This is a genomic window from Halorubrum alkaliphilum, from assembly GCF_017873815.1.
GTDB classification, from domain to species: domain Archaea; phylum Halobacteriota; class Halobacteria; order Halobacteriales; family Haloferacaceae; genus Halorubrum; species Halorubrum alkaliphilum.
This window is the reverse complement of record NZ_JAGGKQ010000024.1, coordinates 1-43,634: the sequence shown is the minus strand read 5'-3', so window position 1 is coordinate 43,634 and position 43,634 is coordinate 1. Positions and strand designations below refer to the sequence as shown.

Genomic DNA, 43,634 nt, shown 5'->3' with positions numbered 1-43,634 from the left:
ATTCTTCGAGAGGCTGAGGACGCCGCCGAAAAGCAGCCAGAAGGTGAACCGATCTACCAGGCTCTCAGACAGGTATACGTCGCTCTCCAGGCTCGGCTGGAGAGCGACCCAAGTCCTCGTGAGAGAGCAGAGCTCCAGCGTGTGGCGCGGAGAGAGCTTGAATCGCTGATTGACCGGTCAGTACCCGACGGACCAGTGGCAACACTGCTGGGGAAGATCGAAGGAGGTCTCGACCACTGGCTCACCTTCGTCGGTGAGCCAGCGGTCTCTCCGACAAACAATGCCGCAGAGAACGCACTTCGTGAGCCAGTGGTTCTCCGGAAAATCATCGGAACGCTCCGTAATGACCGTGGAATGTTCGTTCACGAGACGGTCTTGTCCCTGCTGGCGACGTGGCGCCAGCAGGGACGCAATCCATACGAAGAACTTCGTCGAGTCGTCAGCAATAATGAGGTTATCTCACGGGCTCACGCTGTGCCGGCTGTCGAGACCTCGGGGTAAACACGTACGAAATTAATAATCTGGACACGTACGAACCGTGTTGTGAAGCGTGACCGAGTCAACCGACGGGGAGCGCTCACCGTGTTGGGGGCGCTGTCTATATGTGGCTGTCTCGAAACGATACGAGGAGGGACCATGTCAGACGGACCCGACGGCGACTGGACAGTTGTCGTCGAAGAGCAGTGGGATCGGTTCGATCCGGATCGGTGGGGTGTCGGCTTTATTGATCGAGATGATTGGATCCCCGACGACGATGCAACCGTTAGCCCCGACCACGTATTCGTGGAAAATGATCACTGTGTTTTAGAGATTGAATCCGAGGGTACTGGCCCGTCCGGTTGCTATCAAGGAGTAATAAATTCAAGCGTCGGTGACGAATCCCATCATCCCGCCGTTGGGATCCCGGTTGATCCGTCTCCCGGCCAGTACGTCGAAGCTCGGCTCAAGCTCCCGGGTCGAACGGGAGTGTTACCTGCCTTCTGGATGCACCCCGCAAACATGAATTGGCCACCTGAAATCGATATCGTCGAACTGTTTCAACGTGGAGATGACTCCGAAACGGAACGGCAGTCGCTGAACGTGAATGTTCACTGGAGTACCTCGGGAGAGCCGGATGACAGAGAGACACACGAAGATGCACCATCAGCGGTTGATGTCGGGGTAGATCTGACCGAGAGTTTCAATCGGTATGGTTGTGCGTGGTTCGAAGATCGGGTTGAGTGGTATTTCAACGGAGAGAGAGTCGCAACGCGCTCGTCACCACCAGCGATGATCGATTCACTCACAGCACCCACGGCTCGGCCATTTGGGCTCGTATTCTCGAATCATGTTAACCGAATCGGACGGGCAGACCTCACTCACGCATGGACGGAACGGCTCGTTATTGATTGGGTCAAGGTGTCTACACTACGTTTCTGAAGACGAGTCGCTGTTCTCCGCAGTTTCCGTCTCCATTTCGGTTCTCCGATTCTGTCCCGTCTGCGCCGCCGCCGGTATTACTTGTGCAGCATCCTCGTCTTTGACTTTTGTTGGAGTAACCTTCCGTGTTACACGAAAATTGGTAGTCGGTGAAACAATAGCCCAAAAAGCACCGGCAGCATGGATAACCGCTACGAGTGGGATCGTAACTAACAGAAGTAGTAAGACTCGAAGCCGCTCTCCAGAGTACCAGTAGCCGAGGATCGCCCAGCCGAATAGTCCGATGAGCTGGAACTGAAACAGTAGCAAATATAATTCTGGAGAAAACACCACGGAAAACGGTGTTACTACCGGAATCAGCAGTAGCGGGGAGAGAAATACGAGTCCCCACGCCGCGTTCCGAAGCAGCGACAGTATCTGGTATCGATATGGAAGCAGGTGTGAGTCGTTCGCCGCGCCGGAAATCCATCGCCGCCGCTGATGAATCATTTCACGGACGGACGGTGGCGCTTGATTCATCGCCCGTACACGGAGAAACGCCAAATCTCGTGACGAATCCTCGAACGCTCGCCAAATGAAATTCGTATCCTCTGTAACTGAGTTCACATTCCACGTCACCTGATCCTCGACGGTCTTCCTGATCGCAAAACCACCTCCCCACGCATACATCGGGTAGCGGAACCTAGGGAATGTCGCCTGTTCGTACTGGAATCCCATCCGGAAAATCTCTGCCAGATAGGCAAGCCACGAGTCACTCCGAATCGGATGTTCAGATAACTGAATCAGATCTGCGTCGGGGAGACCTTCAAAATCCTCAAGCAACGTGTCCTCATCAAGATACAGCACGTACTCCGCTTCACACGGGATCTGTTGGCGTGCCCATTCAATGGCGCGGCCCTTCCGAGTAGCTTCGCAAACAAAATCGTCTGGAACAGCATGAACTGTTGCCCGCTGTATATTGATGTCTCGCTCAGCGATGACGCGAACTGCCGATAAGTTATCAGGGAGTACATCAACCGTGGCTTGGACAACGGATTCAGCGTCAATAGTCATAATACGGACTTCGACATCTTCTGGTCCGTATTCGAGCGGGCCACAGGATGCTCGACCTACCACCAGCATTTCGAATAGCCAATACACTGTCGCAATAAAGAAAATCAGCAAAATCGTCCATACAATAACTGAATAACCGAAATCCACCGTCAGCCAAAGGAGAATATTATTCACATAATCCGTACGATCACAGATCAAATAAATACATCGTTGAGATATTACGACGGTCCCGGACTGCTTAATTTGTCAGCAATTAGTATGCTATGATTCGGGCGTGATTATAACAGATGATAGACACACCGCGCAAGCCTACAGGTGCCGGGAAATCAACTGTGATACCTCTATTGCTACCGCGATCAGACATGCAAGCACAGCGAGAACTGCCCAAAGACCACCATCACCCTGTACAATCCTCACTAGCATGCTTCCTCCCGCGATGGCCATGGCTATGGTAACCAAAATAATTCCTTTATTTGACTCACCTGAACTCCCCATATGTCCGTGTCATATCAACTGTTTAAAACTCTTGTTCAGTAAGCAGGCATATTCTATCGGCTGATTCAGGATTCATTTGAGGAAAATAATGCAGTTCTCATGCTGACTACAACCTCTGTATCTCGCAAGGCGTTACTAACAGAAGTGAGAGGGGTGTAGGCCAGCTTTGGTCTATGTATCTCCTGTACTGAGCGTTCCGTGAGTTCCCTGTATGGATCTCACCCCGTCAAAATGGATTTTTCCTGAGGGTTTGAACAGAGCCAATTCATCAGGATGTGGGATCAGTCGTGATCAAATCGGACAACTCAAAGAGGGACACGTCATCGCGGGTCGCAGCGGTGTGTTCGAGATCGGTAGTGTATCCGGAGCGGCTGAACAGGACATACATCGTCTCTCCGTCTGCGGGTTCCTTTGACCACTGGACCTCCGATGCTGTGCGTTCGAGATCAGCGAGAACGCCTTCGCTGACGGGGTGAGAAGTGAACTTACACTCCCCGGCAACGAGTCCCGCATCTGTGAGGCCGAGGACATCCAACTCGTGTTCTTTGAACCACCACTGTCCGACATCACGGAGCGGGCGGTCTACGAGCTCCGGGAGCGTACGTTGGCAAAGGCGTTCGAATAACGGGCTCACGTAATCCGCGATGTCAGGGGCGACGAGTTCATCATACGCATCGTCGCCAAGCACGTGAAGCTGGTCTTGGTTGCCGTAGACGAATCGGAACCAGAACCGGAATAGCGGTGCCGCAATGCGGTATCGACCGCGTTTCGACGATGTCGGTGATTCAGTGACTGGGATGTGCCGCTCGACGAGGCGGAGTCGGCGCAGTTTCTGCAGGTACGTGCTCAGTGATCCTGAATCGACGCCGGCCATTCCCGCGATCTCGTTCGGGGTGCGGCGACCGTGAGCAAGTGCGCGGAGGATACTGAAGTACGTGTTCGGCTGTCGGAGTTCGGTGCGGAGTAAGAACTCAGGTTCGGAGTACAGGAGCCCGCGCTCCGACAGGATCGTTTGCTGTACGTTCGTTCCGAGCGACTGGTCCGGGTCGATGGTTTGGAGGTAGTACGGCGTGCCACCGTAGATCGACCACGCAGTGATGGCGGTTTCGGGGGTGTACGCCGGGAAGAACTCGCGTGCGTTGGCAACGGAGAGCGGTGCGAGGTCAATCGTTGCTGTTCGGCGACCGTACAGCGGTGCGCTACCGGAGAGTACCTTGTCTTCCATGACGCTGATCGACGAGCCGACGAGAATGAGCGTCATCCCCGTTTCCTGTAACGCCGTGTCCCAGACGCGTTGGATCCGGGATGGCAGCGAGTTATCCTCGTCGATGAGGAACGGGAACTCATCAATGACCACAACGGCATCCTCCTCGCCCAGTGCTTCGAGGAGTACTTCCCAGTCCCGACGCACGTTCCGCAGCGACGGAAACTGTGTAGTGGCAGTATCAATAAACTGTTCGAGCTGGTTCGGTGCCGTTGATTCGACTGCCTGGTAGTATACGGTGTCGTCACGATCAGCGATGGACTGACGGACCAGCTCGCTTTTGCCGAGGCGACGGCGTCCGTAAATGACGACGAAGTCTGCCGTCTCAGACTCGTAACAGTCCGTGAGCTGACCGAGTTCCGCACCCCGATCAACGAAGTGCCCCATACGTGCGACACCATTCCCATGTAAATAGAATTTTGGATTTCAGAAATCATGAGTTCCAAATCTATGATTTCTTTTCTAGACGATTCTGCTGTGAGACCTGACATCCTCCCCGCGCTGAGGGGCGAGGCTTTCTCTTCGATTCTCCGTAAATTGATTATGAGTATGTCTGTGCCGCGCTACGCTCAACAAAACCGTGCCGCCAACTATAACATGCTAGCTGCTCTCGATTGATTTGGATTTAGCCTATTCCATTCGGCGTAGACTAAATTCAGTCGAATGTTCTTGGTCGGTCCCTTGGTCGGGGACCTTCCATTTGAGATTGATTTTAATATCTGATTATCAAGTGAAAACTACTACGTTAAAATATATGCTTAGTGGCTCTGTTGAAATCCTATTCTTCAGATAGGTTCTCACCTGAAACAGCCGGTCACTGAAGAGTGCGTGTTGAGCGGAGCGAATCGGTGTGGCGGTCTCAACCACGTATTTCAAGTTAGTGTATAGTCAATCTGTGGTATGGGAATCGTCCGGGACTCCGAACACAGTGACGGTGCGCCGACAATCGAGGAGACGGGAATCCGTGTCAAAGATATCGCCTCGGCGTACGAACACAGCGGCTACGACCCCGACGAGATTACACAACTGTATCCTGATCTCAGTCTCAGTGATGTCCATCGGGCGCTCGCGTACTACTACGATCATATCGACGACTTCCGATCGGCGTCGTCTGAACCGGCATCCGTATGACACGGCCGCTATATTGTGACGAGAGTATATGGCTTCCTGTTGCTGACGGACTCAGCAGACGCGGGTGGACAGTTCACACTGCTCGAAATGAAGGCACCCTTGGTGATTCAGACCGCGAGCAGCTGAGATACGCGGTCGCAAACGACTGGCTTCTCCTGACGTTCGACGATGATTTCCTCTCACTCGCTGAAGGTCAAGAACTCGAACATCGAGGGCTGATCTACGTACAGCAGGCGGGACGGCAAATCGGCGATGTCGTGAAAGTCGTTGATGAGCACCTACAGAACCGATCCGAAGACGATCAGTCGATTCAGTACTTGTGATCTGTCAGCCCAAACTGTTCCATAGACCCTCTGTATTGACCGCTCAGAGTGATCGGTCGATATTGTGACTGAGACAGGCGATGGTGAGTTCACGGAACTGCTTCCACCAGCGTCTCGATCGGACGAACGTACCGTACTTCCGCTTGAGCGTTGAGTTACCCGTCGCTGATTGACTCCGTTGCCCGTAGAGATCTGTGTCCAAGCGCACATTCCATGCCCGGTGGAGTGGCGTGAACCCACGATGCTTAATCAATGGCCGAACCTCATGTTGTCGGGCAAGTCGCCTGGTTTTCTGGTCGTCGTAGCCCTTGTCACCGAGCAGAATCTCAATATCACCGGGATTGCGCTTGATCAACGATGGAGCGATCTGGCTATCGTGTTTTCGTGTCGTCGTCACGTGTAAATCAAGGATTGCGTTCACCTTCACATCGACCAGTAACGTCACCTTCAGCTGCTGAATCGTGAGTTCAGCGCGTTTCGTGTAGTGTTTCGAAGCGTGACTGCGGTCAAACCCTGATGCATCAACTCCAATAACGCCGCTCGTCGGAAGTAGCGTCGTTGAGAGAGTCAATATAACACGCTACACAGCCATATCAAGCCGGTTGAACGCCTTACAGAGCGTTGAAGGCGCAGGAAGTTCGGATAAGCCAAGGGTTCGACGGATGCGTGGCATCTCGATCAGTTCGTCAAGCAGACCACGATCGGTCATGTTCTTCCGCACTTTGAGACAGATCAGAACAGCGTGCTGAGGGAGTGTATAGCAGTGTTTAGAGAATTTCGAGGAGTATCGAGAAACCGCTCGGCGTGCCAGATGAATCGCCTTCTCAGTAAACCGGAGAATCTGCGACTTCGGGAGGGCCTTCATCTCGTGGAATTACAGGACGAACATGTAACTCTCTGAAGATTTCAACAGAGCCACTGGTATGTAATCTCAACCTCAACTCCATTCGATGACACCCGTTTTTAACTGGTGCTCATCTCCTTTGGCGTGTCTGAGCCGCTTTCTCTTGGTTGGGACACTCAACGGGTTGCTACCGCTGGCGAACGCTGTTCTTCTTGGCTACAAGCCGATCCCGGAGCAAACAGGAGCCGGCCATGCCCGCGATCAAGGAACTCGTATCAGCCAGTATCCGATAGCGAGCCTCATTCGCCATCGCTGCCCGTCAGGAATTCAGACGTGTCTCGTTCCATAGCCGACTCGAACGACTCTTTCTCTTCTTCCGTCCTATCGAGTTTCTCGCCGAGAAGGACACGGGCCACGTCCTCACCGATCTCACCACGACTGTATCGTTCGTACACGGTAATCTTGCCTTGTTCATCTAATGACTGTCGGAGCATTTCGACCAAGCCGACGCGGGCGAGTTCGCTCACGTTGACGCCACCGATGTGTATCTCATCGAGGAGTTCCGCGGCCTCTTTTTCGGCTCCGGCACGGAACTGAATCGTCTTGTCATAGCTTGATCCGCCCATACATTGACGTTCGACATGGAGAGGCGTATATGTTATGACGCGTACTTACTTGTCATTACAAGTGGCCAAGAACGTAGCACTACCAGACAGGTCACCCTCTCTCAAGGGGTGCGATATGAGTTAGGGCCCGTGTAGAACCAGTATGATCTACTGAAGTGAGCGAAAGCTAGTGAACTCGTCAGCATGCTTCCAGTAGGAGTTCGAACTGGTAGTCAGTAAGGACATCTTCGTGAGTATGTCGGATCGTGAGTGCTTGCCGATGCCGGTCAGCCCATTCAGTTCCGGGTTGCTTGTAATGAGACACTCGTAGTGGTTCTCATGCTGGGAGACCGACACGCAGTATTTACGACTGCGAGCCTGACTGGTGGTAGATGCGGTGGGATCTACGACCCGCGCTTCGGCGACTCTTTAGGCTGGTGACTCCAATGACGCTCACACAAACACAGATACGCGAGTACGATCGTCGTGCGATGGATAGTGCGGAGACTGCCACGGCGACGTTCGGGATCGGTTGTTTCTGGGGGCCTGATGCCCAGTTCGGTGCGATGGACGGCGTTGTTCGCACTCGTGTCGGGTACGCCGGCGGGACAAAACTCGATCCGACGTATCACGCGTTAGGCGACCACACGGAAGTGGTTCAAGTCGATTTCGACCCTGACACGATACCGTATCGAGCCCTCTTGGAGCGGGTGTTCAACTCTCATAACCCACAGCACCAGACGAGAAAGACACAGTATCAGAATATTGTGCTCGCTGCGTCGGAGGATCAACGAGCAGTCCTTGATGAGCTTCTCACGACACGGGGACTCACTGCCGATGGGATCGGGACACGTATCGAACAGCTCTCACGCTTCTACCCCGCTGAAGACTATCACCAGAAGTACAAGCTCCGGTCCGTCTCCTCGTTCATGGACACGTTTGAGGCGGCCGGATACGACGACGACGAGTTACGGGAATCGCCGATCGCTGCAAAGCTGAACGGGTACGCCGCCGGGCATGATGTTGGTATTGCTGAGGAGCTCCCGGTACCTGATCGGGGGACAGTATAGACTTCACGAATTGGGTGATGACGGACAGTATCGCCGATGAGGCCGGTTAAACAGAGGCTGCAGCTCTCTGATGGCGACGGGTTCGAGTTTGTTACTTTCTGGGGACTTCAACAGAGCCTCAGCAATACTTTACGAAAGACCAGCTCACGGCGATCCTTTATTGCTACCCGAGGGCTAGTTTAGATCAGAATCCATGGCACGGAATGACGCACGCACGAAAACGACGGAGGTTCATGCGCATGAATTAGATGGCGAAATGATTGTCGGGAGCTCTGATGGTGATTTACCGCTCGAAGGTTACGATGCCGTGCGTGAAGCCGCTGATGAACTTGAGGAGTATGACGACGAGGAACTCATTGCGACTGTCACGCACACGAGCACCGACGTGATTTCGGTGACCCTGGAAGAAGATTAGGAGTCAGTGCGTTCACTGTATGCGGTTAGTGTCTGATCCGTTGTGCCGGTGAGGTAGTCTCGAATCTCTCCCTCTCGCCACCCGATCGGTGCCAGGACGCTTTCGACAGCTCGTATAGCGGCGTTGGCGTACCAGTCAGTGTCGTATCGGGTGATGTCCTCGTACGATAGCCGTACTCGTTCGGTACCGTGTGCGTTGTTGTTGACGACGACGTACTGGATGGTCTGTCCGGGTGACAGCCCGGTCCCGTTCAGTGTGGCTCGCTTGAGTGCGGCAACGGTAAGCGTTTCGTGCGTGTAATCGGCGATGTGTTTTGACACGCGATTGTCGATGACGAGTCGCTCTGGATCAACATCGTCGTTGCGTAATGACGTGAGTGTACGGCGTAACACGTCACACACCGCTTCTGGTGATCGTGTTTTATCGAACACGCGAAGGGCTTCCGCCTGTACGTCTTCAACCCATGTGGGCGTTGAGCGTTGACGACCTTCGATCCCGCGGGTTTTGATCGCATCACCGAGCGTGGCCTCCGACACGGGTAACGCCTCATCACGTCGCTTTCCAAAATACCGTGTGAGTGCGCCAGACTCGCTGTTACGCATCGGGCAGAACGTAACCCAGTCGAACGCGCATTCGTATTCAAGTTCGATACCCGTGTCGGTGCTGATCTCGGCGGCGACCGTTTCGAGATTGCGTTGTTCACGATCCTTGGTTGGTGTCACCCAGATCGAGTCGACGATGCCGTGGACGACTCGCCACCCGGCGTCTTCGAGTGCGGTTTTCGCATCGAGGAGAATGTCGCGGGCGAACGCGTTGATCGCTTCATGGCACTCGATCCGACCGAACTTCGCGTTTGAGAAGCCTTGGTACCCGAAGCAGGAGACGAGGATCCATTTGATCGCTGACGACGCTGAGTCGAGTCGGTCGCGTTCGACGTCGTCGGTCGTTTCCTCGATCTGGTCTTTGATGCGGCTGCGCGCGTCGATGAGCGGGCCGAGCACCGTCGGGAGGTACCCGTCGGCCTCACAGATCGAGTATCCGAGACCGGGGACGTCGTTAGTGTCGCAGCACCCGCAACAAACGGTTTCCGGGGAAATATTTCGGGTTCGAATGATGTTCGGGTACAGCGACGCGAAGTCCAGTTCGTGGACGTTCTCGTGAACGCCGACTGCGGGGGCGAACGTGGTGCCGCCGCGGTCGGCGGCGTCCAGCGTGGCTGCGGGTTTGAAGAGTTCCGGTCGCCAGGCTTGCCACGGGACGAGGACGTCACGGTCGCGGGCGGCACGGATCTGCATGGCGGTGAGCACGCGCCCGATCGACGCCCAGCTGAGTTCTTCGAGCGGGAGTCCGGCACGGTTCACGAGATCGAGGCAGCCGGGCAGCCCGGCTTCGTGGTAGAAGAACGTGTTCGACTCGTCGATCACGACGCGGCCGGGGATCGTGTACCGGGCCGGGGAGTGCCCGACTTGCCCGTAACTCGTGTACGTGGATTCCCCGGCGAGTTTCGTGTACCCGGGGGCGCGGCCGAGTTCAAAGTTCGGTACGTCGTGCGTGTCGGCGGCGTCGAACAGGACCGGGACGAGCTTCGCCGTGGACACGACGATGACGTCAGGGTCGCGTTCGCGGACGGCTCGGTCAACGGCGGTGACGGTGGCTTCGGGTGTGGGCCCGGCGGCGTCACCGTCGATCGTGAGGTGTGACAGGGCGTCGGGTCCTGCTTTGTGCGGTGGGATCGAGAGCGTGAGTGTACGGAGTGACCGGACGGACCGGTCTGGGCTCGCCGGTGTGGTGGTTTCGAGGCAGTACCGGAACTGCGGCGTCAGATCAACGTTGTAACACGTGTACTCGGCCGGGCCGTTGAACTGCTGGACGCGCTGTGCGATGCGTCGCACGGCGTCTACGCTGGCCGCGTCGATCCGGAGAAGCGGCCGCGGAGCCGTTCGAAACGTCTGCCGGTGGGCTTCACACTGTATGTCGACAACTGCGTCTTGCCCGGTGAGGAACGCTTGAAGATCGGTGAGCGACTCCGACAGTCCGTCACGGTCCGGTGGTGTTGGGGTCGGGCCGCCGCGCCGCCCGTACAAGTCACGGACTGCGTCACCGACGAACAGCGTCGGCGTGTACTCGCTGTGGACCGTGCGGGTGACGCCGTCGTCGGTGAGTGCCCAGTGAACGACGTCACCAGAGGAGTGGAAGTCAACGGTCAGCACAATCGGGACTGGTGGGGTTTTCGAGTTCGGTGATGTGGGCTTCGAGTTCGTCGATCCGGCGTTCCTGCTCGATGGCGATACTCACGAGCAGAGGTGCGAACCGGTCGTCGTGATTCAACATCCCGGCCGCGTCGGCGTGGGTGCGGGCGTAGACGAACAGCTGGTCGAATCGCGGTTGATCGCGGCGGCGCAGCGTCCGGCGGTACGGCCCCCAGCGGTCCTCGATCGCGCGCAGCGTGTCGCGGTATGTCGGGGTGGTTCGCCCCATCAGACACTCCCCGACGTCGCCTCTTCACCTACGACCGACGCGTCGTGCATCCGTGCTCGATGGGTGAGTACTTCCTGCCAGTACGCGAGCGTCGTCTGCACCCACCCGTCGCTAAGGTGATACACGAGCGTCTCGACGTCGCCGGCCGCGTCGGTGAATCGCGGCCCGAACTGCGTGTCCTCCCACTGGAGATGTGTCTGCGCTGCATTCACGAGCGGTCGCGTGAACTCGTCGGCACGCGATCGTGTCACGACGACCGGGACGTCATGAACACGCGCAACGCGTGCGAGCGCGGCGATCGCTCGGACCAACAGATCCTGCGCGTGGGTCGCCGGTACGTCGGTGTCTCGATACAGCCGGTCGATCCCGGTCGCAACCACGACGCTCGGGGTCGTGACGCGGTCTCCGGTGAGCCGGTCAAGCAGCGACGTTTGTTGATACGCGGTGAACCCGCGAGCGACGTGTACCCGGTGAAGGTACCGCTTGTCGGGGGCGAGTTCACGAAGCCGTGTGGTCTGTGCCGTGCCGGCCGCGTCAACCCAGTACGCGTCGCCGTCCCCGGCGAACACGCGGTCAAGCAGTAACGACTGGACTGGGGTTACGCCGAGATCCGAACCCACGTCCACGAGCGTGAGTCCGGTATCCAGTTCCGGTAACTCCACGGGTGATTGTCGTTGAGATGTGTTCATACTCGTTACCTGCCGCGTGATATTCAAAGGGGTGAGCCATACACGCGGAGTGGAACTGGAAGTGGAACAGTGACAGCCAGAACAACTCGTTCGCCGAATCCCCTGACGCCTGACCCGCACCCATAGACCCACAGAACCACACAACGCTACCACCACACGACTCCCAATGACTGAGACACTCGCCGACGAGTACCCGGAAGCTGCCCCGTACATTCAGAAAGCCGTTGACGAACACGGCGAAGACTGGGTGTTAGAGAACTACTACGAGCAACGCTATCCGCTCGGACAGGTGATGGCAATGCCGGAAAAAGAGGACCTCCCGCTCTACGATGCGGACGAACACGATACGATGACGGAAGCGGAACGAGTGGAGATGTATCAAGCGCGGGGCGCGTACCGGGAGACCCTCCGTACCGGATCGAAACCCGACGAGTGACGACCACCCTACCCTTTTCTCGGACGTCATCGTTGTGTTGCGTATGAATCCGGATCGTGTCCGTGGAGTCATGCTCGGGTTGGCGTGTGGGGACGCGCTTGGCCGGCCAGTCGAATTTCAGTCCGAGTCCGATATCCAGCGTGAACACGGGGAGCTCAACGAGATGATCGGGCACGGGACGTGGAATCAGCCCGCCGGGACGATCACGGACGACACCGAGCAGGCGCTGTGTATCGCACGAAGTCTCGCCGAGCAACAAGAGTTCGATCCGGCGGACATTGCCGAGCGGTTCGTTGCGTGGTACGATAGTGGCCCGTTCGACATAGGGGGGATGACGAGGCGGTCGCTCAGCCGCCTCCAACGCGGCGATTCGTGGGACGAGGCAGGCCAGCAGGTCTGGGAGAGCAGTCCTGAAGGCCAGAACGCAGGGAATGGGAGTGTAATGCGGTGTCCACCGCTCGCCATCCCGTACACGACGGACTGGGACCGACTCACCGAAGTGAGTCGGCAGTCTTCCCAGATCACGCACGCTGACCCGCGGTGTACCGAGGGCTGCGCGATTCTGAACCTCACGATAGCTGGCCTACTCGAAGACGCGGCCACGCCGTTACAGGATGCCCTCGACTACGTCAGTTCAGATGCTCCTGAGGAGTTCGTGACGGCGCTCGAACCACTCGCTCGTGGCGACTCACCCGGCACGCTGGAAATGTCAGGGTACGTCGTCCATTCGCTGCAGACGGCACTCCACGATGGCCTCGTCGCGGACAGTGCTGAGGAAGCGATCGTGACGGCGGTCAATCGCGGCGGAGATACCGATACGATTGGAGCGATTGCTGGCGCAGTCGCCGGTGCGCGGTTCGGAGCGTCACAGCTTCCGGACCGGTGGGTGTCCGCTGTCAGGGAAGCTGAGGAAATCGAGGAGTTGACAGACCGGCTCGTTGTGGGGATGTAGCTCTCTCTAGTTGGGGGAGTGGATTGATCAGGAAACACAGACGCATGTTCTAACCTAGTCGATAGTAAGGATTACACTGGGATAGCATCAACGTCTGGGTGAATGGCTGATTCGTTCTGGTATCCGTCAGTGAAGGATGTTCTCGCCATTCACGACGACATCGTCTCGGAGTATTCTGACACGCCGTCTGGCGTGCAGAACCGTGGTGATATCGAGTTCGTCCTGAATTACATCGAAGACGGTAGTTTTGGAGCCGCTCCGGAGACGATTCACGAGAAAGCATTTCATCTTCTTCGACTCCTCGTAGCAAATCATCCGTTCGTCGACGCGAACAAGCGTACAGCTCTCAACACGACGACCGTATTTTATTTTCTCAACGGATACCGGTTCGCGTACGACGACGAAATACGGTCGCTTCTCAAGCAGTTCGGCACCGACGAAACGTCAGTTGACGATACGGAGACTATCGAATATCTTCGTACTCACACCGAAGTCATCGACCTCGAAGGAGAGATCGAAGCGTGGCGCGAGGATCTTATCCAGTACGGCGTCGACGAACTGACCGGTGGCTCGTCGGATCCGAACGATTAACAGCGCTCAGAACGAGAACGTACATATGGCAACTGAGGAGGGTACAGAGTCTCGACCTCCGCTTGACGAAGTGATGGAAGATATCCGAGGCGAGCTTGTCCGGCGGGTTGCGGCAGCTGATAGGGATGCGAATCGGGAGATCTACGACGCGCTTGAGAACGAGTAACGCGTCTAGATTTCAGCGGTAGGGTTCTGTGGTGACTGTTGTATCGAGATGAGCAGAAGTGGATCTGGACTCGATTTAGATTCTGTGTGTGCTGAGCGGTCCACGCGACAATGTTGAGTGAATGAACTCTCATTGACATCCTCCTCCGCGTAAACGCGGAGGAATCCTGAGCGTTGGAGATTTCAGGTTTGCAGTTCCATCGAACCTCGGGCACGGTGAGAATCCGTGTGAGGTTCGCGGACTGTGGCAGGTGGGACTGCTGGGAGTGCCAAGCCCCCGGTACTCCTATCCTCCGTCGTGTTCGGACTCCCGGAGTTGTTTTTGCCTCGGGGAGTCCGGCAGATCTCAACGGATTCGGAGTTACTTCCGTGGTGCGTACAGCAGTCAACTCCACTCGTACTCTGTGAGAGGACGGCGGTCATCAACTGGTTCCGATTACTGCTTGGTTGTTGGGGCGGACAGGCCGCCATCGTCGGACTGGCGGGAATCGCTCTGTTTCCAACCGATTCCTGCCTCTATGTAGCGTTGCCTGTCAGTTCAAAGTGAGGATTACGAAATCTCGGACTGGCTATCGCAGCGTAGACTGATTCTCTGTTGTCATATTCATCCTGCGTCTAAAGCCGCAGGTATTCTCCTTGATTCGATATAACCCATTGTAACGCATCTATTGGCACGTATCATTCGCACCAAAATCACGATCATCGCGCATTTTGACAGAAACACGCTGTACCGGTCACGTAGCCCGTTCAGGATTTCCAAAAATTGCTGAGGGCTAGGGTTCTTAAGTAGCTGGATAATTCACTTGTTTGCTTCAATGACAGACAAGAACCGAAAATCGATTACGAACGAGCTTGCGGCGGCGCTCGGTGACGAAGCGAACGCCGTTGAGAATGAGCTCAATGCATTCCACAACTGGATGCGTACGAAGGGAAAGAACCCGGATCGACAGAAACCGCTGTCCGACTCCATTTCGACCAATTACTATCGACGGATCGACCAGATATTCAGGTTCGTCATCGGCCGAATCGAACCTGCAGATGCGACGGTGATCACTCACGACCAAGCGGACCTGATCGTGAAGTGGTTAGACCAGAACGATATCTGCCAGCGGAACGGTGACCCGTACCAGGAGACCAGCAAGCGAAAGTTCTCGAACGCTCTCATCAAGTACTTCACGTGGCAGCACGACCAGCGAGGCGACGCCGAGCAGTGGCGGCCGCGGATCAGCTTCTCGGACGGCGAACACGAGAATGCGGACCGCCTGAATTTCGAAGAGCGGTGGAAAGTGCTGCAAGCCGCCAACGAGTACGGGTCGTTGCCGTCCTACTACGAGACGACCGAGACAGAGCGCGAGAAGATCAGCAGCCTCGTCGCGCAACGACTCGGCAAACCGAAGACCGAGGTGACGCGGAAGGACTGGGAGCGCGCCGACACCAGTACCAAGGTCGGGTCGCTCATTGCCGTGACCCTTGAGACGGGCATCATCCCGATTGAAGTCGGGCGGGCGCGAACCGACTGGTACAAGTCGAACCGGAACATTCTCAAGATCACAAAGGACGACGCGGGGAAAGATCGGCCAACGTCGGAACTCCCGCTCACGGACGCGACGGGAGATCTCCTGAGCGAATGGATCCAAGAGAGACGGCACTACGAGAAGTACGACGGTACGAACCACCTGTGGCTCAACCGCGAAGGGAACCCGTACAACTCGAAGAACCTGTGCTACCTGCTTCGACGACTCTGCGAGGAAGCCGGGATCGACCACGAAGACCGGAAGATCGTGTGGTACAGCCTCCGGCACAACCTCGGGCAGTCGATCGAGGAAACAGAAGACATCTCGCAGGCCCGCGATCAACTGCGTCACAAGTACATCGAGACGACGAAGCAGACCTACGGCGAATCCACCATCGAGAGTCGTCGGCATACACTTGAACAAATAACTGATGTCTCGCAGCGCGCTGCGGAGGATCCAGAATTCAACCCGTACGCGGATGACCCGGTACAGCCGGATCCAACCCCCCGTAATGAGTCGAGTCACTCGTCAGAACACGCTCACGGAGATCACATCGACGTGTTCATCGATGACACACAGGATGACCGGGTTGAAATCGCTCGAAAAATACTGTCTGAAGAACTTTGAGTATCGCAGGCGGTCGCTACCGATCACCCCATCCGATCTAACGCGTTCTGCCTGTCTTCGACGGGAGCTTGGTCGTATTTCATGGTCGTTTCGGGACTCTTGTGTCTGAGCTGCGCCTGCGCTGCGGCGAGGTCCTCCTCCCGAGTCATATACGTGCCAGTTGAGTGCCGTATCGAATACCAGCTCATCTGCCGGTTTCCGTAGGGGATCTCCGCCTGATCACAGAGACGGCGAAGGACTTTCCGCAGTGCGGCCGACCCGTACGTGTTCCCACGGCGGGTCAACCAGATCGTGTCCGTATCGTCGTATTTTGGATCGGTTTTGCGTTGTTCGAGCCACCTGTCGAGCGTCTCTGCGGTCCGGTCTTGGAGTCCGACAACCCAGTGGCCAGTGTTTTTCGATGACTGCTCTTTTGGAATGCGTAGGACGGCGTTTTCGATGTCAACCCAACTCGTCACGGCGCGTTCCACTTCGATCGGGCGGAGTCCAGCATCGAGACTTACGGTGACGAGACTCGGGATTTTCCACCCGTTGGCCTTCTCCCAGTCGGCTGGAACCACCGCCGATTTCGGTTTTTCGAATCGCTGAGCGAGATAGGCTTTCCACCGGTCGCGCTCTTCAGCGTTGAGGCTCCCATACGACGGAACACTCCCGTGTTCGAGTGCCGCCCTGCGGATCAGACCACGTTCTTCACGGGTCAGGTAGTCGCGCGGCGCGGTCGTCTTATGCCCGGTACTGAACGAGAGTTCCGGCTCCCACTCGTCAAGACCGTGTTCGTGCTCACGCCACTTGTATAGCATCTGGAGTGCTTTCCGACAGTTGTCTTTGTGAGCGTTGCTGTGTTCTTGCTTGGCGAGCCACAACAGGTACGTATCTGCGTGGTCGTGCGTGACGTTCGTCGTGTACCCACCTTCATGGTCCCACACCCACCGGTAGAACTGGTCCATACGGTAGGCGCGATTACTGACGGTTGTCCGTGCGTACCCCTCAGCCTTCTTCGGATCTTTGCCGAACACGAGAAGCCATTCTAAACACTGTTCACGCTGGTTGCGGTAGTCGATCTGTTGCCGCTCGTTGAGCAGGTCAGCAACAGGTTCGGTGATGACTGTAACCCCTTCAAGAGGCGTCGTTGCCTCGTCGGCGTTCTTCATTGCCGGCCACCTCGCAGGGGACCCAGGTTCTTGCCCGTCGATTCGCCCCGATCGCAAGACGGCGTCGGGTTTAGTGTACTGAACTTCATTGCCCTCGCGCTCCTGCTAATCGCAGGACGGCAGCGGGGTGAGTTGGTCCATCGAACGTGATTGCCCGTGATCATAGGTTTATTTCACTCTAGTTCACGAGCGAAAACTGCAAGACGGCGGAAGGAAAGAAATGCTCCGGCTGGGATTCGAACCCAGGTCATTGCCGTGAGAGGGCAATATGATTGGCCGGACTACACCACCGGAGCGTGCTACGCTTCTACGCGATTATCGGTATGATAGTCCAAATTAAAACAGTTCCGTTTCAACCGCGCCGTGACCCGGTTTACCGTACTCACGTAGCGTTCTCTATCACGGGAGGTCGGTTCGGATGTCCACGCTGAAGGAGTCGATCGTCCCCGACGCGTCGGCGATCGCGGCGAGGAGGTCGGCAACGTCGTCCAGATCGGTCGTGTCGACGACCTCGACCGGGGTGTGCATGTATCGGTTGGGGATGGAGACGTTGAGCGAAGGAACGCCACCTCGGGCGGTATAAAAGGCGTCTGCGTCGGTTCCCGTTCGTGATCCGGCCGCCTGTATTTGGACGTCGATACCGGCGTCGGTCGCGGCGTCACGCGCGAGATCGACGAGAACCGGATGGTTCGCGCTCCCGCGAGTGACCACCGGTCCCGCCCCGAGCTCGACCGGGCCCTGGTGTTCGGTGTCGACATCGGGATTGTCAGTGGCGTGCGTGACGTCGACGGCGACGAACGCGTCCACGGGTTCGAGATCGAATCCGACCATTCGCGCGCCCCGGAGACCGAGCTCCTCCTGGACCGTCGACACCGCGTAGACCGTCGCGTCGACGTCGGCGGAGGCGGCACGGCGGAGCCCCTCGGCGGCCGCCCAGCTTCCGGTCCGGTTGTCGATCCCGCGGGCCGCGATCCGGTCGCCAACGAGCGATTCGAGGCCTGTCGAGAACGTCACCGGGTCCCCGATCTCGACGTGATCGAGCGCCTCGTCGGCGTCGGTCGCTCCGATGTCGACGAACTGGCCGGTGATCTCCTCGTACTCGTCGTCCGAGGGGTCCCGGAGATGGATGGCGGTCTGTCCCACGACGCCCTGTACCGGGTCGTCCGCGTGGACGGTCACGTGTTGTCCCTTCGAGACGGTCCGGTCGGACCCGCCAATCGGGGCGATCCGGAGGAATCCCTCTTCGAGGACATCCCGTACGATGAACCCGATCTCGTCGCCGTGGCCGGTGACGGCTATCGTCGGGGCGTCGGAAGCGCCCTCGTGGACGGCGACGGCGTTGCCGTACGCGTCGGTGAACACCTCGTCGGCGAACTCGGCGACGTAGTCCGCCCAGACCCGCTGTGATGCCGTCTCGAACCCGGAGGGGCTCGGCGTTGCGAGAAGGTCGTCGAGGAACGCTCTGCTGGAGTCGTTCATACGCGTGCCTGCGTCCGACTCGAAAAGAAGCCGGCGGTCTCGACCGCCATCGCCGGGACCGCGGGCGGGCGGTACGGTTAACCGGTCGGCGCGACAATCGAGTCGTATGGCTGAGAGATCCCTCACGCTGCTCGAGATACACCTCGGCGATGGCGACGTTCGAATCGGTCCGAACCGGCTCCTCGGTGGGGAGGACGACGTGCTCCGCGAAAACGGCCGAGACCCTGACGCTCTCGATGGCGACACCTCCGAGGATCGGTGTCTCGGAAAGTCGATCGGTATCGCACTGCTCGTCGTCGGCCTCCTCGCGGCTATCGGGGTCGTGGCCGCGCGACTGCTCGGCGGGGACGGACTGGAGGACGCGGCCGACCTCGACGCGCTCGACGAGTAACGGGGGTTCGGAGGTTCTCGCACGACCGGTGTCACCGACCGACACAAACGACTTGAGGCCGGACCACCTCCGGTCCGTATGGACATCCTCCGAAGCCTTCGGGCGGTCTCCGAGGCGTCCGGAACGGGCGTCATCGACTGGTCGAAAGCCGGCGAGGCTGCGAAAGCCGGTACGGATCCCGGTACGCTCGATTTGACCCCTGCGGACAGACGTGGCTACGCGGCTGACGTACGGGACGCCCGGACCCGCCTTCGGGAGGTCGCGGGAGTCGATTTCGACGTTCCAGACGCGATCGAAGTCCAGAACCGACACCACTGGATCGACGCGAACCTCGCGACGTTCCGGAGCGTGATGGGGCCGATCGAGGCGACGACGAACGCTCGCATGCCCGATCTCTCTCGGATCGCCAACACTGGGTCGATGGCGTTCACGCTCGGGTTTCTCGCGCGCAACGTGCTCGGACAGTACGACCCGCTCCTGCTGGCGGACGACCCGAACGCCGACCACGGACTCTATTTCGTTCACCCGAACGTGGTCGGGGTTGCCGCCGATCTCGACGTGGCGTACCCGCGGTTCCGTCGGTGGATCGCGTTTCACGAGGTGACACACGCCGCCGAGTTCGGTGCCGCACCGTGGCTTTCGGGCTACTTGGAGTCTCGCGTCGAGCGCGGCGTCGACGAGCTAACCGCCGGCGGGCTTGATCGGGCCGCTTTCGGGGAGCTTCAAACCGCGATGACCGCGGTGGAGGGGTACGCGGAGCTGTTGATGGACCGCGCGTTCGACGACGAGTACGCGGACCTCCGACGGAAGCTCGACGACCGCCGCGGGGGCGGCGGACCGGTCCAGCGGATCGCGCGTCGACTCCTCGGACTCGGTCTCAAGCGACAGCAGTACGAGCGCGGCGCGGCCTTCTTCGAGCGGGTCGCAGATGAGCGCGGGCTCGAAGCGGCGAGCGCGGTATGGGACCGCCCGGAGAACCTCCCGACGAGCCGCGAGATAGCGGATCCGGCGGCGTGGATCGTCCGGGTCGACCCGTGAGCGGTTGGACACGGAGCGGAGTAGACGGTGGATTTACGCGAGAGCCGGCCGTATGAACGGTATGAAACTCACCGGCCCGTGGGATCGGGAGCGCGTCGACCGGTTCCTCGCCGACGCACGGATCCCAGTCCGGATCGGGTGTCGAACCCCCGAGGGCAACCCGTGGATGGTATCGCTGTGGTTCGAGTGGGACGGAGCGATCCACTGTGCGACCGGGGCGGACGCCGACGTGGTCTCGTTTCTCTCGGCCGACGACCACGTCTCCTTTGAGGTGTCGACGAACGATCCACCGTATAAAGGGGTCCGCGGACGGGGCCACGCGACGGTCACGCCTGACGACGACAAACGACGCCTCCGATCGCTCATCGACCGATACCTCGGCGGCGTCGACAACGAACTCGGCGACCGCCTTCTCGATCCGGACCGGGAGGAGGTCCACGTCCGGATCGCACCGGGTCGACTCCACTCGTGGGACTACTCGGGTCGCATGCCGACACCGGACCGGAACCCCCGGGACGAGTAGAACGGTCAGGACGGCTGAGGGGAAGCGGGAGTCACCGACCCAGATCGCGCAGGTCCTCGACGTCGACGCGGTCCGGAACCACGTCGAGCGCCTCGGGCACCCAGCCAGCGTGTCCCAACGTGATCGCGGAGTCGGGACTCGTCTCGGCAAGCCGTCGGACCCCCTCCGCGGCAGCGGTCTGTGCCGCGGCGTCCGTCCGATCGGGTGTTTCGGCGGTGAGCGGGTACGTCTCGGAGAGCGCGCGGGGGAACGGACCGAACGGCGGTTTCACACGCCAGACCGCGTCGTACTCGTGGTTCGACGGCGGCTTCGACTCGGTGACGAGTAGCTTCGGGGGCGTCTCCAGTCGAGCCAGCCGGTCGTGGTGTCGACGGACCTCCGGACGCCGGGCCGACTCGTGAGAAGTATAAAAGAACGCGTCCTTCGAGACCGGGTCGGCCGCTTCGAGCCGGTCGGTGCGATCGAGCAGTGTCCGGAGTCCGTCGAGCATCGCGGGATGTCCCCGAGCCCGGCGGTCGACTAGTTCGAGAAGCGTCCCCGAACGGATCGCCCCCTTGATCCGCCGTATCTCCTCGAAGGTGACGTGGAGGTTGTGCTCGGCGAGCAGTCGTTCGGCCTCGTCGTCGTCACCCTCCCGGAGCTCGGCGGGCGTATGATCGACACATACCGGGCACGAGCAGGGGAAGTACTCCATCTCCGCGAGGTGATCCGTCCCCGAGACGGTGAGGTATCGGCCGTCCCGCGCCATCAGCGCGTAGGCCGCGGAATCGAACAGATCACAGCCCATCGCGACGGCGAGCGCAAGCATCATCGGGTGTCCTGCGCCGAACAGATGAACCGGACAGTCAGGATCGAGTCCGCGTTTCGCGGCGGTCACCGCCTCAATGACGTCTGCGTAGCGATAGGAGTTGAGCAGCGGCACCATCGCCCCGACGGGGAACACGTCGAGGTCGGTTCCGGCGGCGTGTCGACCCGCCGCTTCCCGGAGTTCCGGATACGTCGACCCCTGTACGGGGGCGTTGACGAGCATCCGGCCGGTGTCGGCCGCCTCCGCGTCCGCGAGTGCGGTTCGCGTCGTTTCGAGGTCGCGCTCCGCCCGGTCGCGGTCCGCGTCCGGCGGCGTCGGAACGTCCACGGGGGTCGCGACATCGCTGCCGATCCGTCGCTGAAACTCGAGTATCTCCGCGGTCGTGACGTCGATGTCGCCGTACTCGGCGAGTTGGAAGGAGCCGGAGTCCGTCATGATCGCGCCATCGAACCCCAAAAACTCGTGGAGACCCTCCTCGAGTACGCGGTCGCGGATCCGGTCGGTGCTCCGGATGATGTAGGAGTTGGTGATCAGCATCTCCGCGCCGAACTCCTCGCGTATCCGCCGGGGTTCGATCGTGAGGACGTTGGGATTGACGACGGGCAACAGCGCCGGCGTCTCGACCGTGACGCCCGCGCGTGGGACCTCCAGCCGCCCGATCCGGCCGGCGGCGGCGTGATCCCGGATCTCGAAGTGATCGCGCATACCTCGACTGGGCGTAGGCGAGCGGTAAGGGTTGCGTTCGGGGTCGCTCGGGAGGTCCGAAGCGGGCGGTCAACCGTGGCTTATAGTCCGGTGGGATGGGAGAGATACGTCGTCTCCAACCCCCACTCGTTCGTAAGCGACCGTACCGAGCGGACACCGAACGTCTCCGTCGCGTAGTGACCGGCGAGAAACACCGTGATCCCCGCCTCCCGTGCGTCGTGGTAGGCCTGCTGTTTCCCCTCTCCCGTTATCAACGCGTCCGCGCCCGCCTCGACGGCCTCGTCGAGCCAGTCGGTACCGGAACCGGTGACGATTGCCACCCGCTCGATGCGATCGGGCCCGAACTCCATGGCTCGCACCGCCCCGTCCGCCTCGTTGCCGTCGAACCCCTCCAGTCGTTCGCGGATCGCCGAGGCCGGAAGCGGCTCCCGAGTCTCCCCGATTGTTCCGATCGTCACCGGCCCGATCGTTCCGAACGGTTCCCGGTCCGACAGTCCGATCGCATCCGCGACGCCGGCCGCGTTACCCAACTCCTGGTGACCGTCAAGTGGGAGATGCGAAACGTACAGAGCAACGTCGTTCTCGACGAGCGCGGCGATTCGGTCGTAGGTCCGGCCGGTGACGTGGTCGATCCCACCCCACGAGACGCCGTGGTGTGTGACGAGCACATCGGCACCCGCCTCGGCCGCGTCCTCGATCGTCGTCGTCGCCGCGTCGACCGCGAACGCGACGTGGTCCACCGTCGCGTCCGCGTCGGTTCCCTCGCCGCCCGGTCCGACCTGTAACCCGTTCGCGCTCGCGTCGACGTCGGCGTACGCGTCGGTATCGAGTCGATCGTCCAACCGGTCGACGAACGTGTGTAGATCCATACCCGACGATGAGTCCCCGGGAAACAAAACGTACCGGTCAGTCGTCGACTTCCTCGGACGGCGAATCAGGGATCGCGTCGAAGGGCGCATTGGACGGTGTATCCGCCGACGCAAGTCCGTTCTCGCTCCCTCCCGGACCACCGGGCGGTTCGTTAAACCCGGGATCGAACAGCTGTAGGGCCGTCCGGATCGTCTCCCAGTCATCCTCGCCGGCGGCATCACGGAGCGAGCGAGTCGGTGCCGCGAGGAGTTGTCCAACCAGCGCGTCGGCCATCGATTCGACCGTCTCGCGCTGATCGTCGGTCAGATCGCCCTGTGCCTCCAGTTTCGTGACCGCGCGATCGACCTCTCGGGCTCGTACCCGGTCCGCACCGGCGTACATCGCCGAGATGGCGTCGTCGGCGCGTTTCCGTTTATAGGCTTGGAGGATCCGGTCGAGCTCCTCGTCGATGATCGACTCGACGTGACGGGCCTCCGCCTCCCGCTGCTCGCGGGTCTCCCGCGTGACGTCCTCCAAGTCGTCAATGTCGTACAGCGAGACGCCGGACAGCTCGCCCGCAGCGGGGTCGACGTCCCGGGGTTGTGCGATGTCGATACAGACCACTCGGTCCGCTCCGTCGAAGTGTCTCGTATCGAGCACGGCCTCCGGACTCCCAGTCGCCGTGACCACGAGGTCCGCTTCGGGGACCACTGCCGGGAGATCGCGCAACGGAACCGCTACGGACTCGGTGTCGATCTCCTCGGCGACGAACGCCGCGTTCGGCACCGTCCGGTTCGCGACGACGACCTCGCCGACCGCGGTGTCGTCGAGGGACCGAGCCGCGAGCGTCCCCATCTCGCCGGCACCCACGACGACCGCGGTTCCACCGGTGAGGTCGATCTCCTCGGCGGCCAGCCGAACCGCGGCGGAGCCGAGCGAAACCACGCCCTCGTTTATCGAGGTCTCCGTTCGAGCGCGCTCACCCACGTGAAGTGCCTTCGTAACGGCGTCCTCGAGAACCGGGCCGATCCCACCGGCGGCCCGCGACTCCTCGTACGCCTCGCGAACCTGACCGATTATCTGGTCCTCGCCGAGAACGAGCGACTCCAGCCCGGAGGCGACTCGCATCAGGTGTTCCAAACTCTCTTCGTGATCGAACCGTCGGACGGCGGCACCGCGAACGTCCGGCGCGAACGCGTCGAGGGCGGCAGTCCCGTCCGTCGTACTATCGGTGACGACGAAGGCTTCGGACCGGTTACACGTCCGGATCGCGAACGCCTCCTCGACCCCGTCGCGGGCGAGGAGATCGGAGACGGTCGCCCGCACGCTCTCGCCGCCGGCCGACTCTATCTCGTCGACTGTCGCGGCGGAATGGGCGACGCTAACTCCGCGTATCGCCCCCATCTCCTTCATCGGTCGATGACCTCCTCGATCACTGTGTATGCCTCTTGACGACCGTTCGATCTCCCCTTTTGTAAACCCTTCCAAACCCCCTCGGATCGCACGACGTGACGGATCGCTTCCCGCCGTGTTTCGGGATCGATTCCCCGGTCGATTAGGTCCCCGCGCAGCTCGCCGGACAACTCCGCCATCGCCCCCGCCCCGTCGATCTCGGCCTCGATACGCTGGCGAAGCGCCTTCGAGAGCGCCGGGCTCGCGCCGCCCGTCGAGATCGCGACGCTGACCGGGTCGTCCTCGATCGTCGCCGGGACGACGACGCTTCCGGCGTCCCGGCCGCCGGACACGTCGGTACGGTTCACCAGCACACCCGATTCAAGCGCTGCCGCCTCCGCGGCCGCGTTTACCGCCGGATCGTCGGTGGCAGCGACGACGAGCGCGGGCGACAGGCGTTGTACCCACTCCCACACGGCCCCGGGATCGGGCTCCGCGCGAACCAGATCGATCTCCGCGTGACCCGCGGCGTCGTCGGCAGCGAGAAGCCGGTCAGCGAACGCGGGGCTCACGACGACGACACAAGCCTCGTCGGCGAAGCCGATCGCCTTCCGGCTGCCGACGGCACCGCCGCCGAACACGAGCACCGTTTCTTCCGAGAGGTCATGATATAAGGGTGTCATTCGGTGTAGTGTTGTGGACGGATCTGGATCGATGTCGCTGTCTTAAACCGTGTTGCTGCTCGCGCGCTCGTCGATTCGGATCCCCGTCTTCTTCAGGATCCGCGTCGAGAACAGCGTGTCCCAGTCGTCAGGCGTGACGTCCCAATACTCCGCCATCGTGTCCCGAACCTGTGCGACCCGCTGATCGCTTTCGGCCTCGGTGCGACCGTGCGTCATCGCGAAGAAGTTGTACTCCCAGACGCCCACGTGTTTGGGTCGTTTATAACAGTGTGTGACGAAATCGAGATCGGCGATCACGGGCCCGACCTCGTCGAGGACCTCCTCCGGGACGTTCCAGACGGTCATTCCGTTCTCCGTGTAGCCGAGCGCGTAGTGGTTCGGGATGACACCAACCCGTCGGACCTTCCCCTCGCGTCGGAATCGCTCTATCGTCTCGATCACCCAGTCGACGTCGGCGTCGAGCGCGTCCGCGACGTCGGCGTAGGGCGTTTCCGTTATCGGGAGTCCGCCCTGGATCTCGACGACGAGATCGCGCTCCTCGGGAGTGAGCGTCGACCGATCCGACGGGCTCACGTCGGGTGCCAGCTCCGAGAGATCGACGTCGCCGTCGGGAACCGGTCCGTCGACGAGGAACTTCGCACCCACGTGGAACTCCCGCTGTTTCGGCAGGTTGTACGTCTCCTGACCGGTCGCCGCCTCGATGTCGGCCAACACCTCTTCGACCCGGTCGCTTCCGTCTTTATCAGGATCCGGGTGGTCAGCGACGCTCACGACGAACCAGACGTTGAGGTGTGGGTGTTCACGCTCGTAGTTGTGTGCGACCTCAGTGAACCCGTTCACCGTCTCGACGACCGCCTCGAACCGCTCTTCGGGCGCGTGCATCGCGACGAGCGACGCTGCCCCGCCGATCTCCTCGGCGTTGACGAGCGCGCCGAACCGCGAGAGCACGCCCTCCTCGTCGAGTTCGCGCACGCGCTCGCACAGCTCCGGGCCCGTCACCGCGAGTTCGTGATCCCGGAGCGCGGACGCGGCCGCATCGAACGGTCGCGCAGTCACCGGAAATCCGCCCTGAAAGGCGTTGATGATCGCCCGGTCGAGCGCCGACAGATCCGCGTCGACCTCCTTCATGGGACGAGTTCGGGGCTGAAAGAGAATAAGCGATCCGACCGACGCGGACGACGTTCGATCGCTTCTTTTTTACGAGCCGTCGAGGTCACGCGCGATGTCCGCAAGCGAGGACGGAGGGCCACGTTTCACGTCGTACATCGTTCGATCGCCGGGGATCCGCAGTCCGTACAGCTCGTTCGGTACGACGACGTCGAGGACGACGACGTCGCCCGGCTCCCGGTCGTGAGCGTCGAGCCACTCCGCCAGTCGATCCGTTCCCTCGCCGGGCGTTCGTGCTCGTCGCCGATCGTCGAAGGCCCCACGGAGCAGTCGTCCGCGCGAGTCGGACTCGACGCGGGCATGGCGTTCCTCGCGATCGATCACGAGCCGGACGAGATCGTCCGGCTCCATCGACAGCGACTCACACGTTCCGGACTCGAGGCGACCGGGGAGGTCGACGTCATCCGGGATCCGGACACAGGGACGCCGTGTTCCGCCGCTCCGGGCGAGATCGACGCGTATCGACGCGACGCTCTCGTCGTCGGAAGGGACACGAGCCATCGGCTGACAGACGTTTACTCGTCGCCGTCGAACGCGGCTGCGACATCGCCGTCGCCGTCGATCACGGACGCGTTGATCTGTGCGACGTCGTCGTCGATCTCGCGGCCACGAACGGTGACCCGCTTGCGCTCGCCCTCGCGTGAGGGTTTGAACCCGACGCCACCCTCGAGGAGTAGTTCCTTCAGGCGGGTGCCGGAGACGTCCGCACGCATGGGTCGGCCCGTCTCGTCGGAGCCGCCAGTGAGCTCGAGCGTGCTCTCGGAGAGGCCGACGGCGTCGCCGTCGACCTCGTCACCGAGTTCCCGGCCGAGGAATCGGTTCGCGTCCTGTCCGTCGACCTCGCGCTGGAACGTTTCGCCGCTTTCGGGGTCGGCGATGACGATTTTGAATTCGGCCATGACCGGACCGAGACGCCCGCGAATAAAAAGCACGTCGAAACCTCGACACGCCGATCCTCGGGATTCGCCGACGTGATCCCGCCCGATCGACGGGGGATCCTCGTCGATCGATACCGTCGGGAGGGCTCGGAGGGTTCACCACGGCTCCGGACCGACGCGGACGATCTCACGCCGCCCGTCCCGCGACGGTTCGTCGTCCGGTCCGTCGCGATCGAGCGCTCGAACGAATGCCGTCTCCACTGCCCTCGCCACCGTTCGATGGTCGGCCGAGCCACCGGCAGCCTCGACGCTTCCCACCGAATCCGGATCGAACGGGACTCCCAAGGCGTCGTACACGGGGGACGCGATCGACGCGAGTTCCGACGCGTCGGATCGGGTTACCACCAGACAACCGGCGACGAGTGCCGCGTCGGCGCGAACCCGTTGAGCGATCCCGGACAGTTTCCCGCCGGCGGCGACCCGGATCGAGTGATCTCCGGGACAGAACGACGCTGGAGGTTCGCCGGGTTCGATATCCCCCCCGAGGTCGACGAGGACCGTCCGAACGATCCCCGTCGCCCACGCGTATCGATCGTCGATTCCGACGCTCCCGCCGTTGATTCCGACGCTCCCGTCGTCGAGTCCGGTCCGCTCGTCGTCGTTCGTTCGCGGCACGGCGGTGGCGAACGCCAGCGTGTCGCCGGTGTACGGGACTGCCCTTCCACCCACGTCGCGCTCGATCGGGGTGAACCCCGCATTCTCGGCGATCGCCGTCGCGTCCGGATACCCCGACGCTCGTGTGTCCCGTCGGCCGAAGGCGATCTGTCGTGGGGGTACCCAGACCCGAACGCCTGCGGTCCCGTCGGCCGCCGATTCGAGGAGGTTCGCCGTGGCTTCACGATCGGCCGACGGTCGCTCCCGTCCGCCACGGAGCACGCGCATGCCCTCCTCGACGGGTCGGGTCGACAAGCCGCTTACGCTCGCGGGCGGTCCGCGTATGACGCAAACGTTTTGCCAGTGGTCGGGTTCGTTCAGGTACCGATGAGCGATCCGGGCGCGTTACCGGTACAGGCGTATCTGATCGCCTGTCTGCTCGCCGGCGTCATCGGGCTCTGGCTCGGCCGCGTCACGTGGACCGAACGCGACGAGCCGGGCCGACTCGAGGTCTCGCTGTATCTCGTCAGCGGCGGGCTCCTCTCGCTTCTGTACGCGATCCGGATCGCGAGCGACGATCCGACGACGATGGTTGTCGCACTCCAAACGTCGACGCCGATCCTCGCTGCGATGCCCGTGCTCTGGCTCCTCTTCGCCTTCGCGTACGCGGGCTGGGACGAGTGGCGAACCGAATACCGGATCGTCGCGGTCGTGACGCCGGCGTTCATGTGGGTGCTGCTCGCATGGTCGAGCCGGACCCACGAGCTCGCACGACGGTCCTTCGAAGCGGTCTCCGACGGTCCGTTCACGCTCATCGAACCCGGTATCGGGCCCGCCACCGTCGCGTTCGTGTTGTACGCGTACGCGCTCTACCTTGCCGGGCTTCTCGTGGTTTTCGACCTCTACCAGCGGACCGGGAACCGCTACCGGCTTCAGACCTTCGTGGCGCTGCTCGGAACGCTGTTCCCGCTTCTGGCCGGACTCGCCACGATAGTCGACTTCGGGAGCTACGCGACGCTCGAATGGGCTCCCGCCGCGTTCGTCATTCACGGCGTGTTCCTCTACGGCGTCGTGTTCTGGCTCGGAACGCTGGATGCTGCCGTCGTCGCACGCGACACCGCTGTGGAGGTCATACAGGACCCCGTGATCGTGGTCGGCTCCGACGGCCGGATCCGCGATCTCAACCCCGCAGCGGAACGACTGTTCTCCCCGGACGCGGTCGGCGAGTCGCTCTCGACTACCTTCCCGCGTCTCGAATCCGGCGGCGATCACCCCATCACGATCGGTAGTCGACAGTTCGACGTACAGGTGGACCCGATCACCGACCCCCGTGGAACGGATCGTGGTCACGTCTACCTCCTGCGTGACGTGACGGTCCGCGAGCAACGACAAACGGCACTCGAACGTCGGGAAGCACAGCTCGAACGACAGAACGACCGGCTCGAGGAGTTCGCCGGGGTCGTCTCGCACGACCTTCGGAACCCGCTCGCTGCCGCGACCGCGGCGGTCGAGCTCGCGCGCGTCAGCGACGGAGATCGGGACGACGCGCTCGAACGTGCGGCCGACGCTCACGAGCGGATGGACGAACTGATCGAGGGCTTGCTCTCGCTCGCCACCGCGGGCAAGGCCGTCGACGCGCTCGAACGAGTCTCGCTCGACGGAGCGATCCGAACCGTCTGGTCCCGGCTCGAAACGGGATCGGCGACGCTGACCGTCGATCTACCGAACGAGACGGTTCTCGCCGACGAGGAACGGCTCCACCAACTCGTTACGAACCTGTTTCGGAACGCGATCGAACACGGCGGTGACGACGTCACGGTCATCGTCACCGCGGAACGGTCGGCAGACCGCCTCTCCCTCCGTATCTGTGACGACGGTCCGGGGATCCCCGACGACGAGCGATCGCGGGTGTTCGAACGAGGGATATCGCTCGGCGGCGGGACGGGATTGGGACTCGCCATCGTTGGCGACATCGCCGAGGCACACGGCTGGTCGGTCGAATCGATCGACGGACCGACCGAGGGTGCCTGCTTCGAGATCGGCGGGATCGACGTCGTCGACGAGTAGTCCAGAGGTCGGTTCGTACTCCCCGGGTTCCGATGGCCACATTTCTCTCCGGGCCGTCAGGACGGTATGGCCGTCCGTCTCCCCGCGGATTCGCTCGACCCGTATCGTCGGTTCTCGCGGTACAACTCCCCGTATCCGGCTCACGACGACGGGAGCGCGATCGACCTGTATCCGGAGGGTGGAGAGGGGATCGCTCCTGTCGACGGAGTCGTCAGGGAGGCCCGAACCGTCGGCTGTCCGGACCGGTCGTACGCCGCCTCGACGGACCACCTGATACTGATAGACCTCGACGATGAGTGGTGTCGTCGTGCGGGTGCGGAACCCGGGACCGTCGCCCGCGTGCTTCACGTGATCCCGGAGGTCGACCCGGGCGATCGCGTCGCCGTCGGCGACGTCCTCGGACCGACCACTCGAACCGGGTTCTTCGGCCAGTGGGTCGACAATCACGTTCATCTCGGGTTCCGGTCACCGGGAACGAACCCGCTTCGCGCGAGCGGATCGTTGCCGGTGGCCGTCGACGTTCCAGTCGAGCCCATGTCGTGGGACGGTACCGGGACGGTCGTCGAGGCGGGCCCGACTCACGCGGTGCTTGACGCGCCGACACACCCGGACCCCGGTGGATCGTTTGCTGCCATCGCGAGCGACGAGGGTGTTCCGCTGGATGGCGGGCTAGCTCACTACCCGGGCGGCGGCACCGCCAGGCCGGTGGAGCCCGGTGCGGCGCTGTCGTTGTGGGGAACGCGCGTCGGTGTCGGGGTCGATGCCGAGTCGGGCGACGAGAGCCGAATCGAGTGGGAGTCGGTCGACGTGATCGCGAACGGAGAGCGGATCGTCGGGCTGTCGCTGTTCGCGGTGCGGGACGCTCGCTACGGGGCGAAACTCGTCTGTCCGGATCGTCAGTTCGACGTGGGCGAGTCGGTGTCGGTCCGAATCGAGCCCGGCGACGACCCGATCCGGCTCGGGAGCCGGTGAGGCGCTGGAGAGGTGCGACGGTCGAACGATCGGTCGGTGGCGAACAGCCGGCACGCGTGGCCCGCGATGTCCACGGTGGTGTGCCGGACTCCCGCCTCGGCCACCGCGGACGACCCGTCAGATCACGAGTGGGCTGGCTCGTCATCGGTCATAAAGCCGGGTAGTGCGGCGAAAACCGTGGCGAAGACCGCGGTTTCGACCGATCAACCGTCGGAACGTTTCGACCCGTTCCCCGGGATACAAGCCGGCCCGCGGTGACGGGAGGGCATGGTCGAGGACGACATCGCGGGAATGGAACCGATCCCGTCGGAAGCGACGGAGTATCTCCGAAAACGGATCGAGGAGGAACACGGCTACCTCTCGTGGCTGAACACGTCGGTCGACATCGTCGAGCGCGGTCGGATCGTGCTATCGATCCCGTTCGACGAGAAGCTGACCAACATCGACGGGCGAACGATCCACGGCGGCGTCGCCGCGACCCTGATCGATACTGCCGGCGGGATCGCCCAGCGAACCGCCTTCGAGGACCCGCTCTCCGGCGAGGTCGCCACGGTGAACCTCAACGCCAACTACCTCCGGCCGGCGACCGGCGACCTGCGCGCGGAGGCCGAGATCGTCCGGTCGGGGGGCTCGATCGGCGTCAGCGACATGACCGTGACGAGCGCGACGGAGAACGGGGCCTCGGAGGTCGTCGTCGGACAGGGATCGTTCCGTCTGTTCAGGGACTGAGACCGATCGTCCGGGTCGAGACCGCTCAGGTCCCGTACCCGGACATTCCTTCAAGTATCGTATCGAGCCCGTCGAGTTCGTCCGCGAGCGCTGTGACCGCGTCGCGGTCGGCTCGGTCGGCGGCTGCCCGGACGACGACCGACTGCGTGCCGAGGGCCACGAACCCGCACCCGAGCCGATCCGCCGTCTCACGGAGCGCGAGGCCGGCGTCCGCCTTCCCGCCCATTACCGCTCGAACCGGGCTCTCGAACGCCCGAACGGTGATCCCGTAGCCGTCGATCCGGTCGGTCAGATCCGCTCGTGGCTCTCCCCGCTCCGCTGCGAGCGATTCGAGCGCGTCGTCGAGACTCCGTCGGAGCCCGGAGTCGCGCGACCGGTTGACGAATCGCAGGTCCCGACCGACGAGGTCGGCGAGTTCCGAGACGTCTCTCGGGTTCCCTTCGGGGACGACTAGGCCCCACTCTCTGGTCCACGTCCCGAGATCGACGCCGTCGACCTCGCGGTCCGTTGGTCCCGCGACGACGGCGACGTCGGGGACCCCGTCGCGAAGCCGACGAAGGCCCTCCTGGGAGCCGACGGGGAGGTACCGCGGGTTCGCCAGCCGGTCGAGCAGGCGGTTGAGCGCGGGGTCGTCCTCGCCGACGCCGAGAAGCGTGGGGGGACGGACGTCGGGCGAGAACAACTGGACGGGGACGGACTCTCCCGCGTCGAGGTAGTCTGTATCGGCGTCAACGGCGACGACCCCGTCGGCCTCCACGAGACTCGTCGTCGCGCCCGACCCCTTGTCGACCGGGTAGACGAGCGGCAGGCCCGGATCGCCGGCGTCGACCGTTCCTCCCGCGTCTCCCAGATCCAGCAGTCCGACGGGCATGAATCGGAGTCGACCCTCGCCGTATCGCTCGCCGAGCGCCATCCGTCCCTCGACGGTCGCGGTCCGCGGCTCCGGGAGCCCGGCCGCCTTTCGGATCGCAGGTGCGACGAACGTCCGGAAGATGGTCAGCGCCGAGACGGGATACCCCGGAAGCCCCACGTACGCTGACTCGCGACCATCGGCACGGTCGAGTCGCCCGATAAGCATCGGCTTGCCCGGTTTGACCGAGACGCCGTGAAGGAGGAGCTCGCCACGTTCCTCGGTCACGCGATAGATGACGTCGACCGCACTCGCCGAGGTCGACCCGGACGAGAGAACGAGGTCACACTCGTCGGCCGCCTCCCGTAACAACCGTTCCATCTCCGCGTAGTCATCGCCCGCGTGCGGGTAGAGGACGGGCTCTCCGCCCGCCTCCTCGACGCCCGCGGCGATCGTCGTCGAGTTGACATCGTAGATCTCCCCGCGATCCGGGTTCAGTTCGTCGCCGGGGCGGACGAGCTCGTCGCCGGTCGAGACGATCCCGACGGTCGGCCGTCCGCGAACCGGTACTTCGTCGACGCCGAGCGCCGATAGCAGCCCGATCTCCCGGGGCGTCAGTCGCGTTCCCGGTCCGAGCGCGCGAGCGCCCGCGGCGATGTCCGCCCCGGCGACCATCACGTGGTCGCCGGGCGCGACCGAGGTCCGGAACGCGATCCGCGTCGTATCCCCCGCGTCTTCCTCCGTCGCCACCACGTCGGTTCGTTCGACCATCACCACGGCGTCCGCCCCGTCGGGCATCACCGCGCCCGTCGATACCTCGACGCAGGTCCCGGGATCGACGGTCACATCGGGTTCCGCACCGGCATGGACCGCGCCGACGAGGTCGAGTTCGACCGGGTCGGCCTCGTCGGCTCCAAACGTGTCCCGGGCCCGCACCGCGTACCCGTCCATCGACGCCCGATCGAACCCGGGAACGTCCGTTCGGGCGTCGATCCGCTCGGCGAGTACGCGACCGCGGGCGTCCCGGAGCGCGACCGACTCCGGGTCGGGCGTGAGATCCAACGACGCGATGGCCTCGTGTGCGGCAGCGGGCTCCGCGAGATCGCGGAACTCCTTTCGGTCGCTCATTCGGTGGCCTCCCAGAGCTCGACGTCGACGGTCTCGCCCGCGTCGAACCCCTCGACCGACTCCGGGACGACGACCCAGCCGTCGGCGAGCGTGACACTGGAGAGCACACCCGACCCGCTCGCTCGCGTCGGGGTCGCGACGAACGGCGGGTCCTCCCCGCTCTCGTCCGAGCTCTCAGTGAGTTTCACCCGGGCGAAGGTCCGCGTCCCCGGCTCGCTCGCGACCTTCCGGTCCAAGCGTGCGCGGCGAGTGGAGAAGGGGTCGGGTGCGGTCCCGCCGATCCGTTTCTGCGTCGGCCGGAGGAACTGTACCGCGTTGACGATACAGGCGACGGGATACCCGGGAAGCGAGAGGACCGGGGTCCCCTCGACTCGCCCGAGACACACCGGGTGACCGGGCTTGAGCGCAACCCCGTGGACGAGCACCTCGCCCAGTCCGTCGACGACCTCGGGTAGAAGGTCGCGCTCACCAACGGAGGACCCGCCCGTGGTGACGACGACATCGGCGTCGAGGTCGCGTTCGATCGCGTCCGCGAGCGCGGCCTCGTCGTCGGTGACGACGTCGCGGTAGCGAGCCCTCCCGCCCCAGCGCTCGACGAGCCGTGAGACGGTGAGCCCGTTCGTCTCGATGACCTCTCCGGGGTCAGGGTCCGACTGGACGAGTTCCTCGCCGGTCGGGATCACGGCGACGGTCGGTCGGTCGGCGACCTCGACCGTATCGAGGCCGACCGACTTGAGCAGCCCGAGATCGGAGGGCCGAAGCGTCGATCCGGCGTCGTAGAGCCGCTGCCCCTCCGCGACGTCCTCGCCCGCGGGACCGACGTTCTCACCCGACGCGACCGCGTCGAACGTCTCCACGTCGTCGCCGACCTCCTCGACGCGTTCGATCATCACGACCGCGTCGGCCCCGTCGGGGAGCGCGCTCCCCGTGTGGACCCGGACGGCCTCGCCCGGATCGACGGCGTTCTCCGCGGTCCGGAGCACGGTCGGGGACCGGTCGGACGCGCCGAACGTGTCCTCCGCGCGGACGGCGTACCCGTCCATCGCCGCGCGGTCGTATCCCGGAACCGGTACCGGGGAGTCGATCGCTTCGGCGAGAACGCGGCTGTCGGCCTCGCCCAGCGGGACGGTCTCCGTACGGCCGTGCGGATCGACCGCGTCGAGGAGGGTTGTCAACGCCTCCTCGACGCGAGTCCGTCGTTTGAATCCGGTTTTACGTCTGTCGTGGCTCATGTCGAGTCGTTTCGGCTCCGCGTGGAAAAACCTCGCCTCCCCAGTTTACACCGACCGGCTCGCCGGTCTCGACCCGGATCGCTACCGGATCCACGAGAGCGTGCGGCGGATCCGCCGGAGCCCCTGAGCGATGCCGACGCGTGCGATCGACCTCGCCTCACGGCTCCCGCGGAGCACGCCCCTCGTTCCGCGTCGGGTCCCGGTTCGTGCGTAGTAGCCCGACTTCCGGATCGCGGCGACGACGTAGTGTCTCGCCGCCATCGGGATCGGCGCACGCTTGCCGCTCACGGTCGTCGGCCCATCGCGTATCGCCGCGAGCACGTCGTCGGCGGTGACGTCGTCGACGTGCTCACGGCCCTCGATCGTCAACTCGGTGAAGGCCCGACCGACGTAGTTCAGGGTGTGAGCGTCGCTGGCGGCAACGCCGGGATATCCGTGTTTCTTCGCGAACCGCCGGGCACGACGATTGTGGTAGCCGGTGAACAGCCACGCGTTGAACACCTCTACCGCGTCGACCTCGTCGACGTGATCCGGTCGGCCGCCGCCGACGTGATCCGGTCGGCCGCCGCCGACGTGATCCGGTCGGCCGCTACCATCATCGCCGTCGTCCCGGCTCGTCGTGGCCCGCGTCCCGGACCCCACGACTCTCGTCGCGGCGTCGAGATCGGGGATGGGGAGGTGTCGTCGTCGGACGCCGTGGCGCGATCGCTGGAACGGATGGGGAACGACCGCGATGCCGCCGTGATCGTGGACCCACGCGATGGTCTCGGCGTAGGAGAGCCGGCGCGGCGGGACCCGGTCCACGCCGATGGCGAGCAGATGCCCGTGTGCGGTCGACACTTCGACGCCGGGGATTCCGATCAGTCCGTAGTCGGCCGCGATCTCCGCGGCCCGAACCGACCCCGTAGTCGTGTCGTGGTCGGTGATCACGACCGCGTCGAGTCCGATGTCCGCGGCGTGTTCGAGGATGAGCTCCACTGGCTCGTGGCCGTCGTAGCTCGCCTCGGAGTGGACGTGCGGATCGATCCGGACCGTGACGCGTGACACGACGGTCCGTAGTGGTCAGTCATATATAAGTGCGCGATGCCGTCGCGGTCGGATGTCGTTCCCGTCGGATCTCGTTCCCGCCGGACCCCTCCATCAGTTCCCGGCACCCCGTCAGCTCTCAGCGATCACTGCCGACGGTCCGACGCACTCGTGGTACTCACCTGATGTACGACAGGATCCGGTCGAAAAGCGACTGATCCTCGGCGTCCGCCGCCTCCTCCGCGCGCTGTTTCTCGCGGAGCTCGCGCAGCGCGGTCGCCTGGTCGTCGGTTCCCTGACCGCTTGCGGTGTTCTTCTCTCCGCCCTGTAGCCCCTTGAGCTGGGAGACGGCGTCGGTTACGGTCCCGGACGTGGTGCGGGTCTCCGTCGCGGATCCGGAGAGCGCGTCGGCGTCGACCTCGACCTCGTCGACCGCGGTCGTGTCGAGCTCCAGCCGTCGGCCCTCGCCGCGCTCGACGCCGCCCCACGTCAGCTCCGCGTCCTCCAGTTCGCGCTCGATGTCCGCACGGACCTCGGCGTCGGTGACGGTTTCGCGCTCGCCGTCCTCCGCGGCCGCGTCGTCGACACTCCCTGCGGCCGCGCCGGTGGCCTGCTCGACGCGGTGGGCGACGAGCGCGACCCCGGTCGCCCCGATGACTCCGACGAGACCGACGCTGTAGATGGCGACGCCCTGCGCGCTGTAGTCCGGCGGGTTCGTGACGTTCCAAGCGTCCGGGTACGCCCAGACGAACAGGCCGACTGCGGCGAGACAGACGGCCGAGCCGGCGACGCCGAGGTACAACATCCGGAGGTCGACCGGCAGGAGGACGACGACGCCGAGAAGCAGTGCGGGAAGTCCGAGCGCCGCCGCGACCGACGCGACCTGCCGGACCGCGTACATCGACTCCGAGTTCGGCGGGAGCGTCGCGCTGTAGAGGAACACGGTGACTCCGACCAGACCCAGTCCGAGGCCGACGAAGAAGAGGCCGAAACCGGCGTACACGTCGACCGTTCGGTCCGGATCCCCGATGTACTGTCGATAGTACTCCAGGAGGGGGTTCGTCCCGTTCGTCTCGCTCGACTCGCTCATGTATCGACCGTCCATGCCGACTCTATTGATTGTTGTCCCCGCGAGCGTGGTCCCGGTCGGGACGTCGGAACCGACCCGTGTGTTTTTCACGGCTCCCGTCGTCGATCCGAACGATCAACCGTGCCAACCGAGTGCCCGCGATGCGGATCGACGCTGACGACGTTCGCGCTCGGCGGGACCGAGGCGATAGCCTGTGACGACTGTGGGTTCGCGGGCGTCGAGGCGGACCACTCCGGCGAACCCCGTAACGTCGAGAGCTGGGAGGAAGCGCTCGAACGGTTCGGACGCGGTGGTGACCGATGATGAACACGCTGGACATACCCGACGAGTACCGGGACCGGATCGAGACGCTCCGAGCCGAACTGGCCGAGGAACACGCCGGACCGTACGCGACCGTCGAGCCGGACGACGTGCTCGCGTACCTCGTGGATCTCGCCGAGGCCGTCGATGACCCGGGACGCGAGGTCGACCCGAAAGGCAAAATGGATCCGGGACGCGAGGTCGACCCGGAACGTGAGCCGAGTCCGGGGGAGTTCGCGGAAACTCCCTCCGCCTCGGCGGAGCCGTTCGACCGCGAGACAGTTCGCGAGCAGTTGGCCGATCGGAACCGCAAACACGCGGAGCCGGACGACGGCGATCGGATGGATCTATACACGATCGCCGCCGAGCTCGACGTGACCGGGCGAAGCGGAATGACGAAAGACGAGTTGATCGCGGCGATCCTCGACCGGGCCGCGGCGCTGGCCGCCGACCCCTTCAGTGCGGTCGGCGTCGATGTCGACGCTGGCCGAGACGACCGTGATAAAACGGGGGATTCGGGAGTCGACGAACCGTCCGAAGTCGACGAACCGTCCGAAGTCGACGGGTCCGCGGACACGGGCGAGGACGAGGAGACGGACGGATCTGACGGGTCGGACTCCAGCCAGCTGAACGCGATGATGAGCCTGTTGGACACGCACGACGACAAGTGGCGGGAGGGTGACGGCGACGTGCGATACGAGGTCGACCTCCCGGACGGGGGCGTCGAAACGGCTCGCACCAAGGACGACGTGCGGGCGCTGCTGTTCCGGAACTACTGATAATGGGACTCCTCACACGACTTCGCGAGTGGTTCGCCGGCCTCCTCGGCGGACCGGGGCCGGACGACGCCGACGACGCGGACGGCCCGGTTCCGGAGACGGGCGACAACGACGGATCCGTTGAGGAGCCCGGAGAGGGGGACGGCGACGGGGGGCTCGATCCGACGGCCGTCACCGAGACGCGATCCGACGCGACCGACGACGCGGTCGACGCCCTCAGGAACGTGCGCGAGTCGGGGCCGGCGGCCGACGCCGATGGCGACGATCCGGACGAGACGGGCGAGGACGACCCCATCGACCGGGACGGCATGGACGGCCCGGAGCCGGACCCGCCGGGCGACGACGCGAAGGATTAGGGTCGGGGAGGCCGACATCTCGATATGACTGAGGATCACGTCCACATTACCCGAGCGATCGAACTCGCCGAGGAGGCCGTCGAAGCCGGGAACACCCCCTTCGGTGCCCTGTTGGTCGTCGATGGCGAGGTCGTTCGGGAAGCGAGGAACGCGACGCGAACCGACGACGATCTCACCGCCCATCCGGAGTTGGTGCTCGCACGCTGGGCCGGCCGGTCGCTCGAGCCGAGCGAACTCGCCGAGTGTACGATATACGCGAGCACGGAACCCTGTCCGATGTGTACGACGGCGATCCACTACGCCGGGATCGACCGCGTCGTGTTCGGCGTCGCCGGCGAGACGCTCGACGCGCTGGCGGGGAACGTCGTCACGATCCCCGCCTCCGAGGTGATCCGCCGTGCCGACGGGGAGACGACCGTCGAGGGACCGATCGCGACCGAGGAGGCGATGACGGTCCACGAGTCGTGGTACGGGAGCGAGGGGGACGCCTCCGACGTCGATGGCAGCTGATCCGGTTCCCGAGACGCCTGATCCGGTTTCCGAGGCGACAGATCCCGCTCTTAAATACGTTTGACGGCCGAGATCGGAATCGGATCCGTCGGGAGCACGACTCTCGATCGCATCGTGACTCGCGGAAGGTACAAACGGCTTCGTGATGAACGGACACATATGTCATCCACGCTCGCGGACGAGCCGGTGGAGTCGTCGACGGACGACGACGATCCGCTGACGCCCGATCAGTACGAGTCGCTCCTCGAGACGCTCGGCGACGCCTGGCAGGTCGTCGAGGAACACCACCTCGAAGCCACCTACGAGTTCCCGGACTTCGAAACGGCGCTCGAGTTCACGAACGAGGTCGGCGAACTCGCGGAGGCAGAGTGGCATCATCCGGACATCCACCTCTCGTGGGGCGAGGTCGGCGTCGAGATGTGGACCCACGACATCGGCGGGCTCCATCGGTCCGATTTCGTGATGGCCGCCCGGATGGACCGGATATACGACGACTACGACGAGGAGAGCTAACGGACGAACCACGGAACGCGCTGTCGGACGAACCACGGAACGCGCTGTCGGACGGAGCGCCGGACGACGCGACGAGCCAACGGACGCTTTTAAATCCCTGCCGGGGATAGATAGACGTAATGAGCGCGAACGTCTTCCTAGTCCCGATCGATCCGGAGAACTTCGATCGAACGGTCCGGTCCACGGTCGACCTCACCGACTACGACGACCGCCCGGACGAGCTCGCCGACGCCGACGAGGCCCGACTGTGGGCCGTCGACGACGACAGCGGAAACGGTTCCACGTTCGACCGGATGGAGTCCGGGGATCTCGTCCTGTTCTACCACGGGGACGAGTACGTCGCCACCGCCCGGATCGGCGCGACGTTCGTCGACGAGGATCGCTGGGTCAGCGGGACGTTCTGGACCGCCTTCCCGACGACGCGGGTGTACACCGTCGAGTCGTTCACGCCGATATCCGTCCCCAAACGCGGCGTCAACACGATCTTCGACTACTCCGCGTCGTACACGCCCGGGTTCATGCGCGTCGCCGACGGCCGCGTGACGCGGGACCTCTCGACCATCGAGAGCGCACTCGATGCGTACACGAAGCGGAACTCCGAGCCTCAGGCCGAGGCCTAACCACGCCGAACACGCCAGCTTTCCTCTAGACCGCGTCGAGTAGGGCCTCGTACGCCGGCGCGTATCGCTCGGCGACCGTCCCCGGTCGCCCCCGTTCCTCACCGGAGAGGGCCGGCAGTCCGACCGTCGCGAGCGGCTCTATCATCCCCGTCACCGTGTCGGTGTGCTCCTCCAGCGTCCCCTCACGGGCACTTCCCGAGGCGACCCGTCGAGCCTTCGCGTAGCGGTCGCCAGCGTAGACCCGTGCTCGTCCGGGGTCGACGACCGCGACCGCATCGACGTCGACGGGCGCGTCGTTCCCGATCGAGAGCGGTGCGGCCACGTCCGCGTACGACTCGATGACGACGGGGGCCGATGCCCGTCCGACGCGGTCGGCGAGTCGTTCGAACGCGGGGACGTAGCTGTCGGCCATCACCTCGTTGAACACGCCGACATCGTCCACGCGAGTCGCGTCCGAGAGCGGGAGCCGTTCGGCCAGTCCCTCCGGGATCAGCCCCTCCGATTCGGCGGCCGCGTTGACGACGAACCGCGAGCCATCGCCGGTCGTCACCCGGTCACAGAGGAACGTCCGGTCAGTATCGCCGAGCATCCCGGTTCGGCCCGGAGTCGGCCGCCACAGCCGGTGGACCGGGTTGATCGCCTCGGGTGCGATCGCGTCCCGGCCCGGACCGAGCGGGCGGGTGCTCGCGGCCGCGAGTCGGCGAGCGTCCTTCCCGTACAGCCGTCCCGCGTCGGTCGAGATCCGGACGTCGTCGTGGTCGAACCAGTAGTCGTTGCCCGCGCGAGGTTTCACGCCGATAACATCAGTGTCGGCATCGGCGGGGGTATCGGCCGTTCCGGCGGCTTCGTGGTTCTCACCACTCTCCGCGAGAAACGCCAGCAGTCCGGTCGAGAACGTCGTCTTCCCGGCGTCGACGCGAGTACCTCCGGCGACGAGGAGAACCGGGGGATCGGGGTCGCGGCCGGGTCGGGGTCCGTTCGGGGTGGGCCGGCTCCCGGTCACCGCTCGTCGTCCGGGTCGTTCTCCCGGTCCGGATCCGAATCGAGCGCTTCCGGCGCGACCCCGTAGTAGCCGGGTCCTTCCTCCGCGAGCGGCTCCGCGATCACGAGATCCTCGCTGTGGACCATCACCCACGGGACCGCCCAGTCGGTCAGCACGGCCTCGGTGTCGGCGTCGATCTCGGCGTCCGGTTCCAACCCCTGAAGCAGACGAGCTATCTCCGGGATCGTGTACAGCAGATCCGGCTCGAACAGCTCCGCCGGCGTGTAGAACTCACAGGGGAACGTCTCGTCGAAACGTGACCTCGGTTCGGGCATGGCTCCCGGTAGACGAGCGAGGCCGTAAACTCTCCCGGTACGCGGCTCGTGCGCCTCCCGGTGTGCGGCGAGCGACGGCCGCATGGCTCCGGAGCGACGCGGGTTCAAAAGAAATCGGGGTTCGACGCGTGGCCTCTCGGCGGATCCGAAGGGTTACTCGAACAGCTCGACGGCCTGCTCGTAGCGAGTGGACGGCTCCTCCCAGTCGACGACCTCGAAGAAGTTGTCGACGAACTCGCCGCGGGCCGGACCGTAGTCGTGGTAGTAGGAGTGCTCCCAGACGTCCAGCGCGAGGATCGGGTGACCGCCCCAGATCGCTCCCTGGTCGTGCTTGTCGACCACGACGTTACGGAGCTGGTTCGAGAACGTGTCGTACACCAGAAGCGCCCAGCCGCTCGCCGCGGAGGCCGCCGCCTCGAACTCGCCCTTCCAGGCGTCGTACGAGCCGAAGTCCTCCTCGATGCGGTCGGCGAGCGCACCCTCGGGTACGTCACCGCCCTCCGGCGACATATTCTGCCAGAACAGGTCGTGGAGGATGTGACCCGAGGAGTTGTGGGTCACGTTTCGGATCGCGCCGCCCGACGAGGAGAAGTCGTGCTCCTCGCGGTTGGCTTCGAGCGTCTCCTCGGCGGCGTTCCAGCCGTTCACGTAGCTCTGATGGTGCGTGTCGTGATGCCATTCGAGGACCTGCTCGGAAATGTGCGGTTCCAGTGCGTCGTAATCGTACGGAAGGGGATCGAGTTCGTAGCTCATGACTAATTCACCTATCTCAATACACGGTCGGAAGTGTGTTAAAGATAATGCGTCACGCGATACCACACGACACCGGACGCGGGCGTTACCGGCTGACGCGTTCGTGATCGGTAGGGTAGCGGTTCACACCAGTACGTACGGCTCCAGATTCGTGCGGAGTCTCGGCTATCCAAGTAACTACGATCGGTTACAAGGTTCGCGCTCGCCGAACGGGGGACCGTTCGGTTCCTGCCCTCCGGCTCAGATCCGCGCGCTTACGGTGGGACTGGGATTTGAACCCAGGAAGCCGTGAGGCTACCGGTTTTCAAGACCGGCGCAATGGGCCGCTCTGCCATCCCACCACGTCTCCACGCTTGAGGTCGCACAACTAAGGGGTGTCGGTGTCGGTCGGTTCGCGGATCGATCCTCGGTGACAGTTACCGGCGACGGTCATCGATCGAATCTCGCGACGAACTCGCCATCCGCGACGGGATCGGGAGCGTCGGACTCGACCTCCGCCCGGGACCAGTCCCGCGGCTCGTCAACCACAACGCGAGCCGCCCCGGTGTCGTCGACCGCGTACACGACCGCACTGAACCCGATGTCGGCTTCCCACATCCCGCCGTCGTCGACGCCCGCGGTCGCGCCGCCAGCATACCGGAGGAAGACGTTCGCCCCGTTTCCGGCCCGATCGAACGTCTCGATCTCGTCCGTGCTGTAACTGACGCGGACGATGTGCCCGGACCCACCGTGATCACAGAGAACCCGGTGTGTCACGTACGCCTCCTCAAAGGCGATGACGTAGTCGGCGATCCCCTTCTCGTCGAACGCGTCCGGCGGGTCGGGATACGGGATCGTTTCGGCAGTCTCGAACTCTCGCGTCTCGTCGCCGATGTCGACGTCGACCGGCTCCGAGCCGACCATACACTCCGGCCGTACGGGGTCACCGTCGAACCCCTCGGCGACCGCGAACTCGTCGCTCTCAGCGGGAAGCGTTCGTGAACAGCCGGCCAGTCCGGTCGTCGTCGCGGCCGCGGCGAGACCGGCAAGCATAGCGCGTCGTCTCATGGCGGGGGGATCGGACCGGACGGGGTATATAAATGGCCAAGGCACAGAGGATCGTTGTAGTCTCTTGGATCGGTCGATCAGGCTACCACAGCCTAGTCTGCCCGGCTATACGCGGTTGTTTATAAGGACGGATCGGAGACGAAGCCCGACCGTTCACGCGACTCATTTATAAACGGCTATCGGCGACTCAAGCGGTCAACGGTGACCGGTTCAAAAGCTCCGCATGTTTCCGTATAAACTGCTAACTGTGACTGTGGATCAGCGGCGAACTCCTCCAAAGCCCCAGCCGTGAGAGCGCCGTACGCTCGCTGCGCTCCTCACTCGGTCGCAGGCTCCCTCGTTGCGGTGCTTGCGTTGCCTACGGCGCTCTCACGGCTGCCCCTTTGAGTCCCGCCCCGCCACCGCACCTCACGCCTCCCCAGCCTCGTCGGGGGCCCCCCCCCCCCCCCCGGGGGGGGGGGGCCCCCCCCCCCCCCCGGGGGGGGGGGGCCCCCCCCCCCCCCCGGGGGGCCCTCTCCTCCGCCCCGTATGAACCCCCCCGGCCCGTCCCTGCTGG

47 protein-coding genes, 2 tRNA genes and 1 pseudogene are annotated in these 43,634 nt (G+C 63.1%); 23 read left to right on the top strand and 27 right to left on the bottom strand.

Translation table 11 applies throughout. The annotated features are described in order from the left end of the window. Both J2751_RS12800 and J2751_RS12795 read left to right on the top strand, forming a co-directional pair. Positions 1-501 (top strand): IS66 family transposase (locus J2751_RS12800; RefSeq protein WP_209486553.1); only part of this gene is annotated, 501 nt, incomplete at its 5' end. Positions 502-636: 135 nt separating this feature from the next. After that, the gene (locus J2751_RS12795; protein WP_209486551.1) at positions 637-1,419 is read left to right on the top strand and encodes a glycoside hydrolase family 16 protein; all 783 of its coding nucleotides are present in this window, start codon (positions 637-639) and stop codon (positions 1,417-1,419) included. Here the strand turns inward: J2751_RS12795 and J2751_RS12790 are convergent. Then, the gene (locus J2751_RS12790) at positions 1,408-2,646 is read right to left on the bottom strand and encodes a glycosyltransferase family 2 protein (protein ID WP_209486550.1); all 1,239 of its coding nucleotides are present in this window, start codon (positions 2,644-2,646) and stop codon (positions 1,408-1,410) included. The genes J2751_RS12795 and J2751_RS12790 overlap by 12 nt on opposite strands. A gap of 589 nt (positions 2,647-3,235) precedes the next feature. Then, positions 3,236-4,618, bottom strand: coding sequence for an ATP-binding protein (locus J2751_RS12785; protein ID WP_209486549.1), 1,383 nt, complete (start codon positions 4,616-4,618; stop codon positions 3,236-3,238). A gap of 513 nt (positions 4,619-5,131) precedes the next feature. On the opposite strand from J2751_RS12785, the gene J2751_RS12780 reads away from it, so the two are divergent. Together J2751_RS12780 and J2751_RS15900 are read left to right on the top strand one after the other, a co-directional pair. Next, a complete protein-coding gene (locus J2751_RS12780; RefSeq protein WP_209486548.1) occupies positions 5,132-5,362 on the top strand; it encodes a DUF433 domain-containing protein in 231 nt (76 codons plus the stop codon). Beyond that, positions 5,359-5,685, top strand: a complete 327-nt coding sequence (locus tag J2751_RS15900; RefSeq protein ID WP_209486547.1) for a DUF5615 family PIN-like protein — start codon at positions 5,359-5,361, stop codon at positions 5,683-5,685. The genes J2751_RS12780 and J2751_RS15900 overlap by 4 nt, the downstream gene beginning before the upstream one ends. A 43-nt stretch (positions 5,686-5,728) precedes the next feature. On the opposite strand, the pseudogene J2751_RS12770 reads toward J2751_RS15900, so the two are convergent. Then, a pseudogene (locus J2751_RS12770) lies at positions 5,729-6,550 on the bottom strand (IS5 family transposase). 278 nt (positions 6,551-6,828) lie between these two features. Further along, positions 6,829-7,155, bottom strand: coding sequence for a hypothetical protein (locus tag J2751_RS12765; RefSeq protein WP_209486546.1), 327 nt, complete (start codon positions 7,153-7,155; stop codon positions 6,829-6,831). A 425-nt stretch (positions 7,156-7,580) separates the two neighbouring features. Between J2751_RS12765 and J2751_RS12760 the strand changes: the two genes are divergently transcribed. Together J2751_RS12760 and J2751_RS12755 are read left to right on the top strand one after the other, a co-directional pair. Then, complete coding sequence (locus tag J2751_RS12760) at positions 7,581-8,204, top strand: peptide-methionine (S)-S-oxide reductase MsrA (RefSeq protein ID WP_209486544.1); 624 nt, start codon at positions 7,581-7,583, stop codon at positions 8,202-8,204. A gap of 193 nt (positions 8,205-8,397) precedes the next feature. Next, entirely contained in the window at positions 8,398-8,619 is a 222-nt protein-coding gene (locus J2751_RS12755; protein ID WP_209486542.1) for a hypothetical protein, read from the top strand. Here J2751_RS12755 and J2751_RS12750 read toward each other — a convergent pair. From J2751_RS12750 to J2751_RS12740, 3 genes are read right to left on the bottom strand one after another with little or no spacing between them, the layout of a single operon-like run. After that, positions 8,616-10,832 carry a type B DNA-directed DNA polymerase gene (locus tag J2751_RS12750; RefSeq protein WP_209486554.1) on the bottom strand — a complete coding sequence of 739 codons (2,217 nt, stop codon included), beginning with the start codon at positions 10,830-10,832 and terminating at the stop codon, positions 8,616-8,618. The genes J2751_RS12755 and J2751_RS12750 overlap by 4 nt on opposite strands. After that, on the bottom strand, positions 10,816-11,097 hold the full coding sequence (locus J2751_RS12745; RefSeq protein WP_209486540.1) for a hypothetical protein: 282 nt from the start codon (positions 11,095-11,097) through the stop codon (positions 10,816-10,818). Before J2751_RS12745 ends, J2751_RS12750 begins: the two co-directional genes overlap by 17 nt. Next, a complete protein-coding gene (locus tag J2751_RS12740) occupies positions 11,097-11,759 on the bottom strand; it encodes a P-loop NTPase family protein (RefSeq protein ID WP_321168743.1) in 663 nt (220 codons plus the stop codon). Before J2751_RS12740 ends, J2751_RS12745 begins: the two co-directional genes overlap by 1 nt. A 193-nt stretch (positions 11,760-11,952) precedes the next feature. On the opposite strand from J2751_RS12740, the gene J2751_RS12735 reads away from it, so the two are divergent. The 5 genes from J2751_RS12735 (at position 11,953) to J2751_RS12715 (ending at position 16,071) form a co-directional block, all read left to right on the top strand. Next, positions 11,953-12,222, top strand: a complete 270-nt coding sequence (locus J2751_RS12735; protein ID WP_209486536.1) for a hypothetical protein — start codon at positions 11,953-11,955, stop codon at positions 12,220-12,222. A gap of 43 nt (positions 12,223-12,265) precedes the next feature. Then, complete coding sequence (locus J2751_RS12730; protein ID WP_209486534.1) at positions 12,266-13,174, top strand: ADP-ribosylglycohydrolase family protein; 909 nt, start codon at positions 12,266-12,268, stop codon at positions 13,172-13,174. Between the two features lie 102 nt (positions 13,175-13,276). Then, a complete protein-coding gene (locus J2751_RS12725) occupies positions 13,277-13,765 on the top strand; it encodes a type II toxin-antitoxin system death-on-curing family toxin (protein WP_209486532.1) in 489 nt (162 codons plus the stop codon). Between the two features lie 25 nt (positions 13,766-13,790). Beyond that, the gene (locus J2751_RS12720) at positions 13,791-13,931 is read left to right on the top strand and encodes a hypothetical protein (protein WP_209486530.1); all 141 of its coding nucleotides are present in this window, start codon (positions 13,791-13,793) and stop codon (positions 13,929-13,931) included. A gap of 814 nt (positions 13,932-14,745) precedes the next feature. Continuing rightward, entirely contained in the window at positions 14,746-16,071 is a 1,326-nt protein-coding gene (locus J2751_RS12715; protein ID WP_209486528.1) for a tyrosine-type recombinase/integrase, read from the top strand. Positions 16,072-16,094: 23 nt separating this feature from the next. Here J2751_RS12715 and J2751_RS12710 read toward each other — a convergent pair whose 3' ends face one another. The 3 genes from J2751_RS12710 to J2751_RS12700 form a co-directional block, all read right to left on the bottom strand. Beyond that, entirely contained in the window at positions 16,095-17,222 is a 1,128-nt protein-coding gene (locus tag J2751_RS12710; protein ID WP_209486527.1) for a tyrosine-type recombinase/integrase, read from the bottom strand. 221 nt (positions 17,223-17,443) lie between these two features. Continuing rightward, positions 17,444-17,518: transfer RNA gene (locus J2751_RS12705), tRNA-Glu, on the bottom strand. A 103-nt stretch (positions 17,519-17,621) separates the two neighbouring features. After that, entirely contained in the window at positions 17,622-18,701 is a 1,080-nt protein-coding gene (locus J2751_RS12700) for a M28 family peptidase (RefSeq protein ID WP_209486525.1), read from the bottom strand. 106 nt (positions 18,702-18,807) lie between these two features. On the opposite strand from J2751_RS12700, the gene J2751_RS12695 reads away from it, so the two are divergent. The 3 genes from J2751_RS12695 (at position 18,808) to J2751_RS12685 (ending at position 20,653) form a co-directional block, all read left to right on the top strand. Continuing rightward, positions 18,808-19,092, top strand: coding sequence for a hypothetical protein (locus J2751_RS12695; RefSeq protein ID WP_209486524.1), 285 nt, complete (start codon positions 18,808-18,810; stop codon positions 19,090-19,092). A gap of 78 nt (positions 19,093-19,170) precedes the next feature. After that, the gene (locus J2751_RS12690) at positions 19,171-20,130 is read left to right on the top strand and encodes a zinc-dependent metalloprotease (RefSeq protein ID WP_209486523.1); all 960 of its coding nucleotides are present in this window, start codon (positions 19,171-19,173) and stop codon (positions 20,128-20,130) included. A 61-nt stretch (positions 20,131-20,191) separates the two neighbouring features. Beyond that, positions 20,192-20,653 (top strand): pyridoxamine 5'-phosphate oxidase family protein, encoded by a 462-nt coding sequence (locus J2751_RS12685; protein WP_209486522.1) that lies wholly within the window; start codon positions 20,192-20,194, stop codon positions 20,651-20,653. 31 nt (positions 20,654-20,684) lie between these two features. On the opposite strand, the gene tgtA is transcribed toward J2751_RS12685, so the two are convergent. The 8 genes from tgtA to J2751_RS12645 all read right to left on the bottom strand — a co-directional run bounded on the left by tgtA (position 20,685) and on the right by J2751_RS12645 (position 28,077). Next, positions 20,685-22,166 carry a tRNA guanosine(15) transglycosylase TgtA gene (tgtA, locus tag J2751_RS12680; protein WP_209486521.1) on the bottom strand — a complete coding sequence of 494 codons (1,482 nt, stop codon included), beginning with the start codon at positions 22,164-22,166 and terminating at the stop codon, positions 20,685-20,687. A gap of 80 nt (positions 22,167-22,246) precedes the next feature. Continuing rightward, positions 22,247-23,035: a Nif3-like dinuclear metal center hexameric protein gene (locus J2751_RS12675; protein WP_209486520.1), complete on the bottom strand. Its 789-nt coding sequence runs from the start codon at positions 23,033-23,035 to the stop codon at positions 22,247-22,249. 37 nt (positions 23,036-23,072) lie between these two features. Beyond that, positions 23,073-24,428, bottom strand: a complete 1,356-nt coding sequence (gene hemA / locus J2751_RS12670) for a glutamyl-tRNA reductase (protein ID WP_209486518.1) — start codon at positions 24,426-24,428, stop codon at positions 23,073-23,075. Further along, a complete protein-coding gene (locus tag J2751_RS12665) occupies positions 24,425-25,090 on the bottom strand; it encodes a precorrin-2 dehydrogenase/sirohydrochlorin ferrochelatase family protein (RefSeq protein ID WP_209486516.1) in 666 nt (221 codons plus the stop codon). Before J2751_RS12665 ends, hemA begins: the two co-directional genes overlap by 4 nt. Positions 25,091-25,132: 42 nt before the next feature. After that, the gene (ahbB, locus tag J2751_RS12660) at positions 25,133-26,218 is read right to left on the bottom strand and encodes a siroheme decarboxylase subunit beta (protein WP_209486515.1); all 1,086 of its coding nucleotides are present in this window, start codon (positions 26,216-26,218) and stop codon (positions 25,133-25,135) included. Between the two features lie 69 nt (positions 26,219-26,287). Beyond that, entirely contained in the window at positions 26,288-26,758 is a 471-nt protein-coding gene (locus tag J2751_RS12655) for a DUF7112 family protein (protein WP_209486514.1), read from the bottom strand. 14 nt (positions 26,759-26,772) lie between these two features. Further along, the gene (locus tag J2751_RS12650) at positions 26,773-27,156 is read right to left on the bottom strand and encodes a 30S ribosomal protein S6e (RefSeq protein ID WP_209486513.1); all 384 of its coding nucleotides are present in this window, start codon (positions 27,154-27,156) and stop codon (positions 26,773-26,775) included. Positions 27,157-27,291: 135 nt separating this feature from the next. After that, positions 27,292-28,077 (bottom strand): lipoyl protein ligase domain-containing protein, encoded by a 786-nt coding sequence (locus J2751_RS12645; protein WP_245202780.1) that lies wholly within the window; start codon positions 28,075-28,077, stop codon positions 27,292-27,294. 99 nt (positions 28,078-28,176) lie between these two features. On the opposite strand from J2751_RS12645, the gene J2751_RS12640 reads away from it, so the two are divergent. The 3 genes from J2751_RS12640 (at position 28,177) to J2751_RS12630 (ending at position 31,557) form a co-directional block, all read left to right on the top strand. After that, positions 28,177-29,856: a sensor histidine kinase gene (locus J2751_RS12640; protein ID WP_209486511.1), complete on the top strand. Its 1,680-nt coding sequence runs from the start codon at positions 28,177-28,179 to the stop codon at positions 29,854-29,856. A gap of 66 nt (positions 29,857-29,922) precedes the next feature. After that, positions 29,923-30,828, top strand: coding sequence for a hypothetical protein (locus tag J2751_RS12635; RefSeq protein WP_209486509.1), 906 nt, complete (start codon positions 29,923-29,925; stop codon positions 30,826-30,828). 267 nt (positions 30,829-31,095) lie between these two features. Beyond that, on the top strand, positions 31,096-31,557 hold the full coding sequence (locus J2751_RS12630; protein ID WP_209486507.1) for a PaaI family thioesterase: 462 nt from the start codon (positions 31,096-31,098) through the stop codon (positions 31,555-31,557). 25 nt (positions 31,558-31,582) lie between these two features. Here J2751_RS12630 and J2751_RS12625 read toward each other — a convergent pair whose 3' ends face one another. The 4 genes from J2751_RS12625 to J2751_RS12610 form a co-directional block, all read right to left on the bottom strand. Then, a complete protein-coding gene (locus tag J2751_RS12625; protein WP_209486505.1) occupies positions 31,583-33,535 on the bottom strand; it encodes a molybdopterin biosynthesis protein in 1,953 nt (650 codons plus the stop codon). After that, the gene (locus J2751_RS12620) at positions 33,532-34,767 is read right to left on the bottom strand and encodes a molybdopterin molybdotransferase MoeA (protein ID WP_209486504.1); all 1,236 of its coding nucleotides are present in this window, start codon (positions 34,765-34,767) and stop codon (positions 33,532-33,534) included. The genes J2751_RS12625 and J2751_RS12620 overlap by 4 nt, the downstream gene beginning before the upstream one ends. Before the next feature lie 81 nt (positions 34,768-34,848). Next, entirely contained in the window at positions 34,849-35,814 is a 966-nt protein-coding gene (locus J2751_RS12615) for a CehA/McbA family metallohydrolase (protein WP_209486502.1), read from the bottom strand. Positions 35,815-35,971: 157 nt separating this feature from the next. Next, positions 35,972-36,883, bottom strand: a complete 912-nt coding sequence (locus tag J2751_RS12610) for a DUF7139 domain-containing protein (protein WP_209486500.1) — start codon at positions 36,881-36,883, stop codon at positions 35,972-35,974. A 120-nt stretch (positions 36,884-37,003) separates the two neighbouring features. Here J2751_RS12610 and J2751_RS12605 point away from each other — a divergent pair, with 120 nt between their 5' ends. The 6 genes from J2751_RS12605 to J2751_RS12580 all read left to right on the top strand — a co-directional run bounded on the left by J2751_RS12605 (position 37,004) and on the right by J2751_RS12580 (position 39,961). Continuing rightward, entirely contained in the window at positions 37,004-37,186 is a 183-nt protein-coding gene (locus J2751_RS12605) for a zf-TFIIB domain-containing protein (protein ID WP_209486498.1), read from the top strand. Beyond that, positions 37,186-37,962 carry a Rho termination factor N-terminal domain-containing protein gene (locus J2751_RS12600; RefSeq protein WP_209486496.1) on the top strand — a complete coding sequence of 259 codons (777 nt, stop codon included), beginning with the start codon at positions 37,186-37,188 and terminating at the stop codon, positions 37,960-37,962. The genes J2751_RS12605 and J2751_RS12600 overlap by 1 nt, the downstream gene beginning before the upstream one ends. A gap of 2 nt (positions 37,963-37,964) precedes the next feature. Further along, positions 37,965-38,318 (top strand): hypothetical protein, encoded by a 354-nt coding sequence (locus J2751_RS12595; RefSeq protein ID WP_209486556.1) that lies wholly within the window; start codon positions 37,965-37,967, stop codon positions 38,316-38,318. 24 nt (positions 38,319-38,342) lie between these two features. After that, positions 38,343-38,828, top strand: a complete 486-nt coding sequence (locus J2751_RS12590) for a nucleoside deaminase (RefSeq protein ID WP_209486494.1) — start codon at positions 38,343-38,345, stop codon at positions 38,826-38,828. Between the two features lie 159 nt (positions 38,829-38,987). Further along, positions 38,988-39,341 (top strand): 4a-hydroxytetrahydrobiopterin dehydratase, encoded by a 354-nt coding sequence (locus tag J2751_RS12585; protein ID WP_209486492.1) that lies wholly within the window; start codon positions 38,988-38,990, stop codon positions 39,339-39,341. Between the two features lie 119 nt (positions 39,342-39,460). Further along, positions 39,461-39,961, top strand: coding sequence for a hypothetical protein (locus J2751_RS12580; protein WP_209486490.1), 501 nt, complete (start codon positions 39,461-39,463; stop codon positions 39,959-39,961). Positions 39,962-39,986: 25 nt separating this feature from the next. On the opposite strand, the gene J2751_RS12575 is transcribed toward J2751_RS12580, so the two are convergent. The 5 genes from J2751_RS12575 to J2751_RS12555 form a co-directional block, all read right to left on the bottom strand. Beyond that, the gene (locus J2751_RS12575) at positions 39,987-40,964 is read right to left on the bottom strand and encodes an ATPase (protein WP_209486488.1); all 978 of its coding nucleotides are present in this window, start codon (positions 40,962-40,964) and stop codon (positions 39,987-39,989) included. After that, positions 40,961-41,278: a DUF5827 family protein gene (locus tag J2751_RS12570; protein WP_209486486.1), complete on the bottom strand. Its 318-nt coding sequence runs from the start codon at positions 41,276-41,278 to the stop codon at positions 40,961-40,963. Before J2751_RS12570 ends, J2751_RS12575 begins: the two co-directional genes overlap by 4 nt. A gap of 153 nt (positions 41,279-41,431) precedes the next feature. After that, positions 41,432-42,031, bottom strand: coding sequence for a superoxide dismutase (gene sod / locus J2751_RS12565; protein ID WP_209486484.1), 600 nt, complete (start codon positions 42,029-42,031; stop codon positions 41,432-41,434). 257 nt (positions 42,032-42,288) lie between these two features. Beyond that, positions 42,289-42,372, bottom strand: a tRNA-Ser gene (locus tag J2751_RS12560). Positions 42,373-42,460: 88 nt separating this feature from the next. Next, positions 42,461-43,078 carry a hypothetical protein gene (locus tag J2751_RS12555; protein WP_209486482.1) on the bottom strand — a complete coding sequence of 206 codons (618 nt, stop codon included), beginning with the start codon at positions 43,076-43,078 and terminating at the stop codon, positions 42,461-42,463. Between the last annotated feature and the right edge of the window lie 556 nt (positions 43,079-43,634).

Excerpts from the sequence above, each read along its gene's own strand:
- J2751_RS12795 (WP_209486551.1), top strand. The coding sequence starts at position 637 with ATGTCAGACGGACCCGACGGCGACTGGACAGTTGTCGTCGAAGAGCAG.
- J2751_RS12785 (WP_209486549.1), bottom strand. The coding sequence starts at position 4,618 with ATGGGGCACTTCGTTGATCGGGGTGCGGAACTCGGTCAGCTCACGGAC.
- J2751_RS12780 (WP_209486548.1), top strand. The coding sequence starts at position 5,132 with ATGGGAATCGTCCGGGACTCCGAACACAGTGACGGTGCGCCGACAATC.
- J2751_RS15900 (WP_209486547.1), top strand. The coding sequence starts at position 5,359 with ATGACACGGCCGCTATATTGTGACGAGAGTATATGGCTTCCTGTTGCT.
- J2751_RS12765 (WP_209486546.1), bottom strand. The coding sequence starts at position 7,155 with ATGGGCGGATCAAGCTATGACAAGACGATTCAGTTCCGTGCCGGAGCC.
- J2751_RS12760 (WP_209486544.1), top strand. The coding sequence starts at position 7,581 with ATGACGCTCACACAAACACAGATACGCGAGTACGATCGTCGTGCGATG.
- J2751_RS12755 (WP_209486542.1), top strand. The coding sequence starts at position 8,398 with ATGGCACGGAATGACGCACGCACGAAAACGACGGAGGTTCATGCGCAT.
- J2751_RS12745 (WP_209486540.1), bottom strand. The coding sequence starts at position 11,097 with ATGGGGCGAACCACCCCGACATACCGCGACACGCTGCGCGCGATCGAG.
- J2751_RS12735 (WP_209486536.1), top strand. The coding sequence starts at position 11,953 with ATGACTGAGACACTCGCCGACGAGTACCCGGAAGCTGCCCCGTACATT.
- J2751_RS12730 (WP_209486534.1), top strand. The coding sequence starts at position 12,266 with ATGAATCCGGATCGTGTCCGTGGAGTCATGCTCGGGTTGGCGTGTGGG.
- J2751_RS12725 (WP_209486532.1), top strand. The coding sequence starts at position 13,277 with ATGGCTGATTCGTTCTGGTATCCGTCAGTGAAGGATGTTCTCGCCATT.
- J2751_RS12720 (WP_209486530.1), top strand. The coding sequence starts at position 13,791 with ATGGCAACTGAGGAGGGTACAGAGTCTCGACCTCCGCTTGACGAAGTG.
- J2751_RS12715 (WP_209486528.1), top strand. The coding sequence starts at position 14,746 with ATGACAGACAAGAACCGAAAATCGATTACGAACGAGCTTGCGGCGGCG.
- J2751_RS12710 (WP_209486527.1), bottom strand. The coding sequence starts at position 17,222 with ATGAAGAACGCCGACGAGGCAACGACGCCTCTTGAAGGGGTTACAGTC.
- J2751_RS12700 (WP_209486525.1), bottom strand. The coding sequence starts at position 18,701 with ATGAACGACTCCAGCAGAGCGTTCCTCGACGACCTTCTCGCAACGCCG.
- J2751_RS12695 (WP_209486524.1), top strand. The coding sequence starts at position 18,808 with ATGGCTGAGAGATCCCTCACGCTGCTCGAGATACACCTCGGCGATGGC.
- J2751_RS12690 (WP_209486523.1), top strand. The coding sequence starts at position 19,171 with ATGGACATCCTCCGAAGCCTTCGGGCGGTCTCCGAGGCGTCCGGAACG.
- J2751_RS12685 (WP_209486522.1), top strand. The coding sequence starts at position 20,192 with ATGAAACTCACCGGCCCGTGGGATCGGGAGCGCGTCGACCGGTTCCTC.
- tgtA (WP_209486521.1), bottom strand. The coding sequence starts at position 22,166 with ATGCGCGATCACTTCGAGATCCGGGATCACGCCGCCGCCGGCCGGATC.
- J2751_RS12675 (WP_209486520.1), bottom strand. The coding sequence starts at position 23,035 with ATGGATCTACACACGTTCGTCGACCGGTTGGACGATCGACTCGATACC.
- hemA (WP_209486518.1), bottom strand. The coding sequence starts at position 24,428 with ATGAAGGAGATGGGGGCGATACGCGGAGTTAGCGTCGCCCATTCCGCC.
- J2751_RS12665 (WP_209486516.1), bottom strand. The coding sequence starts at position 25,090 with ATGACACCCTTATATCATGACCTCTCGGAAGAAACGGTGCTCGTGTTC.
- ahbB (WP_209486515.1), bottom strand. The coding sequence starts at position 26,218 with ATGAAGGAGGTCGACGCGGATCTGTCGGCGCTCGACCGGGCGATCATC.
- J2751_RS12655 (WP_209486514.1), bottom strand. The coding sequence starts at position 26,758 with ATGGCTCGTGTCCCTTCCGACGACGAGAGCGTCGCGTCGATACGCGTC.
- J2751_RS12650 (WP_209486513.1), bottom strand. The coding sequence starts at position 27,156 with ATGGCCGAATTCAAAATCGTCATCGCCGACCCCGAAAGCGGCGAAACG.
- J2751_RS12645 (WP_245202780.1), bottom strand. The coding sequence starts at position 28,077 with ATGCGCGTGCTCCGTGGCGGACGGGAGCGACCGTCGGCCGATCGTGAA.
- J2751_RS12640 (WP_209486511.1), top strand. The coding sequence starts at position 28,177 with ATGAGCGATCCGGGCGCGTTACCGGTACAGGCGTATCTGATCGCCTGT.
- J2751_RS12635 (WP_209486509.1), top strand. The coding sequence starts at position 29,923 with ATGGCCGTCCGTCTCCCCGCGGATTCGCTCGACCCGTATCGTCGGTTC.
- J2751_RS12630 (WP_209486507.1), top strand. The coding sequence starts at position 31,096 with ATGGTCGAGGACGACATCGCGGGAATGGAACCGATCCCGTCGGAAGCG.
- J2751_RS12625 (WP_209486505.1), bottom strand. The coding sequence starts at position 33,535 with ATGAGCGACCGAAAGGAGTTCCGCGATCTCGCGGAGCCCGCTGCCGCA.
- J2751_RS12620 (WP_209486504.1), bottom strand. The coding sequence starts at position 34,767 with ATGAGCCACGACAGACGTAAAACCGGATTCAAACGACGGACTCGCGTC.
- J2751_RS12610 (WP_209486500.1), bottom strand. The coding sequence starts at position 36,883 with ATGAGCGAGTCGAGCGAGACGAACGGGACGAACCCCCTCCTGGAGTAC.
- J2751_RS12600 (WP_209486496.1), top strand. The coding sequence starts at position 37,186 with ATGAACACGCTGGACATACCCGACGAGTACCGGGACCGGATCGAGACG.
- J2751_RS12595 (WP_209486556.1), top strand. The coding sequence starts at position 37,965 with ATGGGACTCCTCACACGACTTCGCGAGTGGTTCGCCGGCCTCCTCGGC.
- J2751_RS12590 (WP_209486494.1), top strand. The coding sequence starts at position 38,343 with ATGACTGAGGATCACGTCCACATTACCCGAGCGATCGAACTCGCCGAG.
- J2751_RS12585 (WP_209486492.1), top strand. The coding sequence starts at position 38,988 with ATGTCATCCACGCTCGCGGACGAGCCGGTGGAGTCGTCGACGGACGAC.
- J2751_RS12580 (WP_209486490.1), top strand. The coding sequence starts at position 39,461 with ATGAGCGCGAACGTCTTCCTAGTCCCGATCGATCCGGAGAACTTCGAT.
- J2751_RS12570 (WP_209486486.1), bottom strand. The coding sequence starts at position 41,278 with ATGCCCGAACCGAGGTCACGTTTCGACGAGACGTTCCCCTGTGAGTTC.
- sod (WP_209486484.1), bottom strand. The coding sequence starts at position 42,031 with ATGAGCTACGAACTCGATCCCCTTCCGTACGATTACGACGCACTGGAA.
- J2751_RS12555 (WP_209486482.1), bottom strand. The coding sequence starts at position 43,078 with ATGAGACGACGCGCTATGCTTGCCGGTCTCGCCGCGGCCGCGACGACG.